Source organism: Amycolatopsis sp. NPDC058340 (assembly GCF_042723975.1).
Lineage (GTDB): Bacteria > Actinomycetota > Actinomycetes > Mycobacteriales > Pseudonocardiaceae > Amycolatopsis.
In genome coordinates this window covers 79026-136696 of the sequence record NZ_JBHXIB010000008.1, presented here as the reverse complement: position 1 = coordinate 136696, position 57671 = coordinate 79026, and the positions used below count along the sequence as shown (strand labels likewise).

The window sequence follows — 57671 nt, the reverse complement described above, 5'->3', positions numbered from 1 at the left end:
GCGCCGCCCGTAGCGCGCCCGCCGCTTCCGTGAGCGCCCGGCGATCGGGCCGGGGCCGTTGCGGGCGATGGGTCACCGGCGCGAACAACGCGTCCGGGAAGTCGTAGGTCTCGGCCTGGACGTCCTGGGGGAGCGCCAATGTCACCGGCCCCGCGTCCGCCGGATCGGTCAGCACCCTGGCGACCTGCGGCAGCGTCGAAAGCAGCTGCTCCGGCCGGGTGATCCGGTCGAAATACCGGCTCACCGCGCGGAAGGCGTCGTTGACCGTTGCCGTCGGATCACCGAAATGCTCCACCTGCTGCAGCACGGGATCCGGGGCGCGGCTGGTGAAGGTGTCACCGGGAAGCAGCAGGACCGGCAGCCGGTTCGCGTGCGCGACCCCGGCCGCGGTGACCATGTTCAGCGCGCCGGGCCCGATCGACGACGTCACCACCCCGACCTGGCGCCGATGCGTCGCCTTGGCGTAGCCGACCGCCGCGAGCGCCATGCCCTGCTCGGTCTGGCCGCGCCACAGGGGAAGCTCGTCGCGGTGCTCTTCCAGTGCGGTGCCGAGACCGAGGACGTTGCCGTGCCCGAAGATGGCGAACACCCCGGGGAACAAGGGGACTTCCCGCCCGTCCAGGGTTTCCGACCGCTGCGCGAGCAGCCAGCGCACCAGGGCCTGTGCCGTGGTCAGCTTCATGAGACCCGCCCTTCGTGGCTCGTGACCGGGCAGCGCGGGTCGGGTTCCTGGTCGTTCCACGTCTCGCGGACCCAGCCGTGCGCGGGGTCGTCGCAGAACGCCATCGACCGTTCGCCGGCGGGCCCGGCCAGGACGTTCAGGTAGTACATCGGATAGCCAGGCGCGGCGACGCAAGGGCCGTGATAGCCGCGCGGGATCAGGAAGACGTCCCCGTCCCGGACCGCGACGTCCTCGTCCAGCTCACCGTCGGCGGTGTACGTCCGGTGCAGGCCGAACCCTTCGCGGGAAGGGGTCACACCGTCGCGTCCGGCGATGCGGAAGTAGTAGATCTCCTCGTTGACCACCTCGCATTCGGACACCTCGTCGTGTTTGTGCGGCGGGTACGACGACCAGTTGCCGCCCGGGGTGATCAGCTCGCACGCGTTCAGCTTGTCCGCGTGGTCCCAGACGCCCGGTACGCCGAAGTTGGTGACCTGCCTGGTCGCCTGCCCCGCCCCGCGTACCTCCACCGGCACGTTCTCGGCCGGTCCGTAACGCGGTTCGAGACGGCGCCCGCACCGGGCCATCGGCAGCGCGACCTCGATCCCGGCCGCTGTCGACAACTCGACTTCGGCGTCGCGCGGCACATAGGCGAAATCCGTGACCCGCGTGAACACGGAGTCCCGCCCCGTCAGCTCGAAGACCTGCTCGTCGACCCGGACCGTGCACGCTCCCGCCAAGGGCAGGACGAACGCTTCGTACTCGCCGGTGCGCACGACCCTGGACTCACCGGCGGCCAGCGAGAGGACCCGCAGGCCGCTGTAGTCCCAGCCCGCCGAATCCGGGGTGAGCCGGACCGGGTCCCGCTCGTCCGAAAGCGTCCCGAGTGGACGGTGCAGCTTGCTCACAGCAACTCCTCGATCTCGTCGGCGGTGGGCATGGCGTCGGCGCAGGCGAGCCGCGACGCGACGAGCGCGCCCGCCGCGTTGGCGTAGGTGGCGATGCGCACCGGATCCCAGCCGGACAGCAGGCCGTGGATCAGCGCGCCGCCGAAACCGTCCCCGGCTCCGAGCCCGCAGACGACCTCGACCGGCTGCGGCGGCACGGTCCAGCGACCCTCGGCGGTGGCCACAAGCACCCCCTCCGCGCCTTTCTTGATCACCGCCAGTTCGACACCCCTGGCCAGCATCCGGGACGCGGCCTCGTCGGGATCCGCCGTGCCGACGGCGACCTCCGCCTCGGTGCGGTTGCCGACCGCGACCGTGACGTGGTCGAGCATCCAGCCGATCTCCTCGCGTGCCGTCTCGGTGTCCGGCCAGAACATCGGCCGGAAATCGAGGTCCAGCACGGTATGCGACCGGCGTCCGCGCCGTTCGAGCATCTTGCGCTGGGTGCCGCGCGCCGGTTCGACCGAGACACCGGTCCCGGTGACCCACAGCAGCGGAACGGATTCCACGACGTCCCAGGGCACCTCGTTCTCGGTGATGGTCAGGTCCGGGGCGATGGGGGACCGGTAGAACAGCAGCGGCGGATCCGCGGGCGGATCCAGCGAACAGAACACCACCGGCGTCTGCAATCCGGCCGAGGTCCCGACGTGCTCGGGGGAGACACCGAACTCCCGCAACGCCTGCCGCACGTACTCGCCGAAGCCGTCCGGGCCGACCTTCGTCAGCACCGACGCCGAGCGGCCGAGCCGCGCGGCGGCGACCGCGACGTTGGTCGCGGTGCCGCCGAGCGATTTGGCGAAGGTGCTGACCCCGGCCAGCGGCACGCCGCTCTGCTCGGGGTAGAGGTCCACCCCGACCCGGCCGACGGTCAGTGCTTCGAGAGCGGTCATGAAGGGGACTCCGCGGCTCGCAATTCGTGTTCGAGGGCTTCCAGTTCCGCGCCGCCCGCCATCTGCCTGGTCAGCTCGGCCAGGTCGATCTCGGACTTCTCGTACGCGCCGAGCGCGACGCCCCGTTTGAGCAGCAGGAAGCGATCGGCCACCGGATACGCGTGATGCGGGTTGTGCGTGATCAGCACGACGCCGAGCCCGCGATCCCTGGCCTGCGCGACGTACTTGAGCACGACGCCCGCCTGCTTGACGCCCAGCGCGGCCGTCGGCTCGTCGAGGATCAGCACCTTCGCCCCGAAGTACACGGCCCGCGCGATGGCGACGCACTGCCGCTCGCCGCCGGAGAGCGTGCCGACCGGTTGCTCGACGTCGCGCAGATCGATGCCCATGTCGGACAACGCCTTTTTGGTCGTCTCGCGGCCCTTCTTGCGGTCCAGCGCGCGGAACGGACCGAAGCCGACCGTCGGTTCGGAGCCGAGGAAGAAGTTCCGCCACACGCTCATCAGCGGGACGACCGCGAGGTCCTGATACACGGTCGCGATACCGCGATCGAGCGCTTCACGCGGTGAAGCGAACTTGACCGGCTCGCCCTCGACCAGGAACTCGCCCCGGTCGTGCTGGTGGACGCCGGCCAGGATCTTGATCAAGGTGGACTTCCCGGCGCCGTTGTCGCCGAGCACGCAGGTGACCTCGCCCGCGTCGACCACCGTGGAGACGTCGCGCAACGCGATCACGCTGCCATAGGTCTTGCCGACGTCCTTGACTTCGAGGAGACGACTCATCGCCGGACCCTTTCCGCTCGCCGCCGGAAGGCGTTGTTGACCAGGACCGCGGACAGCAGCATCACCCCGAGGAACAGCATGAACCAGTCGCTGTCCCAGCGCGCGAACACGATGCCCTGCCGTGCCATACCGAAGATCAGCGCGCCGATCGCGGCGCCGATCGCCGAACCGAACCCGCCGGTCAGCAGGCAGCCGCCGATCACGGCCGCGATGATGTACTGGAACTCCAGCCCGATGCCCTGGTTCGCCTGGACACTCGCGAACCGCAGGATGTTGATCGAGCCGACCAGCCACGCGGCGAGCGCGGTGGTCATGAACAGCATGATCTTGGTGCGTACCACCGGCACCCCGACCGCGCGCGAACTCTGCGCGGAGCCGCCGACGGCGAAGATCCAGTTGCCGAAGCGGGTCCGCACCAGCAGCCAGGCCGCCAGCACGGCGAACCCGATCCACCAGAGGATCGAGATCTGGAACGCCGTCCCGCCGATGTCCACAGTGGACGCGAAGACGAAACCGGCGGACTCGTAGCCGTCCGTGGAGCGCATCCCGGACACCTGGACGGTGCCGGTGACCAGCCGGGTGACGCCGAGGTTGAGCCCCTGCAGGGCAAGGAAGGTGCCCAAGGTGACGATGAAACTGGGCAACCCGGTGCGCATCACCAGCCAGCCGTTGAACGCGCCGACCGCGAGGGCGAAGACCAGCGACGCGAACAGCGCGAGCCAGACGTTCCAGCCGGCCTGCGTCGCCAGTGTCGCGGTGACGAGCGCGGTGGACGCCGTCATGACGCCTGCCGAGAGGTCGAACTCGCCGCCGATCATCAGCAGGGACACCGCGACCGCCATGATGCCGAGCGTCGAGGCGTCGTCCAGCCAGGTCGCCACGCCGCTGCCGCTGAAGAACTGGTCGGTGACGACGGTGAAGAACAGGAAGACGACGACGGCGCCGAGCAGCGCGCCGATCTCGGGCCGGACGACCAGCCTGTCCAGGAGCCGCGGTTTCGCGATCCGTTCGTCGAGGGTGGTGGTTGTCATCGCGTGCCCCTTTGCACGTACCGGCCAACGGTGTCCACAGTGGATTTGTCGACCAGGTCGGGCCCGGTGAGCACCGGTTTCCCGCCGCCGACGACGTTCGCGTTGTCCCGGTAGAGCTTGAGGAACTGCACCGGGAGATAGCCCTGTTCGTACTGCTGCTGATCGACCGCGAAGACCACGTCGCCCGCCTTGATCGCGCCGACCACGTCGGTGTTCAGGTCGAACGTGCCGACCTGGGCCTTCGAGCCGACCGCCTTGATCGCGCTCACCGCACGGGCGGCGACCTGCGAATTCAGCGTCAGGACGGCGTCGAGGGACGGGTCGGTCTGCACCGCGCCCCTGATCCGGGATTCGGCGTCGGTGGGGTTGCTGATGTCGACCTGCAGGGTCTGCACGTCGCCCGCGAAACCGGTCTTCGCGCCGTCACAGCGTTGCGCCTGCCCGACGTTGCCCGCCTCGTGGACCACACAGAGCAGCTTCTTCTTGCCGAGTTCCCGGAACTTCTTCCCGGCCTCCTCGCCCGCGATGGTCTCGTTCTGCCCGACGTGGGTGAGCGCGCCGTACGCGGCGCTCTTGTCCTCACCGGAGTTGATGGTGATGACCGGGATCCCGGCGCGGACCGCGTTCTCGATCGAGGTCTTGAGCGCCTCCGGATTCGCCATCGACACCACCAGCCCGCCGACCCGCTGGGCGACCGCGTTGTCGATCAGCTTGGCCTGGTTGCCCGGGTCCCCGTCGGAGTTGTACTCGACCTGGACGTCGAGCTGCCTGCCCGCCTCTTCGGCGCCGTTCTTGACCACGTTCCAGAACGCGTCACCGGCCGTGCCGTGCGAGATGACCGCGACCCGCAGCGGCCCGCTGGGCTGGGTCGTCGCCGGGCCCGCGCCGTCGGCGGGTTTCTCCTCGGCCTTCGGCCCGGTGCACGCGGACAGGAGCAGCAGCCCCGCCACGACCACCAAAGCCGCTTTCAAGCGATGGGACATCGTCGTCTCTCCTCGCTTCTTCCGTTACCTGGCAGCCGGGAGCCGGCTGACGATTCCGTCGAGATGCGCCAGGCTCCTGGCGACGTCCCGCTTCGGCAGATCCTCCGGGCTCCCCTCGCTCAGCGCGGTGTCCTGTTCGAGCACGTACCATCCGTCGTAACCCGCCTCGTGGACGAACCTGACCATCGTTTCGATGTCGACGTCCCCGTCGCCCAAGGGGACATACAGACCTTTGCCCACCGCTTCGGCGTAGGGAAGCCTTCCGGCGCGGACTTCCTCGGCGAGTTCGCCGCGTACGTCCTTGAGATGCAGGTGCCCGATCCGTCCGGGATGGCGTTTCGCCAGCGCGACCGGATCGGTCCCGCCGATCAGGAGGTGCCCGGTGTCCAGGCACAGCGGGAGATCGGAATCGGCGAGGAAACGCTCGACCTCCCGCTCGGTCTCCACATGCGTCCCCACATGCGGGTGCAGCACGGTGCGGAGGCCGTGCCGCGCGGCGATTCCCCCGATCTCGCCGGCGGTTTCCACGAGGGTCGTCCATTCGGCGTCGCTCAACCGGGGACGATCGTCGTAACCGTCGAGCCCGGTCGCGGCGGCGAGGACGAGCAGGTCGCCACCGCAGGCGGCGAACAGCGCGGCGGACTCCTCGGCCTCCGCCAGCGCGGCTTCGGGATTCTCGTGCAGGACGACGGCGAGGAAGCCGCCGACCAGCCCGAGCCGGTGGCCGTTCAGTCGTTCGCGCAGCTCGGCCGGGTCTCGCGGCAGGTATCCGGGCGGGCCGAGCTCGGTGGCACGGACTCCCAGCTCCGCCATTTCGCCCAGTACGGTCCCCGCGTCGAGTACGCGGCCCCAGCCGGGGACTTCGCAGACACCCCAGGAGATCGGGGCTGCGGCGATTCGGATCCGGGGTGTCGTGACGGTCATCGGCGGCCTCCGGGGGGATCGGGTTAGAGCGCTCTATTGATTAGAGCGCTCTAATCATGTAGCGTCCGTCACAGTAAAGTCAAGGGCAGGGGCGCAAGGGTAGGGGGAAGGCGGAAATGGCGCGACCGACGATGGAGGACGTCGCCGCGAAAGCGGGGGTGTCCCGTGCGCTCGTGTCGCTGGTGATGCGCAACGCGCCGAACGTCTCGGACGAACGTCGCACGCGCGTGCTGTGCGCGGCGCACGAACTGGGGTACGAACCGCACGCGATGGCCAGGTCGCTGGCGAGCCGGACGTCGACCGTCCTCGGCGTGATGGTCTCCGATCTCCGCAACGCGTTCTTCGCCGACGTCGTCGAAGGGCTCGACGCGGCGGCCGAAGCGGCCGGGTTCCACTTGATCCTCAACACCGGCGGCCGAAGTCCGGCGCGGGAGCGTGCCGCGTTGAAGAGTCTGCTGTCCTTCCGCCCCGCCGGGGTGATCCTGCTGTCGCCGGTGGTCCCCGCGTCGGCGATCGAGGAAGCGGCCGCGCAAAGCCCCGTCGTCCTGGTCTCGCGCACCTCGCGTGCCGTCGGCGTGGACACGGTGAACGACGACGGCGAGGCAGGCTCCGCCCTCGCCGTCGATCATCTGGTTTCCTTGGGGCATCGCCGGATCGCCCATCTGGACGGTGGTCTCGCCGCCGGTGCCGCGGCCCGGCGCCGGGGATATCAGCGGGCCATGCGGCGGCATCGCCTGCATCCCGTCATCGTGCGCAGCGAGCACACCGACACCGCGGGGGAGAAGGCCGTGCACGAGCTGCTCGGCGATCCTCCGCAAGGCGGAATGCCCACGGCATTGGTGGCGGGTAACGACTTCAACGCCGTCGGCGCGATCTCGGCGTTGGAAGAGGCGGGTCTGCGCGTGCCGGAAGACGTTTCCGTGGTCGGCTACGACAACACGTCGCTCGCCGCGCTGCGCCATCTGTCATTGACCACTGTGGACCAGCCGCGTACCGAGATGGGCAGGCTGGCCGTCGAAGCACTGCTCGAACGGATCCGGGGTGAACGCGCCGAACCGGTCCGGCATCTGCTGCACCCGTCGCTGGTGGTCCGTTCGACCACCGCAGCTCCAGAAAGGTGACCACATGAGGTTGGGACTCGCCGGCACCGGCCGGATCGGCACTTCGCACGCCGAGACCTTGAAGGGCTTCGACGAGGTTTCGTCCGTGGTCGTCGCCGACGTCGACGCCGCCCGCGCCCAGGCCGCCGCGGCGAAACTCGGCGTCGAAGCGGCGGCGGACATCCCTTCGCTGTTCGCGTCCTCTTTGGACGGTCTGGTGATCGCCGCGGCGACGGACGCGCATCCGGAGCTGATCCTCAAGGCCGTGGACGCGGGGATCCCGGTGTTCTGCGAGAAACCGGTCGCCGCCGACATCCCGGGAACGCTCGCGGTGATCGACAAGATCTCCGGCGCGGACGTCCCGGTGCAGATCGGTTTCCAGCGCCGGTTCGACGCGGGCTACGCGGCCGCACGGGCGGCCGTGGCTTCGGGCGAACTCGGCTGGCTGCACACCTTGCGCGCGACCACCCTCGACCCGGCACCGCCGCCCGCCGAGTACGTCGCGCACTCCGGCGGCCTGTTCCGCGACTGCGGGGTGCACGATTTCGACGTCGTCCGGTTCGTGAGCGGCCGCGAGGTCGTCGAGGTCTACGCCGTGGGGACGAACAAGGGCGAGCGCTTCTTCGCCGACGCCGGTGACGTCGACACCGCGGCCGCGACCCTGACGCTGGACGACGGGACGCTGGCGGTGGTTTCGCTGACGCGCTACAACGGCGCGGGCTACGACGTCCGGCTGGAAGTGCTCGGCTCGGCGGGCAACGTCGTCGTGGGCCTGGACGACCGAGCGCCGCTGACCTCGGTGGAACCCGGTGTCCAGCCCCTGCCCGGCCCGGCCTATCCCGGGTTCATGGAACGCTTCCGTCCCGCGTACGTCAGCGAGCTGAAGACGTTCCTCGACGTCGCGGCCGGTCGCGCGCCGAGCCCGTGCGGTGCGGCGGACGCGCTGGAGGCGTTCTACATCGCCGAGGCGTGCGAGGTCTCGCGCCGCGAACGCCGGCCCGTGCGCGTGGAGGAAGTCCGCGTCTGAGGCGTCGCGTGTCGTCCGCTCGGTCACGTGTGTCGTCCGTCCGGTCACGTGTGTCGTCCGTCCGGTCACGCGACCCCCCTCTGCGCACCGGCCGGTACGTACCTCGCCTTCGGAGTACTTGAAGGCCACCTTCAAGTACTAGGACACGCACGAGGGTCCAGAACCTGCCCGTCGAGGTATCCGAACGCCAACGAGAATGGCGCGAAAGCCACTTTCGGGACATCAGACGTCGCGAAAGTGGCTTTCGCGACACGGCTCGGAGCGACCTCGCCCCGTCCGTGAGGGCCTCCTTCACTACCTTCAGGGTAGGTAAGGAGGCCCTCACGGACCTGGTCGGCGATCAGCGACGAAGGCAGCTTCCTGCCACGGGCCGCCCCCAAGGGCACCCGATCGCTACGGTGGTCGCGAACGACAGGGACCGAACGCGCGAGGAGAGCGGATGCAGCCGAATCCACCGCAGCCCGGCTTTCCCCAGTACGGTCAGCCGCCGATGGCCGCCGGACCGATCCCGGCGGCACGGCGAAAACCGCGGGCCAACGCCCCGGCGGCGGTGATCGCCGGTGTCTTCGCGCTGCTCGCCGCCGCCATGCTCGTCTGGTTCACGCTCTACAACGTCTTCGTCGCCGTGGAGGCGAACGGTGGCTTGTCGGGCATCACGGTGCAGAACATAGCCAGCGGCACCATCTCCGCTGTCGTGCTGGTGGTCGCGGCGGGGTTCACGTTCGCTCGCCGGATTCCCGGCGTGTGGACGCTGTTCGGATTTTGCGTGTTCTACGTGATCGCCGTCTTCGTGGGGATGCCGCTCGTCTGGGGCACGCCCTTCAGTAGCCAGGTCAAGTGGCTCTTCAGCTTCGACGACGGCGACAGCACCGCGATGGCGCTGATGATCGTCTTCAGCCTCCTGGCGGCGGTCGCGGCGGCGATCGCCGCGAGTGTGAAGTCGCCAGGGAAGCAGCTCTAAAGCTCGTCCATGATCAGCTTCGCGCGTTCTTCGACGAGCCGGTAGCCGGAGCGCGCCGCGAGTTCGAGCGCCAGCTCGCCGTGCGTCCGGGCTTCCGTGAGCTTTCCCAGTTGCAGCAGGGTTTCCGCGAGCCCGGTCCGCGCGGCGGCCTCACACCAGAAGAAGCTGGTCGTCCGCGCGATGGACAGCGCCAGCCGGTAGTGCTCAGCCGCCTCGTCGGGCAGGCCGAGCCGCAGGCAGACCTCGCCGAGCCCGACGAGCGTCCACGCCTCGGTGCCCCGGTCACCGATCTTGCGGGTGAGTTCGACCGCTTCGAGCGCGTCCGCGCGGTTCTGCTCGCTCGGGTCGCGCCTGCTTTCGAGCACGGCCCTGCCGGACAGGGCGGTCGCCTCGCCGTAGGTGTAGCCCAGTTCGCGATTGGCCGCGAGCGCGCGGGTGTAGAAGTCGTAGGCGTCGTCGGGAAGGCCGAGGTCACGGTGCACGTTGCCGAGGTCGACCAGCAGCACCGCGACGCTGAACCGCGCGCCGTCCCGTTCGGAAACCGCCAGCGCGCGGGTGAAGTTGGCGAGCGCCTCGTCGAGCTGACCCGTCTGCCAGTACGGGAAACCGAGGTTCGCCAGCGCCATCGAGACGGCGGGCATGTTCAGTTCTTCGCACAGCCGCAGGGATTCCAGGCCGCAGCGGATCGCCTCCTGCGGGTCGCCGAGCCGTTGGTGCACGGCGCTCAGGTTGTTGAGCACGGCCGCGCGGCCGGCGTCCCAGCCGTCGAGGAGGTCACCGCGCAAGGCGCTGGTGAGGTGCTCGCGCGCTTCGTCGTAGCGGCCGCTGTTGACGCAGGCGAGCGCGATGCTCAGGTGCATCGCGGCTTGTGCCTGCCCGGCTTCGCTGCGGCGGGCGGCCTTGAGCGCTGTCGACGCCGTGTCGATCCATTCCGCGTGATGACCGCGCTGGTGGAAAAAGGCACGGAGCGCGTCGGCGAGATGCCACGAGAACTCGGGCGGGCCGTGTTCGGCACTGTGCTCGACGGCGGCGGCGAGGTTCGGCCATTCGGCGTCGAGCCACGCCAAGGCTTCTTCGGTGTCGGCGAAGGGTGTGTCCACGGGTTCTTCGCGCGGCAGGCGCAGGAAATGCGGGATGAGGGCGCGGCCCGCGGCGTCGGCCGTGTTCAGGTAGCTCTCGAAGAGCCGCCTCTCCGCCGCCTCACGTTCGGCCTTCGTGTCCTCCGACAGTGTGCGGCCCGCCGCGAAACTGCGGAGAAGGTCGTGGAACCGGTAGCGCCCCGGCGTGTAGCGCTCGACCAGGTGCGCCGCGGCGAGCGCTTTGAGCTGCTGGTTCGCCTTCGAGTGCGGGACGCCCGTCAGCGCCTGCGCGGCGGGGGCGGTGAACGTCTGGCCGGGCACGAGCGCGAGACGGCGGAACAGCTCTCGGTGCTCTTCGGGAAGCGCGCGGTAGGAGACGCCGAAGGCCGTGGTCACGGCACTTTCCTCGGCGCCGTCGACGGTCAGTTCCGCGAGCGGGTCGCCACCGGCCAGCTCGCGGGCGAGTTCGGCGATCTCGGGTTCGCCGCTGGCGCCGAGGTTGGCCGCCGCGATCCGGAGGGCGAGCGGGAGATGTCCGCACAGCCGGGCCAGCTCCGCGGCCGCGCCTTCCTCGGCGGCGACGGTCTCGCTGCCGAGCACGGCTTCCAGCAGATGCCGCGCGTCCTCGGCGGGCAGCACGGACAGCGGGAGCGCGCGGGCGCCGGTGCGGGCGATGAGGTCGCCGAGCCGTTGGCGGCTGGTGACCAGGACGGTGCCCGACGGCGGCAGCAGCGGCAGCACCTGGCCGCTGTCGCGCACGTTGTCCAGCACCAGGAGCACCCGCCGGTCGGCGAGGAGGGAACGGAGCAACGCGGCCCGCGTGTCGATATCCGGCGGGATCGCCTTGGGCGCGGTGCCGAGTGCCTGCAGGAGCTGGGTGAGCGCGACGGCCGGGGTGAGCGGTTCGTGGTCGGGGTCGAAGCCGCGCAGGTCGAGATAGAGCTGCCCGTCGGGGAACGCTTCGCGGACGTGATGGGCCCAGCGGACCGCGAGCGCGGTCTTGCCGACCCCGGCGGTCCCGCTGATGACCCAGATGTCGGTGCCCTCGCCCGCGTGCCGGGTCGCCTCGTCGAGCCGCTCCAGTTCGCTCGCGCGCCCGGCGAACCCCCGGACGTCGTGCGGCAGCTGGGCCGGGCGGACCGGCTCGGGCCTGGTCGAGGGTTCCAGCGCGGGATCTCCGCCGAGGATGGCGGTTTCCAGCCGTCGCAGCTCAGGGGAGGGATCGAGACCCAGCTCGGACCCGAGCCGGTCCCGCAGCGCGCGGAAGGCCTCGAGCGCGTCGTCGGTGCGGCCTTCGCGGTGCAGCGCGAGCATGAGCTGCCCGACGAATCGCTGCCGCAGGGGATGCGCGGCGACGAGCTCGGTCAGCTCCGCGAGGACCTGCCTGCCACGGCCGAGCCGCAGCTGCGCTTCGGCGCGATCCTCCAGCGCGGTCCAGCGTGCTTCGTGCATGCCGCCGCGGAGCCGTTGGGCGACCTCGCCGCTCACCACGTCGGACAACGCGTCGCCGCGCCACAAGCCGAGGGCCTCGTCCAGGAGTTCCACGGCCGTCTCGTCGTCGGCGTCGCGGGCTTGCGCCGTCAGCTCGGTGAAGCGGTGCAGGTCGACCTGGCGCGCGTCGACCTTGAGCAGGTACCGGGTGCCCTCGGAGACGATCTCCGGACCGCCCGCGCCGCGGAACACCGCACGCAGCCTGGACACCAGCGCTTGCACGGTGTTCCGCGCGCTGGCGGGCGGTTCTTCCGGCCAGAGCAGGTCGATGATCCGGTCGCGCGGGACCGGCTTGCCCGCCTCCAGCAGCAGCACCGCCAGTACGAGCCGTTGTTTGGGCGAGCCGAGATCGACCGGAACGCCACCGGCCCACGCCTCGACGGCGCCGAGGACGCGGAACTCCACCCGGCCACCTCCGCTCACCCTCGTCAGAGCCTGCAAGCGTAGTGCAAGCGCCCTGCATCCGGACGGCGTGATCCTTGCCGGGTGTCCACCGAGGACCCGTCGCCGGAACCGTGCCCAACCAACCAGACGGGCAGGACCCCCCATTCGGTTCCGGTACGACGGTGGGCACCTTCAACTTGCACAGGCACCGCCATCTGACGGCGGTGGGGGTTGGGGGTAGTGCCAGCTCGACGTCTTCCCCCGTGTCGTCGAACTGGCGCTTCTTCTTTGACTGGGGCTGGGGTTGTCCGTGAAGGCCCCCTTGAGGGACTCAGAGTCCCTCAAGGGGGCCTTCACGTCTTTCCTGCGTGATCACCACTTGACAGGCGAACCAGTCTGCCTGCACCCTTTCACTACTTAATTAGTGAAAGGGTGTTGCCAGTGGTCACCTTCCACCTGGACAAGGGCTCGGGCGTCGCGACGTACGTCCAGCTCGTCCAGCAGGTCAAGAACGCCCTGCGCCTGGGATTGCTGGAGCCGGGGGACCGGCTGCCGACGGCGAAGGAGGTGGTCGCCGAGCTGGCGATCAACCCCAACACCGTCCTCAAGGCCTATCGCGAACTGGAGCGCGAAGGGCTCGTCGAAGGGAAGCCGGGCCTCGGCACCTTCGTCCAGAAGACGCTCGGAGGCGCTTCGTTCGCGGAGCGCACTCGGTTGCGGAAAAGCCTGGGGGCTTGGGTCCGCGACGCGCGGGAATCGGGGCTGGATCAGGAAGACGTCGAGGCGCTGTTCACCTCCGTGGTGGTCGACGGCTTTCGAGGGGAGCGAACCGCGTGACTGAGAAACCCGTCATCGAGGCGACCGGCCTCGCCAAACGCTATCGCCGCAAATGGGCGCTGCGCGACTGCTCCCTCTCCGTTCCGAAAGGGCGGGTCGTCGCGCTGGTCGGGCCCAACGGCGCCGGCAAGACGACCTTCCTCCACCTGGCCGTCGGACTGCTCGGGGCGACGCTCGGCTCGGTCTCGATCCAGGGAACGGCCGCCTTCCTCGCGCAGGACAAGCCGTTGTACCCGGGCTTCAGCATCGCCGAGATGCTCAAATTCGGCAGGCGTCTCAACCCCGGCTGGGACGACGAGTTCGCGCTCAAGCGCGTCGATTCGCTCGGGCTCGCCCTGAACCACAAGGTCGGCAAGCTGTCCGGCGGGCAGCGCGCGCAGGTCGCGCTCACCCTCGCGCTCGCGAAACGCCCGGACCTGCTGGTGCTCGACGAGCCGCTCGCGAACCTCGACCCGCTGGCCCGCCACGAGGTCATGCGCGGGCTCATGGAGGCGGTCGCCGAAACCGGGATGACCGTGCTGCTCTCGTCCCACGTCGTCTCCGATCTGGAGAACACCTGCGACTGGCTGATCGTCCTCAACGGCGGCCGCGTCCAGGTCAGCGGCGACATCGACGAACTCGTCGCCGGGCATCGCACCCTCACCGGACCGGTGGAGGAGGCCGACGCGCTGGCCAGGCGGGTCACCGTGGTGGACGAGGTCCGCGCGGGGAGACAGGCGACCGTGTTCGCCCGCACCGAGCCGGTTCCGCTCGGTCCACAGTGGAGCGAACGGCCGTCGAACCTCGAAGAGCTGGTGCTGGCGTACCTGCGGCGGCCCGAATCCGCGAGCCTGCCTCGCCCGACACTGGCTTCGGCGTAGGGGGAACGATGTTCTGGCTCACCTACCGCCAGCACCGGACGCAGCTGCTGATCACGGCCGGTCTGCTCGCCGCCGTCGGGATCCTGTTGCTGGTCAACGGGAACGCCGCGGCGGACAGCCCGGATCCGGCGAAACTCTTCAAGGATCTGTACACCTACCTTTCCTGGCTCCAGGTCGTCCCGGTGGCGATCGGTGTCTTCTGGGGAGCCCCGCTGGTCGCGGCCGAATACGAGCGCGGCACGACGAAACTCGCCTGGACCCAGTCGATCTCGCGGTTCCGCTGGCTCGGTGTGAAGCTGGGGTTCCTCGCCGTTCTCGCCACCCTCGGCGGGCTCGCGTTCGGCGCGATGATGCAGCGCTGGGTGGAGGTCTTCCCCGCCGACCGCGGCGACACCGCGTTCACCAGCCGCTTCGACAACCCCGTCCTGTTCACGATGACCGGCGTGGCGCCCGGGGCGTGGTGGCTCTTCGGGTTCGTGCTCGGCACCGCCGCGGGCGCGCTCATCCGCAAGACGCTGCCCGCCATCGCGGTCACCATCGCGGTGGCGGTCGGCCTGATGATCGGCCTGAGCAACGTCCGCGACGGCTACGCGGAACCCGAACTCGTCCCGCTCGGCAAGGATCCCGTCGGCCGGGTGGTGGAGATGGTCAGGGACGCCGCCGGCGAGATCACCGCGCTCAAGGTCCTGCCGCAGGACTGGTACTGGCGCTTCCAGTGGACCGAAGCCGCGATCCTGGCGGGGTTCTCGCTGCTGCTCGCCGTCGCCACGACCTTCGCCGTCCGGCGCCGCTCCTAGAAAGGCAGGAGGAACGTGGCGTTCCTTCACCAGGTGTGTCGCGAAAGCCACTTTCGAGACCTCAGACGTCCCCAAAGTGGCTTTCGCGACACAGGTCCAGTGGGCCGACCCTGGCGCGGGTCGTGAGTGGTAACGAGGGTTAGAACGACCATTGCCACTCACGACCCCCCTGTGAAGCGCTCGAATCGGGCATGCGGGGGAGTTCTGATGTCCCTTGTGGACACTTCGCACCGAGGTCGGCGCGGAAGCCACGCCATGTTCGACATTCCCCTCGATGGAAAGGCACTCTCGTTGCTTTGGCTCACCTGGCGGCAGCACCGCACCCAGCTGCTCGTCACCCTCGGGTTCCTGGCCGTGGTCGGCGGGATCCTGCTCCTGTCCGGGCAAGCCGCGCTCGGCTCCGCGAGCGGCGAGATCTCCTCGTACTGCTACGGCGGCGGCGTGCCCTGCCGTGAATACGACGCGGGGCTGGAAGACCTCTACCAGAAGGTCTACCCGCTGATCGCGATCCTGCCGTTCGTTCCGTTGCTGGCGGGTGTTTTCTGGGGCGCGCCGCTGCTCGCCAGGGAATACGAACGCGGCACGTATCAGCTCGTCTGGACGCAGTCGGTGAGCCGCGGCCGCTGGCTGGCCGCCAAGTTCGGTGTCCTCGCGGTGGCCGCGGCGCTCGCCGGGCTCGCCTCGGGGCAGATGTTCGGCCGGTGGCTGGAGATCTTCCCCGGCAAGGCGGAGACGCTCAGCGAGACGTCGTACTTCGGTGCCGTCGGCATCGCGCCGGCCGCGTGGTGGTTGTTCGCCTTCGTCCTCGGAGCCGCCGCGGGGGCGCTGGTGCGCAAGACCTTGCCCGCCATCGCGATCACGGCCGCGGTGTTCGTCGCGGCGTCGATCACCCTGATGCTCTCGCGGCCGCACTACGCCGAGCCGGTGCGGACGGCGGGCGTCGATCCCGCCACAAAGGACGGATTGATCGTGCGGGCGGGCCGGGTCGCGCCGGACGGCCGGGAGCTGGGCCTGCTCGACGAGGTGCCCGAATGTCCTCGCGGCAAGGGGATGAACGCCTGTGCCGAGGCGGCGGGCTACCGGGACTTCACCGTCTACCAGCCCGCCGGCCGGTTCTGGCGGTTCCAGTGGACCGAGGCGGGCATCCTGCTCGCCGCGACCGCGGTGCTCGGGGGCGTCGCGGCAGGGGGCACGGTCCGCCGCCGTCGCTGAGACGGCGGCGGACCGGCGTCCTCAGTCGAGCTGCAGTTCGGGCCGGTACAGGTCGAACCAGTGGTAGAGGTCCAGCGCCCGGTCGATCCCGGAGCGCTGGGCCGAGGACATCGTCACCGGGTCCACTTCGGACACCCGGTGCAGCCAGTCGCGGTCCACCAGCTCGAACACCGGGTTGTCCCGTTCGGTCAGGGCCTCCTTGGCCTGCTGCTGCAACGCCGCCGCGTAGCCCGGGTCCTGAGTGGACGGATACGGGCTCTTGACCCTGTCCCGCACCGAGGCCGGGAGCACGTGTTCGGTCGCGTGCCGCAGCAGACTCTTTTCCCTGCCGTCGAACGTCTTCAGCGACCACGGCGTGTTGTAGACGTACTCGACGAGGCGGTGATCGCAGAACGGCACGCGCACTTCGAGCCCGACGGCCATCGACGCCCGGTCCTTGCGGTCCAGCAGCATCCGCACGAACCGGGTCAGGTGCAGGTTGCAGACCGTGCGCATCTTGCGGTCCTGCTCGCTCTCGCCGTCGAGGTGCTCGACCTGTGCGACGGCGGTGGCGTACTGGTCGGCGATGTAGCCGGGCAGGTCCAGCTTCTCCTGGACCTCGCCCCGCAGGAGGGCGCCACGCTCACTGGTGAGGCCCATCCGGAAGGCGAGCCAGGGGAACGTCCCCGAGTTCACCGCGGCTTCGTCGTGGAACCAGCGGTATCCGCCGAAGACCTCGTCGGCGGATTCGCCGGACAGCGCCACCGTCGACTCGGCGCGGATCGCCTTGAACAGCAGGTACAGCGAGGTGTCCATGTCCCCGAGCCCGGCCGGGATGTCCCGCGCGGCCAGCACCTTGCGGCGGACCTCCGGGTCGCTGAGCTCGGCCGGGTTCAGCACGACGTCCTTGTGATCGGAGCCGACCAGCTGCGCGACGTCGCGGATGAAGGGCGAGTCCGGGGTGTCGCGCACCTCGTCCGGTTTGAAGTTCTCCTCCTGGCCCTGGAAATCGACGGAGAAGGTGCGCAGCCGCTCGCCCTGTTCGGCCAGCCGGGCGGCGGCGAGGCCGGTGACGGCACTGGAGTCGAGCCCGCCCGAGAGCAGGACGCAACGGGGCACGTCGGCGATCAGCTGCCGGTGCACGATGTCGGTCATCAGCTCGCGGACGCGTTCGACCGTGGTCTCCTGGTCGTCCGTGTGCTGTTTCGCGTCGAGCTTCCAGTACGTCCGCGTGCGGATCCCGGAACGGTCGACGGTGACGATCGTGCCCGGTCCGACCTCGTGCATGCCCTTCCACAGCGACCAGCCGGGGGTCTTGGTCATGGACATCAGTTCGCGCAGGCCGTCGGTGTCGACCACCTTGCGCGCCAAGGGGTTCGCGAGGATCGCCTTCGGTTCGGAACCGAAGAGGACGCCGTCCGGGGTCGGGTGGTAGTAGAACGGCTTGATGCCCATGCGGTCGCGGATCATCACGAGTTTCTCGTCGCGTTCGTCCCAGATCGCGAAGGCGTACATGCCGTTGAGGTGGTCGACGACCTCGTCGCCCCACTCCAGGTAGCCGTGGAGCACGACCTCGGTGTCGCTGTCGGTCTCGAATTTGTGCCCACGCTTGAGAAGTTCCTCGCGCAGCTCGGTGAAGTTGTACGCCTCACCGCTGTAGACCATCGCGGCAAGCCCGGCTTCGGCCATCGGCTGCCTGCCACCCGGCAGGTCGATGATCGCCAGCCGCCGGTGACCCAGCGCCACGTTCGGCCGGACCCAGGTGCCCGAGTCGTCCGGTCCGCGGCACGCCATGGTCTCGGTCATCGCGTCGACGACCTCGCGACGTTGGGTCAGGTCCGTGCCGTAGGAGACCCACCCTGCGATTCCGCACATCGCTACCTCCCGATGATTAGTTAGCGTATACAACTATCCGTAACACTGGTGTAACACGGTTCGCGCGGCTTGTCTGCCCGAATTGCACGCTCCGTCCGCAGTGCGTCACCGTCTGTGGGGCACGTCACCGGGCATCAAGAAGTCGTAAAGGCACCCGATCGGGGCATCAAGAGGCCGTCAGGCGAGGGCCTTGTTGGTCTGTACCAGGCGCAGTGTTGCGGGGTCCTGGTCACCGATGGGGTGACCTGTCCTGAGAGGTGCTTAGTGGCCGACTTGCTCTACGCCGTGCTCCTGATCGGCGTATTCGTGGTTCTCGCCCTGACCCTTCGCGGTCTGGAAAAGCTGTGACCGGCACGGGAATCGTGGCCAACGTCGTCGGCGGACTGCTGGCGCTGGGGCTGATCGTCTATTTGTTCATCGCACTGGTCAGGCCGGAGAAATTCTGATGTCAGACACCGCGGCCGGCCTCTTGCAGGCCGGCCTCCTCCTCGTCGCGCTCGCCGTGGTCCACCGGCCACTGGGCGACTACATGGCGCGGGTTTTCTCGACCGAGAAACACACCAAGGCCGAACGCGGCCTGTATCGCCTGTTCCGGGTGAACCCCAGATCGGAACAGCACTGGAAGACCTACGCGTCCGCCGTGATCGGCTTCTCGTTCGTCTCCGTCGTCTTCCTGTACCTGCTTCAACGGCTCCAGTCGATCCTGCCGTGGAGCCTCGGCAAGGAACCGGTCTCGCCGGCGGTCGCCTTCAACACCGCCGTCAGCTTCGTGACCAACACGAACTGGCAGTCCTACAGCCCCGAAGCGACCATGGGTCACTTCGTGCAGATGGCCGGCCTGACCGTGCAGAACTTCCTGTCCGCCGCCGTCGGCCTTTCGGTCGCCATCGCGGTCGTCCGCGGCTTCGTCCGCTCGAAGACCGACCGCCTCGGCAACTTCTGGGTGGACCTGACGCGCGGCACGATCCGGATCCTGCTGCCGATCGCGTTCGTCGCGGCGATCATGCTGATCGCGCTCGGCGTCGTGCAGAGCCTCAAGAGCGGTGCCGACGTCCTCAACCCGGACGGCAGCACGAGCAAGATCGCGCTCGCTCCCGCCGCGAGCCAGGAAGCCATCAAGGAACTCGGCACCAACGGCGGCGGCATCTTCAACGCCAACTCCGCCCACCCGTTCGAGAACCCGAACGCCTGGACCAACCTGATCGAGATCTTCCTGATCCTCGTCATCCCGGTGTCGCTGACCCGGACGTTCGGCACCCTCGTCGGCAACAAGCGCCAGGGTTACGTCCTGCTTTCGGTGATGGCCGCGCTGTTCACCGCGATGCTCACGGTCACCTGGCTGTCCGAAGCGAACGCGAGCGGTCCCGCGTCATTGGCCGCCGGGGCGAACCTGGAGGGCAAGGAACAGCGGTTCGGCATCGGTCTGAGCTCGCTGTTCGCCAACGCCACCACCGGCACGTCGACCGGCGCGGTCAACGGCGCGCACGACAGCTACAGCGGGCTCGGTGGCGGAGGCGCGCTGCTCAACATGCTGCTGGGCGAGATCTCGCCGGGCGGGGTGGGCACCGGTCTGTACGGCATCCTCGTGATGGCCGTGATCGCGATGTTCCTCGCCGGGCTGATGGTCGGCCGCACGCCGGAGTACCTGGGGAAGAAGCTCGGCAAACGCGAGGTCACCTGCGCGGCCGTCTCCATGCTGGCGATGCCGACCGTGGTCCTGCTCGGTTCCGGTGTCGCGCTGATGCTGGCCGGAACCCCGGCCGCCATGACGAACTCCGGCGCGCACGGCCTTTCCGAAGTCCTGTACGCCTACGCGTCGGCGGGCAACAACAACGGCAGCGCGTTCGGCGGGCTCACCGTGACGAACGACTGGTTCCAGTCCTCGCTGTCGGTGGCCATGCTGCTCGGCCGGTTCATCCCGATCCTCGCCGTGCTGTGCCTGGCCGGATCCCTGGCCTCCCAACGGAAGGTTCCGGAGACCGCCGGCACGCTGCCGACCACCGGGCCGCTTTTCGGCACGATGCTCGCGGGCACGATCGTGCTCGTCGCGGCCCTCACCTTCATCCCGGCGCTCGCGCTCGGGCCCATCGCAGAGGCATTGGCATGACCGTCACCCAGGAACGCACTCCCGAAGAAACGACCCAGCACCACGTGGAGAACACCGGCCGGGTCGGCGCGGGGATCTTCAGCCCGCGCCAGCTGCTGACCTCCTTGCCGGAAGCGTTGCGCAAGCTGAACCCCAAGCACCAGCTCGCCAACCCGGTCATGTTCGTGGTGTGGATCGGCTCGGCGCTGACCACGGTCTTCGCCATCACCGATCCGAGCGTGTTCACCATCCTCATCACGATCTGGCTGTGGTTCACCGTCCTGTTCGCGAACCTCGCCGAGGCCGTCGCGGAGGGCCGGGGCAAGGCGCAGGCGGAAACCCTGCGGCGCAGCAAGAAGGAGACCGTCGCGCGCCGTCTCACCGAGGACGGCGACGAGGAGACCGTGCCGGGCGCCGACCTGCGCGTCGGCGATCTGGTGGTCGTCGAGGCCGGACAGGTCGTCCCCGGCGACGGCGACGTCGTCGAGGGCATCGCGACCGTCGACGAATCGGCCATCACCGGCGAGTCCGCCCCGGTCATCCGCGAATCGGGCGGCGACCGGTGCGCGGTCACCGGCGGCACCACGGTGCTCAGCGACCGCATCGTCGTGAAGATCACCACCAAACCCGGCGAGTCCTTTGTGGACCGCATGATCGCCTTGGTGGAGGGCGCTTCCCGGCAGAAGACACCGAACGAGATCGCGCTGACTATCCTGCTCTCGACGCTCACGATCATCTTCCTGCTCGCCGTCGTGGCGCTGCAGCCGATGGCGGGCTACTCGGGCAGCCAGCAGTCCGTGATCGTGCTGACCGCGTTGCTGGTCTGCCTGATCCCGACGACGATCGGCGCGCTGCTGTCCGCGATCGGGATCGCGGGGATGGACCGGCTGGTGCAGCGCAACGTCCTCGCCACCAGCGGTCGCGCGGTGGAGGCCGCCGGCGACGTCTCGACGCTGCTGCTGGACAAGACCGGCACGATCACCTTCGGCAACCGCAAGGCCACCGAGCTCATCCCGGTCGGCGGGTCCACTGTGGACGACATCGCCAAGGCGGCAAGGCTGTCCAGCCTCGCCGACGGCACGCCGGAAGGCCGCAGCATCGTCGAACTCGTCGCGAGGGAGCACGGGCTCTCGGAGACGGCGTCCGACGACGAGAAGCTCGCGGACTTCGTCGAGTTCACCGCGCAGACCCGGATGAGCGGTATCGACGTCGGCGAACGCCAGGTCCGCAAGGGCGCCACCACCGCGGTGCGCGAATGGGTCCGCGAACGCGGCGGCGACATGCCGGACGAGACCGAACGCGTCGTCGACGAGATCAGCGGGCAGGGCGGCACGCCGCTGGTGGTCGCGGAGTACGACGGCGCGAAAGCGTTCGTGCGCGGCGTGATCCGGCTGTCCGATGTGGTCAAACCCGGGATGAAGGAGCGGTTCGTCCAGCTCCGCTCGATGGGGATCAAGACCGTCATGATCACCGGGGACAATCCGCTCACGGCCAAGGCCATCGCGCGGGACGCGGGCGTCGACGACTACCTCGCCGAAGCCAAACCCGAAGACAAGATGGCGCTGATCAAGAAGGAGCAGGAGGGCGGGCGGCTGGTCGCGATGACCGGCGACGGCACCAACGACGCCCCCGCGCTCGCGCAGTCCGACGTCGGCGTCGCGATGAACACCGGGACCTCCGCCGCCAAGGAGGCGGGGAACATGGTGGACCTCGACTCCGACCCGACGAAACTGATCGAGATCGTGGAGATCGGCAAACAGCTGCTGATCACCCGCGGCGCGCTGACCACGTTCAGCGTCGCCAACGACCTCGCGAAGTACTTCGCCATCCTGCCCGCGATGTTCACCGGGATCTTCGCCCAGCTCGGCGCGCTCAACATCATGCAGCTGGCGACGCCGAAGTCGGCGATCCTGTCGGCGGTCATCTTCAACGCCCTGATCATCGTCGGGCTGATCCCGCTCGCCCTGCGCGGCGTCCGGTACAAACCGTCCTCGGCCTCGGCGCTGCTGCGCCGGAACCTGCTGGTCTACGGCCTCGGCGGCATCGTCAGCCCCTTCCTCGGGATCTGGCTGATCGACCTGCTCGTCCGTCTCATCCCTGGAATCGGGTGACCTCGTGAAACCGTTGTTCAAGCAGACCCTCGCCGGGCTGCGTGTCCTGCTCGTCTTCACCGTCCTGCTGGGTGTGGTCTACCCGCTCGGCGTGTGGGCGGTCTCCCGCATCCCCGGCCTCGAAGGCAACGCGGAGGGCTCGATCATCACCCAGAACGGGCAAGCCGTCGGCTCGTCGCGGATCGGCGTCGACCCGGTCGCGGCGGACCCCGCCAAGGATCCGTGGTTCCACAACCGCCCGTCGGCCGGCTCGAAGGACGTCCTCGGCCCGGGTGACCCGTCGTCGTCCGGCCCGTCGAACAAGGGCCCGTACAACGAGGACCTGGTCGCCGCGATCGGCGAACGCAAGAAACTCATCGCGGCTCGCGAAGGTGTCCAGGAGTCGCAGGTGCCGGCGGACGCGGTGACGGCGTCGGGATCGGGGATGGACCCGGCGATCAGCGTCGCCTACGCCGATCTCCAGATCCCGCGAGTGGCCAGGAACACGGGCCTGTCCGAGGAGAAGGTCCGGCAGCTCGTCGAGGAGAACACGGGCGGCGCCGGGATCGGTGTGCCGGGAGTCAATGTGCTGAAGGTCAACTTGGCCGTGCGCGACGCGGCCGGAGGAGCACACTGACAGACGTGGACGAGAACACGACCAAGCCGCGCCGGGGTGAGCTGAGGATCTACCTCGGCGCGGCCCCGGGCGTCGGCAAGACCTACGCGATGCTCGGCGAGGCGCGACGCCGCCTCGACCGGGGCACCGACGTGGTCATCGGCCTGGTCGAGACGCACGGGCGGAAGAAGACCGCGGAGCTCGTCGAAGGCCTGGAGACCGTGCCGCGCCGCCGGTCGGCGCACCGGGACCACGAGTTCGAGGAGATGGACCTCGACGCGCTCCTCGCCCGCGCCCCCGAGGTCGCGGTGGTCGACGAACTCGCGCACACCAACGTGCCCGGCTCGCGCAACGAGAAGCGCTGGCAGGACATCGACGAACTGCTCGCCGCCGGGATCGACGTCCTCTCCACGGTCAACGTGCAGCATCTGCAGAGCCTCAACGACGTCGTCGAGCGGATCACCGGCGTCGTCCAGCAGGAGACGGTGCCCGACGAGGTCGTGCGGCGGGCCGAGCAGCTGGAGCTGGTCGACATCACGCCCGAGGCCCTGCGGCGGCGGCTGGCGCACGGCAACGTGTACCCGGCCGAGCGGATCGACGCGGCGCTGGGCAACTACTTCCGGCCCGGCAACCTCACCGCGCTGCGGGAGCTCGCGCTGCTGTGGGTCGCCGACCAGGTCGACGTCGCGTTGCAGCGGTACCGGGCGGAACAGAAGATCACCGACACGTGGGAAGCCCGCGAACGGGTGGTCGTGTCCATCACCGGCGGCCCGGAGAGCGAGACGCTGATCCGCCGCGCGAGCCGTATCGCGAACCGGGCGGGCGCCGAACTGCAGGTGCTGCACATCCTGCGCGGCGACGGGCTCGCCGGGATGGGGCCGACGGCGGTCGGCAAATACCGGAAACTGGCCGAAGAGGTCGGCGCGACCTTCCACACCGTCGTCGGCGACGACGTGCCGACGGCGCTGCTCGACTTCGCGCAGGGGGTGAACGCGACCCAGCTGGTCGTCGGGACCTCACGCCGGTCACGGGTGGCGCGGCTGTTCGACGAAGGCATCGGCGCGGCCGTGGTCCAGCGGTCCGGCCCGATCGACGTCCACATGGTCACGCACGCCCAGGCGGGCGGACGGCTGCGCGCCCGGTTCAACCGCAGCCCGCTCACACCGTCGCGGCGGCTGACCGGCTGGGTGCTCTCACTGGTGCTGCCCGCGTTGGCGACGCTTCTCGGTGTCCTGCTGCGGGATCACCTCGACTTCTCCACCGACGTGGTCGACTACGTCCTCGCGACCGTGCTGGTCGCGCTCGCGGGCGGGCTCGGGCCCGCGCTGCTCGCGGCGGTGGTCTCGGCCGGGTTGCTGAACTTCTTCTTCACCCCGCCCCTGTACACCCTGACCGTCCACGAACCGCGCAACGTGATCACGCTGGTCGCGATGGTGCTCGTGGCGGTCCTCGTCGCGGCGGTCGTCGACACCGCCGCCCGGCGCGCGACGCAGGCCGCGCGGGCGCGGACCGAGGCGGCGCTGCTGGCGTCGTACGCGCGGACCGTGCTCACCCACACCAATCCGATCGAGCGGCTGCTGGAGAAGGTCCGCGAGAACTTCGGCCTGACTTCGGTGACCCTGCTGGAAAAACGGGACGGGAAGTGGAAACGGGTGGCGAACGCCGGCACGGATCCCTGCGCGGACCCGGATCAGGCCGACGCCGACATCGCCGTCACCGCCGACGTCCACCTGACGCTGCGCGGCCGCGCGTTGCCCGCGTCGGACCGGGGAGTGCTGGAAGCCGTCGCCGGACAGGCGTTGCTGGCGCTGCGGCAGCAGCGGACGGCGAAGGCGGCCATCCGGGCCGAACGCAAGGCCGAGGCGACCGAACTGCGCACGGCGTTGCTGTCGGCCGTCGGACACGATCTCCGCACCCCGCTGACGTCGATCAAGGCGGCCATCGGCAGCCTGCGCGCGACCGACATCTCACTGTCCGAAGAGGACACCGACGAGCTGCTCGAAGCGATCGAGGAATCGGCGGACCGGCTCGCCGGGCTCATCGACAACCTGCTCGACTCGTCGCGGCTGGCGACCGGCGCGGTGCGCCCGCACCTGCGCCCGGTCGGCTACGACGAGGTCGTCTCGCACGCGCTGTCCAATGTGGACAACTCGGCTTCGGTCGTGGTCGCGATCGACTCGCGGCTGCCCTCGGTCTGCGCCGACCCCGGCCTTCTGGAACGGGTGGTGGCGAACGTGATCGACAACGCCCTTCGCCACGGCGCGTCCGGCGAGCCGGTCTCGGCGCGCGCCAGCACGCATTCCGAACACGTCGAGCTGCGCATCGTCGACCACGGGCGCGGGCTCAAGAAGGGCACCGCGGATTCGGCGTTCGCGCCGTTCCAGCGGCTCGGGGGAGACCGGGACAGCGTGCCCGGCGTGGGACTGGGGCTGTCGGTCGCCAAGGGGTTCACCGAGGCGATGGGCGGGCGGATCCGGGCGGAGGACACGCCCGGCGGCGGGCTCACCGTCGTCATCTCGCTGCCCGCATATGTTGGTCAGGATCCGGAAAAGAGCCTCCTCGCTTTCGACGACGAGGGCCTCGAGAACGAAGAGGAGGAGCGAGTGCGATGAGCGCAGACACCGCGTCGGCGACCGTGCTGGTCGTCGACGACGAACCGCAGATCGTGCGAGCCCTGCGGATCAACCTGTCCGCCCGCGGCTACAAGGTGATCACCGCGCACGACGGGACGGCCGCGCTGAAGGCCGTCGCCGAGACCAAACCCGACGTCGTCGTACTCGACCTCGGCCTGCCCGACCTCGACGGCACCGAGGTCATCGCCGGGCTCCGCGGCTGGACGACGGTGCCGATCATCGTGCTGTCCGCGCGCGGCGACTCGGCCGACAAGGTGCAGGCCCTCGACGCCGGCGCCGACGACTACGTCACCAAACCCTTCGGCATGGACGAACTGCTCGCGCGGCTCCGCGCCGCCGTCCGCCGGTCGGCCACGTCCAGTGTGGACGGTGCGGACGCGGTGGTGGACACGGGATCCTTCCGGATCGACCTCGCGGCGAAGAAGGTGCGGCGGGACGGCAAGGAAGTGCATCTCACCAAGACCGAGTGGGGCGTGCTGGAGCTTTTGGTGCGCAACCGTGGCCGTCTGGTGGCGCAGAAGCAGCTGCTGCACGAGGTGTGGGGACCGACGTACGAGACGGAGTCGCACTACCTGCGGGTTTATCTGGCGCAGCTGCGGCGGAAGCTGGAACCGGAACCCTCGCGGCCGCGGCACCTGCTGACTGAGCCGGGGATGGGGTACCGCTTCGAAATGTGATCCCTCGCGGTACTGCAACCCGGGATTCCGTGAAGGCCTCCTTGAGGGACCCAGAGTCCCTCAAGGAGGCCTTCACGGACCGAAAGTCCTACTGGGCGCTGCTCGTCGAGGTGTCGGTGCCGGAGGTGCTGGACCGGCCGGGAGTCGACTCGCTGGGCGCGCCGCTGGTGCTGGAGCCGCCACCAGGCGGGGTGGACGTGGTCTCCGACGGGGGTGTCGTGGTCGGAGGCGTCGTGGTCGGCGTCGTCGTCTTCGTCGGGGTGGGCTTCGGAGTAGTCGGCGTCGTCGGCGGCAGGACCGTCCGCGTCGGCTCACCTCCACCCGGGGTCGTCACCGGCGGCGGCGGGGCGACGACGCTCGTCGTCTCCTTGCCGTCCGGGCCGACCGACGTCACCGTGGTCGGCGGCGCCGTCGAGCTGGAGGGTGCGCCGGGGGTCGGCGAGCCGCTGACGGTCATCGGGCCGCCGGGGACCGCGTTGCCCGGCACCAGCTGGACGCCGGCGGGGGCCACGCCCTGTCCGCCGCCGGGGATACCGGTGCCGCCGGCGGTGGTGGACACGCCGGGGCCCGCGAGTTCGGCGATCGCGGCGAAGGCCGTGGCCACCACGAGGCCGCTGACGCCGAGTACGGCGTAGCCCGCGCGGTTGAGCTTGCCGGTCGCGCCGCGCGGGGGTGCCACGGACACGCGTGCGCTCGAATCAGACCCGTCGGGACGGGGCATGTGCTGGCTCCTCGGATGGGGGGCTTCGGGGAGTTCGGCTACCCGGGCGAGGTAGCCCGAAGTGGGGACCCGGCGCGGAGATTATCACCGCCGCTTCACCGTCTGCGAACTACAGCGAGCGTCGTGTTCACCCTCCGCGTTCATCCACATGGTGCACGATAGGGAGCGTGAGTGAAGAAGTAACGCACATCAGGCTGACCGCGTGGGTACACGGCCGGGTGCAGGGTGTCGGTTTCCGCTGGTGGACCCGCAGCAGGGCGCTTGAGCTGGGGTTGGTCGGCAGCGCGGGCAATCTGGCCGACGGGCGTGTCGAGGTGGTAGCGGAGGGTGTTCGTGAACACTGTGAGCGGCTTTTGGCGGCTTTGCGATCCGGGGAATCACCCGGAAGTGTGGACCACGTCGTCGAACGCTGGTCGCCCGCGAAGGGCGGGCTCCGCGGGTTCGTGGAGCGCTGAGGCCCCGCGTCCCACGATCACGGTGAGCACACAGGTAGCCTGGGCCGATTGAACGAGGAGTTCCCGCAGCCAGAGGGGTCAGCACGACGTGCACCTGAAGAGCCTGACGCTCAAGGGCTTCAAGTCCTTCGCCTCGGCGACGACGTTGCGTTTCGAGCCGGGCATCACCTGCGTGGTCGGACCGAACGGGTCCGGCAAGTCGAACGTCCTCGACGCGCTCCGCTGGGTCATGGGCACCCAGGGTGCGAAGGACCTTCGCGGCGGCAAGATGGAGGACGTCATCTTCGCCGGGACCGCCGGCCGTGCCCCGCTCGGGCGCGCCGAGGTCACCCTGACCATCGACAACGCCGACGGCGCGCTGCCGATCGAGTACTCCGAGGTCTCGATCACCCGCCGGATGTTCCGTGACGGCGCGAGCGAATACGAGATCAACGGCGACCGCTGCCGTCTGATGGACGTGCAGGAACTGCTGTCCGACTCCGGTATCGGCCGCGAGATGCACGTCATCGTCGGGCAGGGGCAGCTTTCGGCGATCCTCGAATCCAAGCCCGAGGAGCGCCGCGCCTTCATCGAAGAGGCCGCCGGTGTCCTCAAGCACCGCAAGCGCAAGGAACAGACCCTGCGCAAGCTCGCGAACATGCAGGGCAACCTCGACCGCCTCGGCGACCTCACCACCGAGCTCCGCCGCCAGCTCAAACCGCTGGGCAAGCAGGCCGAGATCGCCCGCAAGGCGCAGTGGGTACAGTCCGAGCTGCGGGACGCGCGGCTGCGGCTGTTCGCCCACGACCTCGTCACCCAGCGCGAAGGCATCGCCAAGGAAGAGGCCGACGAGCGCGTCGCCCGGCAGCGTCGCGCCGAGGTCGAGCAGGCGCTGGAGATCGTCGCCGCCGAAGAAGCCGAGCTCGAAGCCTCGCTCGCCGAGGACGCGCCGAAGCTGGCCGCCGCCCAGGAGACCTGGTACAAGCTTTCCGCGCTGACCGAGCGGTTGCGCGGCACGGTGCGGCTCGCGCTGGAGCGTCAGCGGCACCTTTCGTCCGACGTGCAGCAGGCGAACACCGGCCGCGATCCCGACGAGCTGCTCGCCGAGGCAGAGCAGGTCGCCGAGCGGGAGCAGGAGCTCAACGAGGCCGTCGCCGAGGCCCGGATGGTGCTTTCGGAGACCGTCCAGCGGCGCGAACAGCTCGAACACCTCGTCCAGGCCGCCGAGCGCGCGCATATGGCCGCCGTCCGCGCGATCGCCGACCGCCGGGAAGGGCTCGCGAAGCTCTCCGGCCAGGTCGAGGCGCTGCGGAGCAAGAACGGCGCCACCTCCGACGAGATCGACCGGCTCACCGTGTCGCTCGAAGAGGCCGCCGAGCGGGCCGAGATCGCCGTCGAGGAGCTCGAAGAAGCCAAGGCCGCCGGTGGCGTCGAGGAATCCGACGACTCCGACCTGCAAGCCCACCACGACCGCGCGGTGGAGGCCAACAACGCAGCCAAGGCCCGCGTCGAGGAGCTGGTCAAGGCCGAGCGGGCCGCCGAACGTGAGATCGCGTCGGAGAAGGCGCGTGTCGAGGCGCTGTCGATGGGCTTGCGGCGTAAAGACGGCGCGGGCGCGCTGCTCGGCGCGCAGCACGAACTGCCGGGTCTGCTCGGTTCGGTCGCCGCGTTGCTCACCGTCGAGCCCGGACACGAGGTCGCGCTGGCCGCGGCGCTCGGACCGGTCGCCGACGCGGTCGCGGTCAACGGCGGCGAAGACGCGCTCGCCGCACTGAAGTTCTTGAAGGACAACGATTCCGGTCGTGCGGGCATTCTGCTCGGCGGGCTGGAATCCACTGTGGACACCAGTGCCTGGCCGTCACTGCCCGAGGGTGCGCGCTGGGCGCGTGAAGTGGTCACGGCGCCGCCCGCGTTGCGGTCCGCCGTCGAGCACGCGCTCGACCGGGTGGCCATTGTGGACGGTCTGGAGTCCGCGCGCCGTCTCGTCGAGGTGTACCCCGAGGTCAGCACGGTCACGCCCGAGGGCGATGTCTTCGGTGCGCGCTGGGCGGTCGGTGGTTCCGCGCGCAGCGAGAGCGTCATCGAGGTGCAGGCCGCGGTAGACGAGGCGGGTGACCGGCTGAACGCCGCCGAGCGCGCGCTGGAACGCACCGCCGCGGAGCTCGAAGGCGCCCGCGCCGGGCAGGCCGCCCGGCGCGAAGAGGTCGGCATGGCCAAGGAAGCGCTCGGGGACGCGAAGGTCCGCAAGGCACGCTCGTCCGAGCGGCTGAACCGGCTGCAGCAGGCCGCGCGTGCCGCGCAGGCCGAAATGGACCGGCTGAGCAACCAGCGGGCCAAGGTCGAGCAGAGCCGTGAACAGGCACTGCAGCAGCTCGCCGAACTCGAAGAGCGACTGGCCGCCGTCGCCGATCAGGAAGTCGACGAGGACCCGGACACCGCCGAGCGCGACCAGGCCGCCGAAGACCTCGGCACGGTCCGCCAGGAGGAGATGGAGTCCCGGCTCGCGCTGCGCACCGCCGAGGAGCGCGCGCGGAGCATCCAGGGCAAGGCCGAATCGCTCCGCCGGGCCGCGCACGCTGAGCGGCAGGCCCGCGAACGGGCCGAAAAGTCCAGGGCCGCGCGGAAACGCGGCGCCGAGATCGCCAACGCGGTGGTCAACGGCGGCGAGATCGCGTTGGAGCGCATCGAGGCCTCCGTGCAACGCGCCGCCCACGAACGGGACGAGGCGCAGGCGCAGCGGCAGTCGCGGGAGACCGCGCTGACCCAGGTCCGCAGCAAGGTCCGCGAGCTGACCGGCGAACTGGAGAAGCTCACCGACGCCGTCCACCGCGACGAGGTGCTGCGCGCCGAGCAGCGGCTGCGGCTGGAACAGCTCGAAACCAAGATCGCCGAAGACTTCGGCATCGGCCTCGAGGACCTCGTCACCGAGTACGGCCCGGACGTCCCCGTGCCGCCGAGCGCGGGGGAGATGGCCGAGTACGAGGCCGCCAAGGAGCGCGGCGAGGACGTCACCCCGCCGCCGCCCATGCCGTTCGACCGCGACACCCAGGCTCGCCGGGCGAAGCGCGCGGAGAAGGACCTGAGCCTGCTGGGCAAGGTCAACCCGCTGGCGCTGGAGGAGTTCGCGGCGCTGGAGGAGCGGTACAAGTTCCTCTCGACCCAGCTCGAAGACCTCAAGGACACGCGCAAGGACCTCGAAGCCGTCATCAAGCAGGTCGACGAAAAGATCCTCGAGGTCTTCGCGTCGGCGTACGAGGACGTCGCGCGCGAGTTCGAGACGGTGTTCGGCGTGCTGTTCCCCGGCGGCGAGGGGCGCATGGTGCTCACGCAGCCCAACGACCTGCTCTCCACCGGCGTCGACGTCGAAGCGCGCCCGCCGGGCAAGAAGGTCAAGCGGCTCTCGCTGCTCTCCGGTGGCGAGAAGTCGCTCGTCGCCGTCGGCATGCTGGTGGCGATCTTCCGCGCCCGGCCTTCGCCCTTCTACGTCATGGACGAGGTCGAGGCCGCGCTCGACGACACCAACATGCGACGGCTGATCGGGCTGCTGGAGCAGCTGCGGGACTCTTCGCAGCTGATCATCATCACCCACCAGAAGCCGACCATGGAGATCGCCGACGCGCTGTACGGCGTTTCGATGCAGGGCGACGGCATCACGAAGGTGATCTCGCAGCGGCTCCGTACGTCCGAAGAGGAGCTCGTCACCTCGTGAGTGGTAAGGACGGTTCTAACCGTCCTTACCACTCACGAGGCCCTAGACGGGAGTGGACTCCTTCACGTCCGGTTCGGCCAGCGGGTCCACGCTCCCGTGACGCAGCGAGAGCAACCCGCCCACCACGAGCGTGATGACCACACCGCACAGCGTGTACCACGGCCACGCCAGCGCCACCGTGTTCCCGGAAGCCTTGCTGAAGTCGACGCCGATCAGGCTGCCGTCCGGTTTGTTGAACTTGACGCCCAGGATGATGAACGCCATCACGACCACCGTCGACACGAACGCCACGATCGCGTCCGCCTGCCTCGCCCGCTTGAACAGCAGGCCCAGGAGGAACGCGCCGAGCAGCGCGCCGTAGGTGTACCCGGTGATGCCCAGCGCCTGCACCACGATCGGGTCGGCCGAGGTCTTGTTGGAGGAGGCGAAGAAACCCGCGCACAGGATCAGCGCGCCCGCCCAGACGATCGTCCAGATCCGGCCGTGCTTCAGCCGTTCGGCTTCCGGGAGTTCCCGGCCGATCACCCGTTCGTAGACGTCGGTCACCGTCGACGACGCCAGCGCGCCGAGCGACGAACTCAGTGCGGCGGCGAGGATCCCGGCGATCACGAACCCGGACAGACCGCTCGGCAGGTCGTTCACGATGAAGTTCGCGAACAGTTCGTCCTTGTTGCCCAGCCCCAGTCCTTCGGGCTTCGGCTTCGTCGGGTTGAGTCCGTTGTAGAGCGCCCACAGCAGCACGCCGATGAACAGGAACAGCGCGAACTGCAGGAACACCACGAAACCGCTGGCGACCAACGCCTTCCGCGCGGCACGCAGATCGTTGGTGGACTGGAGACGCTGCACGATCAGCTGGTCCGAGCCGTGCGAGGCCATCGAGAGCACCGCGCCGCCGATCAGCGCGGTGAAGAACGCGTACTGCCCGGTGAGCATGTTCGACGAGAAGTCGAAGATCTGGAACTTGTTCGCGTCGACGGCCTTGCCGAACCAGCCGTCCGGCAGCCTGCTGGAGATCGCCCAGATCACCACGACCGCGCCGAGGATGTACCAGAGCATCTGGATCGCGTCGACCCAGACGACGGCGCGGACGCCGCCGAAGAAGCTGTAGAGCACCATCGCGATACCGAGGCCGAGCACGATGGTCCAGTACGAGACGTCGAGGCCGTAGGCCGCCATCACCACCTTGATCGGGATCGCGGTGGCGAACAGCCGGATGCCGTCGGCCAGCGTGCGGGTGAGCAGGAAGGTCACCGACGCGGTGCCCTGCAGCCCGCTGCCGAAGCGTTTGCCGAGGAAGGCGTACGCGGTGACCAGGTTGCCCGCCACGTAGCGCGGCAACAGCACCATCGACACCACGATCCGGCCCGCGATGTAACCGATCGCCAAGGCCAGATAGGTCATGCCGCCGTCGCCGGGGGTGGCGATGTAGGCCACCGTCGGCACCGAGAGCACGGTGAGGGTGGACGTCTCGGCGGACACCACCGAAAGGCAGGCCACCCACCAGGAGATCTTGCCCTCACCGACGAAGTAGTCGGAGCCGGATTTCTGTTTGCCACCGATCCAGACGCCCAGTAAGGGCATGCCGACCAGAAAAAGCCCGATGATCGCGAGGTCAAGTGCGCGCATCCGTATCTCCTATCGCTCGCCGGTCTTCGCCGCTACCCGTAGCCGGGTCACGGTTGAGGTATGCGGGGCGGGGAGCCGCAGGGGGCCCGCGCCCGGGGTGATGCTGCCGAGCAACCGGTGGCCGCGGGCACCGGTCGCCGACGGGAGGTTCCCCGGGACGCCGGACCAGGTCAGCCAGCCGAGCAGAATGGTCAGGTATGCCTCTTTGCCCGCGCGCGGCAGCCCGTGGTCGTCGCTGGTCTTCAGCGCCGTACCCGGCAGGTTCCTGGCGAGCGCGGCCATCAGCGCCGGATTGTCGGCGCCACCGCCGGAGACGATCAGCGTGGCGATGTCGTGGCGACGGCATTCCGCGGCGATCGTCACCGCGGTCAGTTCGGTCAGTGTCGCGAGGAGGTCTTCCGCGCCGGCCGGCGGGAGCCCGTCCAGTGCCGCGTCGAGGTACGCGCCGTGGAACAGTTCCTTGCCGGTGGATTTCGGCGGCGCGGCCGCGTAATACGGGTCGAGCAGGAGTTTCGCCAGCAGGTCGGGCCGGACGGTGCCGCGCAGGGCGAGCGCGCCGTCGATGTCGGCACGTTCGCCGGTGGCGCGGTGCGCGGCGATGTCCATCAACGCGTTGCCGGGGCCCGTGTCGTAGGCCAGGACGGCACCGTTCGCGGGGACCACGGTGATGTTCGCGATACCGCCGATGTTCAGCGCCGCGACCGGGCCGAGCGAGGCCATCTCCCGTAGCCACAACGCGTCCATCGTGCTGGCGAGTGGCGCGCCGTGCCCTCCGGCGGCGACGTCGCGGACACGCAGATCGGCCACGACCGGCAGGCCCGTGCGTTCGGCGATCCACGCCGGGTTGCCCAGCTGCAGGGTGCCGCGCGCGGTTCCGTCCTCGACCCAGTGGAACACCGTCTGGCCCAGCGAGGCGACGACGTCCGCTTCGCCGCCGGCCAGTTCCTCGACGCCGCGCGCGGCCGCTTCGGCGAAGGCCTGGCCCACCAGGGTGTCGAGTTTCGTGAGCTGCTCGGCGTCGCAGGGATTCGGTGGGAGAGCGGCGAGCAGGGCTTCGCGGAGCTCTTCGGGATAAGGGACTTCGAGCTGGCCGAGCGGCGAGAGCACCACCGTGTCCCCGTCGGCGCGCAGTTCGGCGGCCGCCACGTCGATCCCGTCGATCGAGGTGCCGGAGATGAGCCCGATGATCCGGACCCCAGTGCCGGAGAAAACCGTCATTCGAAGTGGTCTAGCCCTCGTTCCGAATCCCGCGCAAGCAAGACCGTTTCTTCTTGTCCGAAATGAGTCCTATCCAGTGGGTGCTTGACAAGATCGGCTTCCTTCCCGTGGGGCGTCTGAGCGCGGCGGGGTGCGGATGCGAGGATGACGCCGTGTCGAGTACCCCCTGGTTCTGGATCGTTGTCGTTGCCGTCGTGGTCCTGGTCGCCGTTCTGGTGGCCGGGCTGCTCATCGCGCGCCGCCGCCGGATCAGCCTGGACGAGTCCAAGGCTGCCGACGTCGTCGAGAAGCCGAAGGGCGGCGGTTATACCGCGACTGGCGGGATCGCGCTCGCCCCTGGTGGAGAGAAGACCGAGGAACCGGAACACCCGGTCGAGGACCGCCCGGAGACCGACGGCCAGCCCGCCGTCGGGGACGACGCGGCGGTGCCGAGGGATTCCGCGCAGCGCACGGTGCGCGACGTCGAACTTCCCGAGCCGGCCGAGGAAACGGTCCCCGAGCCCGCTCCCGCCGAGGAGATCGCCCCGGCCACCGGACGCCTGGAGCGGCTGCGCGGCAGGCTCGGCAAATCCCGTTCGGTGTTCGGGCAGAGCCTGCTCGGCCTGCTGGGCGCCGGCGACCTGGACGAGGACTCCTGGCAGGACGTCGAGGACACGCTGCTCATGGCGGACCTGGGCGCCGCGACGACCACCGAGATCGTCGAGCGACTTCGCGACGAGCTGAAGCGTCGCGCCGTGCGGACGTCGGAGGAGGCGCGCGCGGTGTTGCAGGAGGTGCTGACCGCCGCCCTGTCGACCGACGCGGTGCGGGCCGTCCGCGCGCTGCCGCACACCGTCGACGGGAAGAAGCAGCCCGCCGTCGTGCTGGTCGCCGGGGTCAACGGCACCGGTAAGACCACCACCACCGGCAAACTCGCCCGCGTGCTCGTCGCGCAGGGAAGCACCGTGGTGCTCGGCGCGGCCGACACCTTCCGCGCCGCCGCGGCGGACCAGTTGCAGACGTGGGCCGAGCGCGTGGGCGCCGAGGTCGTGCGCGGCAAGGAAGGCGCGGATCCGGCCGCGGTCGCCTTCGACGCCGTCAAACGCGGCACCGAGGCGGGCGTGGACGCGGTCCTGGTCGACACCGCCGGCCGCCTGCACACCAAGACCGGCCTGATGGACGAGCTGGGCAAGGTCAAGCGTGTCGTCGAGAAGCAGGCGAAGGTCGACGAGGTGCTGCTGGTGCTCGACGCCACCACCGGGCAGAACGGGCTGATGCAGGCCCGCGTGTTCTCGGAGGTCATCGACGTCACCGGCATCGTCCTGACCAAACTGGACGGCACCGCGAAGGGCGGCATCGTCTTCCAGGTGCAGCGTGAACTCGGGGTGCCGGTGAAGCTGGTCGGCCTCGGCGAGGGGCCGGACGATCTGGCGCCGTTCGAGCCGGGCGCGTTCGTCGACGCGCTTTTGAGCAGCTAGGCGAATCAGGCGATCGGCGCGGTCGTCTCCTGCGTCATCGGCTCGACGGTTTTGGAAACCAGGCTCAAACGGTGACCCCGTCCCGCGAAAGGGTCGAGCCGAGCGAGGTCGCGATCCGCTGGACGACGGGCGCGATCCGCTCGACGGCCTCCATCGTGAGCCGCCCCGAAGGCCCGGACACCGAAACCGCCGCCGGCACCGGCGCGCCCGGGACCGCGACGGCCACGCAACGGACGCCCAGCTCCTGCTCGGCTTCGTCGAGCGCGTAACCCTGCTGGGCGATTTTCGCCAGTTCGCGCAGCAGCGCGTCCTGGTCGGTGAAGGTGTGCTCGGTGTACGAGGGCATACCCGTCCGGGCGAGCAGCGCCGTGACGTCTTCGGGCGGCAGATGCGCGAGCATCGCCTTCCCCACGCCGGTGCCGTGCGGCAGCAGTCGCCGCCCGACCTCGGTGAACATCCGCATCGAGTGCTTCGAGGGCACCTGGGCGACGTACACGACCTCGTCCCGTTCCAGTACGGCGAGGTTCGCGGTCTCGCCGACCTCGTCGACCAGCTCCGCGAGCAACGGCCGTGCCCACGAGCCGAACTGCATGCTGGCGTTCTCACCCAGCCGGATGAGGCGGGCGCCCAGCGCGTACCGGCGGTTGGTGTTCTGCCGGACGTAGCCCAGATCCACCAGTGTCCTGATCAGCCGGTGGATGGTCGGCATCGGCAGCCCGGACAGGGTCGCCAGCTCCGAAAGGCTGGCCTCCCCGCCGGTGTCCGCGAGATGCTCGAGGAGCTCGAAGGCCCGCTGAAGTGACTGGACGCCGCCATCGCGCCCGTTCTTCTCCGCTGCCACCGTGGTACTCCTTACGTCGGCGTTGATGTTCCGCTATGCAGAAACTATAGTCCGTCATGTAAAACCGTAGGGACGTTATCTTTGGAACTCGGGGTGTTGCGCAATGTCTGAAGCTCAGGTGCTCGGCGATCCGGTCGAGCGCGGGGACGAAATCCTCACGCCGGAGGCCCTCGCCTTCCTCGCCGGCCTGCACGACACCTTCGCCGCCCGTCGCGACGAGCTGCTGCAGGCCAGGAGCAAGCGCCGCGAAGAGGCCAGGATCACCGGCAAACTGGACTTCCTGCCCGAGACCAAGGAGATCCGCGAGGGCGACTGGAAGGTGGCCGAAGCCCCGCCCGCCCTGCGCGACCGCCGCGTCGAGATCACCGGCCCGACCGACCGCAAGATGACCATCAACGCGCTGAACTCCGGTGCCAAGGTCTGGCTGGCCGACCTCGAAGACGCCAACACGCCGCACTGGGCGAACGTCGTCTCCGGCCAGGTCAACCTGTACGACGCGGTCCGCGAGACCATCACGCTGGAGAGCGGCGGCAAGAGCTACGCGCTGAAGGACGACGTCGAGCACGCGACCATCGTCGTCCGCCCGCGCGGCTGGCACCTCGACGAGCGCGGCCTTTCCTTCGGCGGGCGCCAGGCCGTCGGCGCGCTGGTCGACTTCGGCCTGCACTTCTTCCACAACGCGCAGGAACTGCTCAACCGCGGCAAGGGCCCGTACTTCTACCTGCCGAAGATGGAGAGCCACCTCGAAGCCCGGCTCTGGAACGACGTCTTCACCCACGCGGAGAAGACGCTCGGCATCGAGCACGGCACCGTCCGCGCGACCGTGCTGATCGAGACCATCCCGGCCGCGTTCGAGATGGAGGAGATCCTCTACGAACTGCGCGAGCACGCCTCGGGCCTCAACGCCGGCCGCTGGGACTACCTGTTCAGCGTCATCAAGTACTTCCGCGACGCGGGCGAGAAGTTCGTCCTGCCGGACCGCAACTCGGTCACCATGACCGCGCCGTTCATGCGCGCGTACACCGAACTGCTGGTGCGCACCTGCCACAAGCGCGGCGCGTTCGCGATCGGCGGGATGGCCGCGTTCATCCCGAACCGCAAGGACCCCGAAGTCACCGCCGCGGCGCTCGACAAGGTCCGCGCCGACAAGAGCCGTGAGGCGGGCGACGGCTTCGACGGTTCCTGGGTCGCGCACCCCGGCATGGTGGACATCTGCCGCGAAGAGTTCGACAAGGTCCTCGGCGACAAGCCGAACCAGCTCGACCGCACCCGCGACGAGGTGTCCGTCACCGCGGACCAGCTGCTCGACGCGGCTTCGACGCCGGGTGCCGCCACCGCGGCCGGTCTGCGCGCCGCCGTCGACGTCGGCATCCGCTACATCGCCTCCTGGCTGAGCGGGAACGGCGCGGCGGCCATCCACAACCTGATGGAGGACGCGGCCACCGCGGAGATCTCCCGTTCGCAGGTGTGGCAGTGGGTGCGCAACGGCACGCAGCTCGACACCGGCGACAAGGTCACCGCCGAACTGGTGCGCGGCGTGCTGGCCGAGGTCCGCGGCGAACTCGCGGCCGAGATCAAGCCGGAACTGCTGGAGCCCGCCGTCGAGCTGTTCGAGCAGGTCGCGCTCGCCGACGAGTTCCCGGACTTCCTGACCCTGCCCGCCTACGAACGGATCAAGTAGACAGATGGGGAACGGGCGGCTCACCGAGGACGTCTACACCGCCGCTGACGCGCGCCTCGCCGAGGCGGACGCGCGTGTCACGGCCAAGTATCCCGGCGAGCCGCCCGGCCGCCAGCCCGTGCACACCGTGTACGTGCCCGCGTCGCAGTACAAGACGCGGCTCGTGGCGGACTGGGGCAAGCAGGCCCTGCGGGTCTTCGGTGAACACGCCGGACGGCTGGGGCTGGACGCGGACATCGCCGACCGGGTCCGGACGAAACTGCTGACCGAGCCGATCGAGGATCTGCGGATCGATTTCGAGGACGGCCTCGGCAGGCTCGCCGACGACGAAGAGGACGCCATCGCGCTCGCCGCGGGGCGGACCCTCGCCGTCACCGGTGGCACGCCGTTCGTCGGCATCCGCTTCAAGAGCTTCGAAGCCGCGACCCGCCGCCGCGGTATCCGCACGCTCGATCTCTTCCTGGCCGGATTGCTGGAAAGCGGGCCGCTGCCGGAAGGTTTCGTCGTCACGCTGCCGAAGGTGACCGCCGTCGAGCAGGTCGAGGTGGCGGCGGATGTCTTGGAGCACCTCGAATCCGCGTACGGCCTGCCCGGCGGCACGCTGCGGTTCGAGGTCCAGATCGAGACCGCTCAGTCCATTGTGGACATCGATGGGACGGTGGCGGTACCGCGGATCGTCGAAGCCGCGCGCGGGCGTTGTTCCGGACTGCACTACGGCACCTACGATTACAGTGCCGGGCTCGGGATCAGCGCCGAGTACCAGAGCATGGAACACCCGGCCGCCGATTTCGCCAAGCAGCTCATGCAGGTTTCGGCCGCGGGCACCGGCGTCCGGCTTTCCGACGGCTCGACGAACAAACTGCCCGTCGGCGACGCGATCCTCCCGGCCTGGCGCGAACATCTGCGCTTGGTGCGGCGCTCGCTGGAGCGAGGTTTCTATCAGGGCTGGGATCTGCACCCGCACCAGCTGCCGACCCGGTTCGCCGCCACGTACGCCTTCTTCCGCGAAGGTTTCCCGGCCGCGCTGGGCCGCTTGCGCGACTACGCCGACCAGACCGGGCGCGGAGTGCTGGACGAACCGGCGACCGCCCAGGCTCTGGCGAGCTTCTTGTTGCGAGGGCTGGATTGCGGGGCCGTGGACGTGGGGGAGCTATCGTTCTCGCGAGCCGAACTGGACGGCTACGCGCGAAGGACCGCATGAGCAGCGGCTGAGGGAGCGCCCCTGGTGGCAGGCGCTCCCTCAGCCGCTGCTCCGCCCGTCCCGCCTCAGTCCATCGGCGGCGGGCCGGGTTTTCCCCGGTGGACGGACCTCGCGACGAGCGCCAGCATGGCGAGCTGGCCCGCGATCGTCCCGGCCGTCACTCCCGTCGGGAAGGCGGCCGGAACCACCTGCAACGTCAGCGCCGGGCCGAGAACGGCTCCGAGTACCACCAGCGTGTCCAGGATCGTGGTGAGCAGCCGGTGTGTCTGGCTCGACGGCACCGCCGCTTCCGCCTTCAACTCCGACGTTTCGATCCTGACGCGGGCGAGCTGGGTCGGTGTCCCTTCCCAGTCCGCCATTTCTTCGGACGTCGTGTTGTCCACGCCGTCGATTTCGGCACCCATGCGTCGTGCCCTTTCTTGCCCAGTCAGGCGAGCCCGGGTTGGCGCGTCAAGCTGGGGACCACTTGGGGGACAGCCGACTCCTCGGCTGCCGGGACCGGACGAACCCCCAGCTCGCGGTTGTCCGGTCCTCCTTCCCCTTGGGGCGCCTCACACGTGAAGGCCGTGGCCGCACCTTCGATTGGTGATACCCGCCGCATGGAGGCGGGCCTGTGTGAGGGGTTGTTCTGTACCGCGAGACTGGCTTGACGACTGTAGCGCCGGTCACAGCCCGACTGCAACCATCTCGCACAGATTTACTGCTGAAAATGTGGTGAATGAGTGCCGACTATGCCACGATGAGGTGGCGGCGAGAAGCCGCGGGGAAGGGAGCGTCATGCCATCGGTTGAGGAGACCGCCACCGGCCGCCCCGCGGTGGTCGATCGCGTCAATGTCGCGCTGATCGCCGAGGCGGTCGACGCGCTGGGCAAACTGCAGGAGCGCACCGGGTTGAAGAAGGTGGACCTGGTCAACCGCGCGCTGCTGATCTACGAGTTCGTCGACGCGGAACTCCGTGCGGGCAAACAGGTCGTACTGCGGGATCCGGACGGCCAGGACCAGCTGGTCAAGATCTTTCTCTGAATCAGCCGTGGTAGGCCACGAGAACCTCGTCCAGTGAACCGCGCGCGCGGATGCGGCCCTCGTCCATCCAGAGGGCGGTGGTGCACAGTTCGCGCAGCAGTTCGTCGGAATGCGAGGCGAACACCAGCACACCCGATCGGCGGGCGAGGTCGACCAGCCGTTCGCGTGCCTTGGCGAGGAACGCGGCGTCGATCGCGCCGAGGCCCTCGTCGAGGATGAGGATCTCGGGATCGATGGTGGTCACCACGCCGAGCGCGAGCCGCACCCGCATCCCGGCGGAGTAGGTGCGCAAGGGCAGGTGCAGGTAGTCGCCCAGTTCGGTGAACTCGGCGATGTCGTCGACCCGTTTCGCCATCTGCTTGCGGCTCATGCCGAGGAACAGGCCGCGGATCAGGATGTTCTCGTGACCTGAGACCTCGGGATCCAGTCCCACGCCGAGGTCGAACACCGGCGCGATCCGCCCGGCGACCCGTGTGCTGCCCCTCGTCGGCTCGTAGATGCCGGACAGCAGTCGCAGGAGCGTGGACTTCCCGGCGCCGTTGTGCCCGACCAGGCCGACGCGATCGCCCTCGCCCAGTGACAGCGAGATGTCCCGCAGGGCCTCGATGACCGGGACTTTCGCGCCGGTGCCGATCTTGCCGCCGACCTTGCCGAGCACCCGTTTCTTGAGTGACCGGGTCTTGGCGTCGAAGATCGGGAAATCGACGTAGGCGTCTTGTACTTCGATGCTCACCACGGGCCGGCCTCCTCGCGCTCGTCAGATGCGAACGGAAGTTATCATTCGCATTTGTGGTAACGTCCGGCCGGTGAGGCAGTCATCCGTCGATCAGGGCTTCCGGCCGCCGCAGCAAGCCCGAAGCCGCGAGTCCCTGCAGAAGGTGCTGGCGGCTGCGGAGCACGTTCTGGCGAGCCAGGGATTCGAGGAGTTCACCGTCGCGGCGGTCGCCGAGCAGGCGGGTATGTCGGTGGGCGCGATCTACCGCCGGTTTTCCGGCAAGAACCAGCTGCTGTACGCCGTCAAAGACCAGCTGCTCGGCCAGTTGGAATCCGGCGTCGGTGACGCGCTCGGCTCCGCGGAGCCCGGGCTGCGAGGGGTCGTCGGCGCGTTCACCCGGGCTTTGGCCGGGACATTCGCCCGCCACGACCGGATCTTCTCCGAACTGCTCGACAGCCAGCGCACCGAGGCGCGGGATCGTGGTCTCCAAGCGCTGGCCACGATCCAGCGCGATTTCGTGGAGGCGGCTCAGCCTTGTCTCGAGGAGATCCGCCGGGCGGACGGGGACCAGGCGATCCGGATGATGAGCCGGACCATCATCGGATCCTGTGTGCACCGGGCCGCCAGTGGCCGGTTCTGGGCCGATGGCCTGAGCTGGGACGTTTGGGCGAGTGAGACGACCGAGATGGCGTTGGCCTACCTGGAGTCGGCTTAGGTCTCTGAGGGGGCTTTGTCGCTGAGGCCGTGGACGGGCCTGAGGATCTCGACTCGGTCGTGATCGGTCCGGTGCCGATGGACTGTGTGGATTTCGGGGCGTTGGATGACCCGAAATCCACACGGTCGTGCGTGACCGGTCCGGTCAGGGGCGCTGGTGAACGGCCGGGTATCGGTGGAGTCTCGGTGGGCATGACGAAGGGCCCGTCGCCGGCCGACGGGCTCTTCGTGTCAGACGTGATGCAGGGTGTTGCGCCGGGGTTGTCGCAGCGGGTCTCGGTATTGGGGTGGGATGAATTCCGGTAGTCCGTCGGTGGCCATGTGTACTTCCCAGTCGCCGTGGTGAATCAGGCGGTGGTGGAAGCCGCACAGCAGCACCAGGTTCCGCAGATCCGTCGGGCCGCCGTCTGCCCAGTGATGTATGTGGTGGGCGTGGCAATTCTTGGGTTTCCTGTGGCATCCCGGGAACGCGCAGCCCCTGTCTCGGATGTTCAACGCGCGTCTCTGGCCTGGGGTGACGAACCGTCTCAGCCGTCCCATATCCAGTGGCTCACCCGAGGTGCTCATCACGACCGGCAACATCAGGCAGTCGCAGGCAGCGAGCCGCGCTTCCCGAGCGGTCATGGTGCCGACGAAGTCGAGACACGCGGTGCCGAGGCCGGATTTGAGTTCGTCGAGTCCGATGGTGACGTTCACGAGGGTGCGGTAGCCGCTGGTGCCGGGCTGGTCGGGGCAGGCGATGGCCAGGTCGAGCAGGTCGGCCCAGGCGTCTCCCATGCGTTCGCATTTCATCCGCAGGTCGGCTTGCCCGAATTCGTCGACTGGGCGTGGCCGGGCGTGTGCTTCGAGGGCGGCGGCGGTGCGGGCACCGGTCTCGTCGTCGAGCAGGCCGGTCAGTTTCCAGAACCCGTCCTTGCGGCGTTCCAGGGTGAGTTCGCGGCGTGGCTCTTTCGGTTCGGGGTCTTTGGGTTCGTTGCCGTCGGGGTCGAGCCAGCCCAGCAGGTTCGCTTCGGCCTTGGTGAGCTGTGCGGGTCCGGCGTTCGGGGCGAGGTCGGCCAGGATCTTCTCCGCGCTCGCCCGATCCTCAGCAGACGTGTCGGCGGGGAGCCGTTTCAGGATCTCCAGGATTTGATCGATCCGTTCGTTCCCGATCAGTCCTTCGGCGGCGACGGCGGCGGTGGCGGGCGCGACGGGCGGAACCTCGGTGCCGTCCAAGGCGCGAGTCGGGTTCAACGCGATGGCGCGTTTCACGATCGCACCGGCCTCACCGCGCGACAACCCCGCCAGATCCGCGAGCCAGCTAGCCGTACTGCCATAGCCGTACAAGTCTTTGACGCCCCGAGACTCGATCTCCGCCAAGAACTGCCCCAGCGCGGCGGTCGCCACCCGGATCACCTGCAGGGATTGCTGCACGCCATGGGCAAGCTCCAGCTTGCCGGCGCGCCACAGCTCCTGCGGCAGTTCGGGGAGGAAGGTCTCGGACACGACTCCATAATAGCACGTTTCTTCGAACACGTGTTCGCAATTTTAAGCGACCAGCGAAACGCACGAACAACACTGAAGAGTGATATCGCCCAGTGCGAACGCCACGCAAAGAAACCGTGTCGCATTCAGTCGACTAAACGCGTCCGCGAAGCCGTGTCACGTGATCGATGGCCAGGCTGCTGCCGTCGGAAAAAGACGTGTCGCACTTAGCCGACTAAATGCGCGCAGTCCCGGTCGACGCCACGGCTAGCGTGGGGCAACGCAAGGAAAGTGTGCCGCAGTTGGTCGACTAATTGCGCTCAGTAAAGGTGACCGGCTTGACGTATCGACGGCAAGGCACCGAAACAACCCCGTCCGGTCCGGAAACGCGATTGTCGAACTCGCCCTCGTCGGCCCACCCGCACCGTTCGTAAAACCGCCGTGCCCGCGCGTTCCCCGGTGCCACCGCGAGCCAGGCGCGGGAATGCCCGCCCGCGCGCACCAGTCGTTCGGCTTCAGCGAGCAGCACTCCGGCCACCCCGCTCCCGCGATGGTCCGAGGAAACGTAGACCTGTTCGACCTCGTCGCCGACGACCATCACGAAACCCGCCACCGCGTCGTCAAGCACAGCGACGGTCGTATCCCCGACGCGTTCCGCGGCCCGCTCCCAGAACGATTCGCGGGTGCGGATCCGGACGAGCGAGTCGGGCACGTTGCCGAGATGGCCGTCCTGCCAGCCGTGGTACCAGATCTTCGCGACGGCGTCGGCGTCCGCTGGTATCGCCGCCCGGACCATTGCGGGAGTAGGCATGGCGCCAGCTTAAGTGGCGAGCGTCGGCTTTGTGGAGCGCCCGGAATCGGGCAGTATCAGCTTATGTCGATCAGCCGAGGCTCCGACCCTTTGGACCCCGCCGCGGCGTCAGGTCCACTGCTTCTTCTCGAAGTGGACCTCGGCCCTGCGCCAACGCTGGAGGATTATCAGCGGAACGTCACCGCGTTGCTGATTCTGGCAGGTCACGCCAGTTTGCTTCCTCCCGTCAAGGGGCGGTGGCTGGATCCCTCGGCGCGGGTTCTGCCGAGGTCTCCGGTAATCGTCCGGACCACCATGGCCAGCCCGTGGGTGAGTGTGCTGTCGGGGCTCGCTGAGCGTTCGGCGCCGGTCGCCTACGGTGCCGCCGCCCTGTACGGGCTGCACCGGCTGCTGGAAATGGTGATGACGTGGCAACGACACCGGTTGGAGATCGAGGAAGGCGAGGCGCGCTTGGAGCAGCTTCGAGAGCAACTGCGGGACACCGGCCTTCAGTTGCGTCAAGAGTTCGATCCGCGCCTGGTGGCGCCCGGCGAAGACTCGGCCGCACCAGGGCAGCGGGACGAAGTGGCGGAGCGGGCGGCGAACCCGCCCACCGAGGTCGTGCGGGCGGCCGACCAGATCGGATCGATCAGCGCCGCGGAGATGATCGATCCTGGCGATCCTCGTGCCGATCCGCGAGGAGTCTAGGAAACCAGCGCGCCGATCCGCCGCTCCACTTCGTCCGCGCTCGCGTTCCCGGCGACCAGCGTCACCACGCGTTCCCCGGAAAGGGACGCCAGCAGGGTCGGATAACCCGTGACGCCCAGTTCCCGCGCCCGCCGGAAGTCGTCCGCCGCGGAAACCCGGTCCAGCGCGGCCTCGACGGCGTCCCCGTCCAGGCCCGCTCGCTGCGCGACCACGCGATAGGTCGAAACCTCGGAGAGGCTCAGTCCGTCGAGATAGAACGCTTCCTGCAGCAGGGCCGCGAGCCGCACCGCGCGGTCCGGCGCGACCTCGCGCAACGCCGCCATCCCGCAGGCGGCGGCTTCGGAGTCCATGACGAACTCGCCGTCCGCGATGAGCCGCTCGTAGCTTTCCCCGAACGGCGCGCCGGTGCGGCGGGTGATCTCGGCGTTGGCTCCCTGGACGTAGCCGAACTGCCGGATCGGCACCCGGCGTCCGCCGAGGAACAGGCCGCCGGAAACCACTTCGACCGGCAGATCCGGATGCCGGTGCGCGACGTCGGCCATGGTGCGGGCGAACCCGTACGACCAGCCGCAATACGCGTCGAAGACATAGATGAGCTTCATGTCGGGACCCAACGATGTCTGACTGGTCAGATATTCCTACCGGAGTTTGGGGAGTGCGTCACGTGCCGAGTGGCTCAGCGTCCGCAGGTCCTGGGCGAACCGTTCCCGGTGGTCCGCGGGCAGCGGGTCGAGGAAGAGCCGCTGGATGTTCTCGACATGCACTCGCGCGGCCCGCACGGTCGTCTCCTCGCCTTGCGCGGTCAGCCGCACGAGCTGGACGCGGCGGTCCTGCGGATCGGAGGAACGCACGACCAGGCCGAGCGTGGTCATCCGGTCGACCAGCCGCGTCGCGCCGCCGGTGGTCAGCACCTGCTCCTGCGCGATCGCGCGCATGCTCATCCCGGCCTCGCCCGACCTGCCGACGATCAGGAGGACTTCGAACATCAGATGCGAGATCCCGCATTCGGCCTCCAGCGCACGGCCGAGCAGGTATTCGAGCCGGTTCGCCGCGCCCATCATCCGGCCGAAGGCGAGCACGCGCGGGTCGTAGGCGGCTTCTTTCGCCGTGGTGATACCCATTTCAGCTCCCTGCCGACAAGGCCAAATAGACGTCGAGCTGTTCGGTGAACACGGTCAGATCGGTGCCGAGCAGTTCGCTCGCGCGCCCGATCCGGTACCGCAACGTGTTGACGTGGATGTGCAGCTCCCGCGCGGCCCGCGTCGGCGAGCCGGAGCATTCGAGGAAGACGCGCAGGGTGTGCACCAGATCGGTGCCCTGTTCGGCGTCGTAGCTCAGCAACGGACCCAGCACCCGGCGCCGCAACGCCGCCCGCAGATCGTCCGGGGTGCCCGCCAGCAGCAGCCGGTGCATGCCGATCTCGCCGCCGGGGACGACCTCGATCGTGCCGGGCCTCTCCGCCGCCACGGCCAGCGCGTAGCGCGCGACTTCCTTGGCGCCCCGCAGCACGGAGACCGGGGAGCGGTCGCTGATGCCGATCAGCACCCGGCGGCACGGCAGCAACGACTCCACTGTGGACAGTGCGGTGGTCACCGTGGCGGGCCACTCTTCCGGCCACTCGCCGTCGTCCTCGGCCACCGCCCAGGTGGTTTCCCCGGCGGGGCCGACCAGCGCGCCCGGCGGCAGCAGTTCCGTCAGGATGCCGCGTGCCGCTTCGGATCCCTCGGTGCGCGCGACGACGAACCGCAGATCGCCGCGCAGCCCGGTCGCGGTCAGCGCCGCGTGCGGATCGCTTCCTTCGTCGAGTGCCGCGAGCAACGGTTCGAGCACCCTGTCGGTGACGGCGCGGACCTCGTCCGCCCGCGTGCGCGCGAGCCCGATCAGCCCGGCGAGTTCCTCGGCGATCTCCGCCTGGGCGGCGGTCAGCGGGCCGCCGATCGCGAGCAGCCACGGCAACGCGTGTCTCCCGCCGACCGGGCGGACCGACACGTCGTCCGCCTCCAGGGAACGGCCGCCCGCGGCGACGAACCGCCGCACGAGTTCCGACGCCGTGCCGGCGGGTTCCACCCGGCAGGGGAGACCGATCTCGGCGCGCGCCCGCTCCAACAGGGTTTCCACCGACGCGTCTTCCGTCGCCGCTGAAAGCAAACGTTTGCGAGCGCCTTCCGCGGCCGCGGCGAGCGCCAGGACGACCCGTTCGGTGACGACCGAGAACGACAGGTCCGTCGGCACTTCCAGCAACGGGATCCCGTGTCGCGTACAGGCTTCGACGAGATCCTCGGGAATGCCGTCGGAATCCGCCCCGGACGCCGCCAGCGCCGCCGCCCCGGCCTTCGCCAGCGCGGCGACGAAGGCTTCGGAATCACCCGGCCCGCGCCACCAGAGCAACCCGCTCAGGACGAATTCACCCGCCGACACGTACCGCCCGGGATCGGGCAGTTCCGTGACGTAGATCCGGGACACCGGACGGTCGAGCAGAGCCGTCCCGGCGCGTACGCGCAAGCGCAGCCCGGGCAGCGCCAGCAGAGTTTTCACGGTCGTCATCAGGTTTGTAGGAAAGCACAAAACGACCGGCGCGTGCAGGGGAGATTTCATGCTTCGGCACCGTTGCCGCCGTATGGGCGCAGGGCGTCTACTGAGTCAGCCGTCACACAACGCCGCCGAACCGAGGAGCCCGAGAGTGGATTTCCTGCGCCCCAGCTCGCTGACCGAGGCGCTCGCCGTCAAGGCCGAGCGACCCGACGCGGTGCCCATCGCGGGCGGTACGGACGTCATGGTGGAGCTCAACTTCGACCACCGCCGCCCCGGCGCGCTGCTCGACCTCAACCGCGTCACCGAACTCGCCGAGTGGACCGAGACCGACGGCAAGATCCGCCTCGGCGCCTCGGTGCCCTACGTCCGGGTGATCGCTGAGCTGGGTGAAGTTCTGCCCGCGCTGGCGATGGCTTCCCGCACCGTCGGCTCGCCCCAGATCCGCAACCGCGGCACCGTCGGCGGCAACCTGGGCGCGGCCTCGCCCGCCGGCGACACGCATCCCGTGCTGCTCGTGCTCGGCGCCGAGGTCGAGGCCGCGTCGGTGCGCGGGACGCGGCTGATCCCGGCCGAGGAGTTCTACCTCGGCGTCAAGCGCAACGCCCTCGAACCCGACGAGCTGATCACCGCGGTGCACCTGCCCGCCGAGGCCGGCCCGCAGCAGTTCGCCAAGGTCGGGACGCGCAACGCGATGGTCATCGCGGTCTGCTCGTTCGCGCTGGCGCTGCATCTCGACACCCGCGAGATCCGCGCCGCGGTCGGCTCGGCGGCGCCGACCCCGCGTCGCGCGACCGCGGCGGAGGAGTACCTCGGCACCGAACTTCCCTGGTCCACCAAGGCTTCGCTCACGGATTCCGTCAAGCGCCGGTTCGGCGAGCTGGTGTCGGAGGCGGCGTCGCCGATCGACGACGTCCGCGGCAGCGCCGACTACCGCAAGCACGCGTTGTCCGTCCTGGCGCGGCGGACGCTGACCTGGGCGTGGAACGACTTCCAGAAGGGTGAACGCGAGTGCGCGTGAACGTGACGATCAACGGCGAGTCCCGCCAGGCCGACGACGTCTGGGAGGGCGAGAGCCTGCTGTACGTGCTCCGCGAGCGGCTCGGCCTCCCGGGTTCCAAGAACGCCTGTGAGCAGGGCGAATGCGGTTCCTGCACGGTGTACCTCGACGATGTCCCGGTGTGTTCGTGCCTGGTCGCGGCCGGTCAGGTCGAGGGCCGCGAGGTCCGCACCGTCGAGGGGCTCGCCGAGGGCGACAAGCTGGACCGGGTGCAGCAGTCCTTTGTGGACGCGGGTGCCGTCCAATGTGGCTTCTGCACCCCCGGCCTCGTGGTCGCCGCGCACGATCTGCTCAACCGGGTCGAGAACCCCGCCGACGAGGAGATCCGCGAGGCGCTGGCGGGGAACCTCTGCCGGTGTACCGGATACGAGAAGATCCTCGACGCCGTCCGGCTGGCCGCGACCAGGGGGGAGACCGCGTGAAGACCGTCATCGAGAACGCCGCGATCGCCACCGTCGACGGCGCGGGCACCGAGCACGCCTCGGGCCACGTCGTCATCGAGAACGACCGTATCGCGGCGGTCGGCGCGGGGAAGGCGCCCGACGGTGAGTACGACGAACGCGTCGACGGTTCCGGCTGCCTGGTCACGCCCGGCCTGATCAACACCCATCACCACCTCTACCAGTGGGCCACGCGCGGTCTCGCCGCCGATCACACGCTCTTCGAGTGGCTGGTCGCGCTGTACCCGATCTGGGGCAGGCTCGACGCCGAGATCACGCACGCGGCGGCCACGGCCGGGCTCACCCGGCTCGCGACCACCGGCTGCACCACGGTCGCCGACCACCACTACGTCTTCCCGCGTGACGGCGGAGACCAGGTCGAGGCCCTTGCCGCCGCGAGGATCCGCGTCGGGGTGCGCCTGCACGTCGTGCGCGGCTCGATGGACCGGGGCGAGTCCCAGGGCGGGCTCCCGCCGGACAACCTCGTCGAGGAGACCGAGGCCGCGCTGCTGGGCACCGAGGCCGCGATCGACCGGTTCCACGACGGCTCCGCCGGCGCGCATCTCCAGATCGCGGCCGGTCCTTGTTCACCGTTCTCGGTGAGCGAGCGGCTGATGACCGGCGCGGCGGAATTGGCGCGCCGTAAGGGAGTCCGGCTGCACACCCACCTCGCCGAGACGGTCGACGAGGAGAAGCAGTGCCTCGCCGAAGTCGGCTGCACCCCGGCCGAGTACGCCGACAAACTCGGCTGGCTCGCCGACGACGTCTGGCTCGCGCACTCGATCCACCTCGCCCCGGAGGCGATCCGGCGGATGGGCGCCACCGGGACCGGCGCGGCGCATTGCCCGACGTCCAACGGGCGGATCGGCGCCGGGATCGCGCCGGTCCGGCAGCTGCTCGACGCGGGAGTGCCGGTCGGGCTCGGCGCGGACGGCGCGGCGTCCAACGAATCCGGTGGCCTCGGCGAGGAACTGCACCAGGCGCTGCTGCAGGCGCGGCAGCGCGGCGGACCGCGCGGGCTGACCACGCGCGAGGCCTTGTGGATGGGCACGATGGGCGGCGCGCGCTGCCTCGGCAGGCAGAAGGACCTGGGCTCGATCGAGGCCGGCAAGCTGGCCGACCTCGCGGTCTGGAACCTCAACGGCCTGAACTACGCCGGCATCACCGACCCGGTCGCCGCCTTGGTGCTCGGCACGACGCCGCCGGTCGAGCGGCTGTACGTCGGCGGCGCGACCGTCGTCGACGGCGGTGCGCTACGCGAAGAATCCGAAGACGAGATCGCCCGCGAGCTGGCCGTGGCCAGCGCCCGGCTGAGGGAGACGGTATGACCACCACTGAAGTCTCCAAGCAGACTGAGAACGGCGTGGGGTCGAGCCCTCGGCGGCCCGACGGCACGGTCAAGGTCCGTGGTGAGTTCGCCTACTCCTCGGATCTGTGGCACGAGGACATGCTGTGGGGCGCGACGCTGCGCAGCCCCCATCCGTATGCGCGGATCACCGGTGTCGACATCACCGAAGCCCTTGCTGTGCAAGGGGTGTACGCGGTGCTGACGCACGAAGACGTGCCCGGCGTGAACAAGTACGGCTTGGAACACTCGGATCAGCCGGTGCTCGCCGTCGACGTCGTGCGCTACCAGGGCGAGCCCGTCGCGCTCGTCGCCGCGGACCACCCCGAGACCGCGCGCCGCGCGATGAAACGGATCAAGGTCACCTACGAGGTCCTGGAACCGGTGACGGATTCCGAGAAGGCGGCCGCAGGCGAGGGCGCCGAGCTGCACCCCGGCGGGAACGTCGTGCGGTACGCCAAGATCCGCCACGGTGACCAGTCGGTGAAGGCCGACGTCGTGGTGTCCGGCGTCTACGAGGTCGGCATGCAGGACCAGGCCTTCCTCGGGCCGGAGTCGGGCATGGCGATCCCGGACACCGAAGGCGGTGTCGACCTGTACGTCGCCACGCAATGGCTCCACGTCGACCAGCAGCAGATCGTCGCCGCGCTGGGCCTGCCCAAGGACAAGGTCCGGCTGACGCTCGGCGGGGTCGGCGGCGCGTTCGGCGGCCGCGAGGACCTCTCGATCCAGGTCCACGCGTGTTTGCTGGCGCTGCACACCGGCAAGCCGGTCAAGATGGTCTACAACCGCGAAGAATCCTTCTACGGCCACGTACACCGCCACCCGGCGAAGATGTACTACGAGCACGGAGCCGACAAGGACGGCCGGCTCGTTTATGTGAAGGCGAAGCTGTACCTGGACGGCGGCGCGTACGCGTCGTCGACCGGCGCGGTCGTGGCGAACGCGGCCACGCTCGGCGTCGGTCCGTACAATGTGGACAGTGCCTCGGTCGACTGCTGGGGTGTGTACACCAACAACCCGCCGTGCGGCGCGATGCGCGGTTTCGGTGCGGTGCAGGCGGCCTTCGCGTACGAGTCGCAGATGGACAAGCTCGCCGAGGCGTGCGGCATCGACCCGGTGGACATCCGGATCCGCAACGCGATGGCCGAGGGCAGTGTCATGCCCACCGGTCAGATCGTCGACTCGGCCGCCCCGGTCGCCGAACTGCTGGAACGCCTGCGCGCCAAGCCGTTGCCCGTCACGCACGAGGAACTCGACCTGCGCCGCATGCCCGGCGGCGTCTCCAACACCACGCACGGCGAAGGTGTCGTCCGGGGTGTCGGGTACGCGGTCGGCATCAAGAACATCTGCTTCTCCGAGGGTTTCGACGACTACTCGACCGCCCGGGTGCGGTTGCAGCTCGTCGGCGGCGAACCCGCGGCGACCGTGCACACCGCGGCCTGCGAGGTCGGCCAGGGGCTGGTGACGATCATGCAGCAGATCGTGCGGACCGAACTCGGCATCGAGCAGGTGACCATCCTGCCGATGGACACCAACATCGGCAACGGCGGTTCGACGTCGGCCTCCCGGCAGAGTTACGTCACCGGCGGCGCGGTCCAGGCCGCGTGCGTCGCGGTGCGCTCCGGGCTGCACAAGCATCTGGCGGGCAAACTCGCCGCGGACGGGAAGCTGGACGTCGTCGCGAACAAGGTCGTCTCGGCCGACGGCAGTGTGCTCGCGGACCTCGCCGACGTCCTCGGCGACGAGGTCTTCGACGAGACCGTCGAATGGCGGCACCGCCCGACCGTGCCCATCGATCCCGAGACAGGGCAAGGGAACGCGCACGTCCAGTACGGTTTCGCGGCACACCGCGCGGTCGTGGACGTCGACACCGAACTCGGCCTGATCAAGGTCGTCGCGCTCGACTGCGCGCAGGACGTCGGCAAGGCGCTGAACCCGCAGGCGGTGCTCGGCCAGATCCAGGGCGGTTCCGCGCAGGGTCTCGGGCTCGCGGTGATGGAGGAGATCCAGACCGACGGCGGGAAGATCCGCAACCCGTCGTTCACCGACTACCTGATCCCGACCGTGCTGGACATGCCGCCGATGGACATCGACGTCCTGGAGCGGCCCGACCCCAACGCCCCGTATGGTCTGCGCGGGGTCGGCGAACCGCCGACGATCTCGTCCACCCCGGCGATCGTCGCGGCCATCCGCGCGGCCACCGGGCTCGCGCTGCCCCGTGTCCCGGTGCGTCCCGAACACCTCACCGGCACCTGATTGCCTGTTGGTGAACCCGCGTCCGCGATCGACGTCGGCAGGGCGCCGCCTGGTCATCCCTCTCACGATGGCGGACAATGCGCCCTGCCACCGCGACAGCGGGGCCTTCGGCCGGGGCGGGTTCACGCGTTGGTCGGTTTCCGGATCCACCTTCAGCTCCGGCTACCGGCACCTGAGAATCCCGTACTTTTCCGAGCTAGGAGCACATCCGTGGGTACCCGTCTGTCCATTTCGGAGTCCGACGAGCAGAAATGGCTCGCCGAAACCGTCCAGCTGGCCACCTCGAACGTCGAAAGCGGCGGTGGCCCATTCGGCGCGATGATCGTCCGTGACGGCTCGGTGCTGGCCACCGGGACCAACCAGGTGACCCCGACGCTGGACCCGACGGCGCACGCCGAGGTGGTCGCGATCCGCGCGGCCTGCCGGGCGATCGGCGACCACAAACTCGACGGCTGCGTCCTCGTGACCTCCTGCGAGCCCTGCCCGCTCTGCCTTTCCGCCGCGCTCTGGGCACGTGTCGGCAAGGTCGTCTACGCCGCGGACCGCCACGACGCGGCCGAGGCTGGCTTCGACGACCGCGAGTTCTACGACCTCTTTTCCCGCCCGCGCGAGTCCTGGTCACTACCCGTCGGCCAACTGTCCCTTCCGGACTCCTTCGCGCCTTTCCAGGCCTGGCTGTCGAAACCCGACAAGAAGGCTTACTGAGCAACTCTTCCCGCCCCACAACGTTGTGGAGTAGGCATGACCCAATTAGGTACTGAGCGTCCCCACCTGCCCTCGCCCGAACCGGGGCGGCTGTCCGGGCTCGACCGCTGGTTCAAGATCTCCCACCGCGGCAGCACGATCGGCCGCGAGGTGCGCGGCGGGATCACCACGTTCGTCGCGATGTGTTACATCGTGCTGCTCAACCCGCTCATCCTCGGCGCGTCGGCCGACATCACCGGCGCGAAGCTGACCACCGAGGCGATCACCACCGCGACCGCGCTGGCGGCCGGCGTCACCACGATCCTGATGGGACTGGTCGGCAACGCGCCGCTGGCGCTCGCGGCCGGTCTCGGCGTGAACGGTGTCGTCGCCTTCCAGATGGCTCCGGCGATGACGTGGGCGCAGGCCTTCGGGCTCGTCGTCCTCGAAGGTTTCTGCATCGTGCTGATGGCCGTTTCCGGGGTCCGTGAACGGATCATCAACGCGATCCCGATGGCGCTCAAGGTCGCGATCACCGTCGGGATCGGGCTCTACATCGCGCTGGTCGGCCTGGTCAGCGCCGGATTCGTGACCAGGACACCGGATTCCGCGCAGTCGACGGTGCCGGTGCGGATGGGGATCGCCGGCCACCTCGAAGGCTGGCCGATCGCGATCTTCTGTCTCGGGCTGCTGCTGATGATCGTGCTCGTGAGCCGTGGGGTGCCGGGCGCGGTGCTGATCAGCATCGCGGTCGCGACCGGGCTCGCCGTGCTGGTCAACAGCGTGTTCCACGTCGAAGGCTGGGGCCTGGTCGAACCGAAGGTGCCCGACCAGGTCGTCGCGCATCCCGACTTCAGCCTGCTGGGGGACATCGATCTCTTCGGCGGATTCGGGTCGGCGGGCGCGGTGACCGCGGCGGTCTTCCTGTTCACGCTGGTGCTTTCCGGGTTCTTCGACGCGATGGGCACGATCACGTCCGTCTCGGAGGAGGCCGGGCTGGTCAAGAACGGCAAGGTCGAGGGGATGGGCCGGATCCTGCTGGTCGACGGCGCGGGCGCGCTGGCGGGCGGCCTCACCGGATCGGCGCCGAACACCGTGTTCCTCGAATCGGCGGCAGGCGTCGGCGAAGGCGCGCGGACCGGGTTGGCGAGCATCGTGACCGGCGGGTTGTTCACCGCGACGCTGTTCCTGACGCCGATCGCGGCCATCGTCCCGGCACAGGCCGCGGCGCCCGCGCTGGTGGTCATCGGCGGGATGATGATGGCGCAGTGCCGCCGGATCCCGTGGCAGGACCTGGATTTCGCGATCCCGGTGTTCCTGACCATCGCGCTGATCCCGTTCACCTACTCGATCACCAACGGGATCGGTGCCGGGCTGGTCGCGTACGTGCTCATCAAGATCTGCAAGGGCAAGATCCGCGAGATCGGCTGGATCCTCGGGATCCTGGCCGCGGTGTTCGGGGTGTACTTCGGGATCGAAGGGATCATGTCGTGGTTCTGATGTTCCTCAACGGCGGTGGCATGCGGGGCGGACCGCTGCACGAACAGTTGCAGGGCGCGCCGTTGTGCTGCGTCGCCCGGTCCGCGCCCAAGTATCACTACTACTCCGTGGGCGACCGGTTCCCGGCGATGCACGAAGGCGGCTCCGCGTCCGTCGTGGGCGAGGTCTACGACCTGCCGCTCACGGTGCTGCGGGACCATCTCGTCCCGGCCGAACCGCCGGAACTGGAGCTGGGCGTCATCGAACTGGAGGACGGCGCGGCCTGTCTCGCCACCGTCCTGCGTTCGTCCTATGTGGACTCTCCGGAGCTGACGGACATCTCCGCGGTGGGGGACTGGCGGGCGTATCTCGCGTCCCGCTAGTGGTTCCGTGAAGGCCTCCCTCAAGGAGGCCTTCACGGAACGTCAGAGCACGAAGACGAGATCGCTCGCCGCCGCGTGGAACATTTCGGGCGAGCCCGCGTAGTAGGCCCGCCAGACGCCGGGCTTGCGGTGCTCGGCCGAAGCCGCGAAGGCCCAGGTGGTGCCGTTCCAGGTGGCGGTGACCGTCGCCGCCGTGGTCCAGCGGTAGGTGCCGAACGAGAAGTACTGGAGTTCGACCGGGATCGGGTTCGCGGTGTACCGGCCGGGGAACTCGATCGTGCCGGACGCGGTCACGGCCTTGTCCTGGCCGCGGCCCGCCGCGAACGACGTGATCTCCGCCGGGTGGAGCACGACGATCTTCGGGGTGTCGGCGCGCGAGTTCGCGATCGACGGATCGGTGGAGAAGAAGTCGGCGTGGTAGTTGCCGGTGCGGATCGGGGTCAGTGTGGCGCTGTAGGCACCGGCGGCGTCGGTGACCGGCTTGGCCTGCGCCTCACCGCAGAAGCCGTTGAAACAGAACGAGATGCCCACTTCGGCCCCCGCGATCGGGGTGGCGTCGGCCTTGGTGAGCTTCCCGGAGATCGTGACGGTCTTCCCGGCGTCGATCTTCGTGGTGCTGGTGGTCGCGGTCAGGGTGGACGGCTGCACCTCGGCGGCGGTCGCGGGCAGCGCGCCCGCGGTGAGCAGCGCGGCCGCGGCGATGGTGCCGATCACGAGCTTCCTGATGATCATGGGCTCCCCAAACGGATTCCGGTGTTGGCGACGGCTAGGTCGGCCGGAAGCCGTCGTCCGTTGCGAGGAAAACCCGGTGTTCAGAAGCCCGCCGTCGGTGCTTCACGCATCAGGGAGCAGCGTGCGCGCGTAGGCCACGGATGACGCTCCCGCGACTTCGAGCGCTTCGGTGTTCCTCAGCGAACGGCTCAGCACGAAAGCCCCTTCGAGACTGTTCACCAAAGCGATCGTGAGCCGTCGCGCGGCTTCGGGTGCGAGGCCGTACTTGCCCAGCTTCTCCGTCCCGGTCTCGATCCACGCCGTGAACACGTCGGCCGTCGCGATCCGGAGTTTCTCGTTGGTGCTGGCGACCTCCAGCGCGACGGTCGCGATGGGGCACGCGTCGGCGTAGTCGGTCGCCTTCAGCGTCTCGGCGGCGCTGGCGAAACAGGCCTCGATACCGTGGATGAGGTCCGGCTCGTCGGCGAAGAAGATCTCGAACAGCGCGAGGTACATCATCCCCGAGGTGCGGATGACCTCCTCGCCGAGCTGTTCCTTCCCGCCGGGGAAGAAGTGGTACAGCGAGCCGAAGGGCGCGTTCGCCGCCTCGACGATCTGCTTCACCCCGGTGCCGGTGTACCCGTTGCGCCGGAGCAGCTCGGCGCCGGCGTTCACGATGCGTTCCCGCGTTCCAGTCACGCTCTCCATGATAGAGCGTTCTATCAAACGCGTCCGTAGGTCCAGCCGTCCCTTGATCCTTGGTTCACCCTCAGGCGCTACCTGCGGTCGATGTTCGCGCGGTGTGCCCGGTCCTAGCGTCGTGCTCCGTTGGGGAATCCGAGAAAAGAAGGGGGAAGGACATGAAGCGGCTCTTGGCCGTCGGGTTGCTCCCGGTGATCGTGGGCGGGTTGCTCGCCGGAGCCACGACGGCTTCGGCGGGCGTCCCGGCGCACTACGCCGAGCAGAAGCTGGATTGGCATCCTTGCGCGGCGGAGGAACTGGTCACGTTGCCGCCGGGCACCGACATCGGCGGGCTCGAATGCGCGACGTTCCGCACTCCCCGCGACTGGGACCGTGCGGGCGAGCGGCAGGACCTGACCATCGCCGTCAGCAGGCTGAAGTCCACCGGGACTTCGACGGCCTCGCTGCTCACCAACCCGGGCGGGCCGGGCGGACCCGGGCGCTGGTTCCCGGTGACGTTCCGCGGTCAGGAGAAGCTGCGCGAGCATCAGGACATCATCGGCATCGACGTGCGCGGGACCGGCAAGAGCACCAACGTCACCTGCCGGGGCACGGCCGATCTCATCCGGCAGTTGGATCCGCGCGACCGCGATCCGCGCAATCTGAACCAGATCCTGGCCAACGCCGAGCACGTGGCCAGGTCCTGCCAGAGCGCCGGCGGCGAACTCGGCCCGCTGATCACCACCCACCAGACGATCCGGGACTTCGATCTGCTCCGCGTCCTGCTCGGCCGGGAGAAGATCAACTGGGTCGGCTATTCCGGCGGCACCTGGCTGGGAGCGCACTACGCGCAGCAGTTCCCGCAGCGGACCGGGCGGTTCGTGCTGGACTCCTCGACGGAGTTCACCACGGACTGGCAGAAGACGTTCGACCGGCAGCCGGTCGGTTTCGAACGACGCTGGCGGCAGGACTTCCTGCCGTGGATGGCGCGGTACGACGCCAAGTACCACTTCGGCACCAACGGCGAAGAGGTCCGGCAGACCTACGAACGGGTCCGCTATGCCTTGTCCCGCAACCCGATGGACGGCAAGGGGCCGATGGAGCTCGACACCGCCATCATCTACCTGCTCTACAAGAAGGCGACCTTCCCGGCGCTGGCCGAACTGCTGGTGAAGGTCCGGGGCGCGATGGAGAACCCGCAGGCGAAGGCCGAGGCCAAGGCCGCCGTCGAGGCGGCGGGCGACCACCCCGACGCGCAGGACGCCACGTTCTGGAACACCCTCTGCGGGGAAGGACGGTTCATCGGCACCCGCGAGTCGCTGATCCGCGCTTCGCGGCGGAACCTGGACCGCGGCCTGCTCCTGGCGGGTGGCGGCACGCTGAACGCGTCGGTCTGCCTGTTCTGGGACAAGGAACCGCGTCCGCTGCCGAAGCTGGACGGCAAGGGGGTCCCGCCGGTGCTGATCGTGCACTCCGAGCACGATCCGGCCACGGCGATCGAAGGCGCCCGGAAGGCGCACGCGGGGTTCGCGAACTCGCGCATGCTGACCGTGACCGGTGAGGGCGACCACGGGCTCTACGCGGACGGGAACCCCGCCGTGGACGAGATCGTGGACGCCTACCTGGTCGACGGGGTCGTCCCCGCCGACCAGAGCGTCCCCGGTATGCCGCTTCCGGTGCCCTAGTGTCCTGGGGCGGTCGTGAGGCGAAGGCGGGGCCTTGACTGTCCTTAAGGGACAATCGTGCCCGATTCAGGCACTTTGCTTGGTTCTGCGCGGGGGTGGGGGGGGGGGGGGGGGGGGGGTGTGCACCACACAAAACCACCCACCGAGGGGGTGTTAAAATAATTTATAGATATAAAATAAAACCGGACCGG

51 protein-coding genes (1 of these 51 only partly in view) are annotated in these 57671 nt (G+C 69.2%); 30 read left to right on the top strand and 21 right to left on the bottom strand.

Annotated features, from left to right (window positions below; genetic code table 11):
• The 7 genes in view from iolD to ACFWIW_RS13225 are tightly spaced (at most 24 nt apart) and all read right to left on the bottom strand, a layout consistent with a single transcriptional unit that may run on beyond the window.
• Positions 1–682: the start of a 3D-(3,5/4)-trihydroxycyclohexane-1,2-dione acylhydrolase (decyclizing) gene (gene iolD / locus ACFWIW_RS13255; RefSeq protein ID WP_378368655.1), read on the bottom strand. The gene continues 1163 nt to the left of window position 1, outside the view; only the first 682 of its 1845 coding nucleotides appear in the window; its start codon is at positions 680–682; the stop codon falls past the left edge of the window.
• Positions 679–1569 carry a 5-deoxy-glucuronate isomerase gene (gene iolB / locus ACFWIW_RS13250; RefSeq protein ID WP_378368654.1) on the bottom strand — a complete coding sequence of 297 codons (891 nt, stop codon included), beginning with the start codon at positions 1567–1569 and terminating at the stop codon, positions 679–681. The genes iolD and iolB overlap by 4 nt, the downstream gene beginning before the upstream one ends.
• The gene (iolC, locus tag ACFWIW_RS13245) at positions 1566–2498 is read right to left on the bottom strand and encodes a 5-dehydro-2-deoxygluconokinase (RefSeq protein ID WP_378368653.1); all 933 of its coding nucleotides are present in this window, start codon (positions 2496–2498) and stop codon (positions 1566–1568) included. The genes iolB and iolC overlap by 4 nt, the downstream gene beginning before the upstream one ends.
• Positions 2495–3280, bottom strand: coding sequence for an ATP-binding cassette domain-containing protein (locus ACFWIW_RS13240; RefSeq protein WP_378368652.1), 786 nt, complete (start codon positions 3278–3280; stop codon positions 2495–2497). The genes iolC and ACFWIW_RS13240 overlap by 4 nt, the downstream gene beginning before the upstream one ends.
• Positions 3277–4311 (bottom strand): ABC transporter permease, encoded by a 1035-nt coding sequence (locus ACFWIW_RS13235; protein ID WP_240594299.1) that lies wholly within the window; start codon positions 4309–4311, stop codon positions 3277–3279. Before ACFWIW_RS13235 ends, ACFWIW_RS13240 begins: the two co-directional genes overlap by 4 nt.
• Positions 4308–5294, bottom strand: a complete 987-nt coding sequence (locus ACFWIW_RS13230; protein WP_378368651.1) for a sugar ABC transporter substrate-binding protein — start codon at positions 5292–5294, stop codon at positions 4308–4310. Before ACFWIW_RS13230 ends, ACFWIW_RS13235 begins: the two co-directional genes overlap by 4 nt.
• A gap of 24 nt (positions 5295–5318) precedes the next feature.
• On the bottom strand, positions 5319–6218 hold the full coding sequence (locus ACFWIW_RS13225) for a sugar phosphate isomerase/epimerase family protein (RefSeq protein WP_378368650.1): 900 nt from the start codon (positions 6216–6218) through the stop codon (positions 5319–5321).
• Positions 6219–6334: 116 nt separating this feature from the next.
• Here ACFWIW_RS13225 and ACFWIW_RS13220 point away from each other — a divergent pair, with 116 nt between their 5' ends.
• The 3 genes from ACFWIW_RS13220 to ACFWIW_RS13210 all read left to right on the top strand — a co-directional run bounded on the left by ACFWIW_RS13220 (position 6335) and on the right by ACFWIW_RS13210 (position 9306).
• Entirely contained in the window at positions 6335–7339 is a 1005-nt protein-coding gene (locus ACFWIW_RS13220; protein WP_378368649.1) for a LacI family DNA-binding transcriptional regulator, read from the top strand.
• A 4-nt stretch (positions 7340–7343) separates the two neighbouring features.
• The gene (locus ACFWIW_RS13215) at positions 7344–8345 is read left to right on the top strand and encodes a Gfo/Idh/MocA family oxidoreductase (protein WP_378368648.1); all 1002 of its coding nucleotides are present in this window, start codon (positions 7344–7346) and stop codon (positions 8343–8345) included.
• 439 nt (positions 8346–8784) lie between these two features.
• A complete protein-coding gene (locus ACFWIW_RS13210) occupies positions 8785–9306 on the top strand; it encodes a hypothetical protein (RefSeq protein ID WP_378368647.1) in 522 nt (173 codons plus the stop codon).
• Here ACFWIW_RS13210 and ACFWIW_RS13205 read toward each other — a convergent pair.
• Positions 9303–12281, bottom strand: a complete 2979-nt coding sequence (locus ACFWIW_RS13205; RefSeq protein ID WP_378368646.1) for a BTAD domain-containing putative transcriptional regulator — start codon at positions 12279–12281, stop codon at positions 9303–9305. The two genes, ACFWIW_RS13210 and ACFWIW_RS13205, sit on opposite strands and share 4 nt — an antisense overlap.
• A 420-nt stretch (positions 12282–12701) precedes the next feature.
• On the opposite strand from ACFWIW_RS13205, the gene ACFWIW_RS13200 reads away from it, so the two are divergent.
• The 4 genes from ACFWIW_RS13200 (at position 12702) to ACFWIW_RS13185 (ending at position 15966) form a co-directional block, all read left to right on the top strand.
• A complete protein-coding gene (locus ACFWIW_RS13200; protein WP_016336295.1) occupies positions 12702–13097 on the top strand; it encodes a GntR family transcriptional regulator in 396 nt (131 codons plus the stop codon).
• Positions 13094–13957: an ABC transporter ATP-binding protein gene (locus ACFWIW_RS13195; RefSeq protein ID WP_378368645.1), complete on the top strand. Its 864-nt coding sequence runs from the start codon at positions 13094–13096 to the stop codon at positions 13955–13957. The genes ACFWIW_RS13200 and ACFWIW_RS13195 overlap by 4 nt, the downstream gene beginning before the upstream one ends.
• 8 nt (positions 13958–13965) lie before the next feature.
• On the top strand, positions 13966–14754 hold the full coding sequence (locus ACFWIW_RS13190) for an ABC transporter permease (protein WP_378368644.1): 789 nt from the start codon (positions 13966–13968) through the stop codon (positions 14752–14754).
• Between the two features lie 291 nt (positions 14755–15045).
• Positions 15046–15966: an ABC transporter permease subunit gene (locus ACFWIW_RS13185; protein ID WP_378368745.1), complete on the top strand. Its 921-nt coding sequence runs from the start codon at positions 15046–15048 to the stop codon at positions 15964–15966.
• A gap of 21 nt (positions 15967–15987) precedes the next feature.
• On the opposite strand, the gene asnB is transcribed toward ACFWIW_RS13185, so the two are convergent.
• Positions 15988–17820, bottom strand: a complete 1833-nt coding sequence (gene asnB, locus ACFWIW_RS13180) for an asparagine synthase (glutamine-hydrolyzing) (RefSeq protein ID WP_378368643.1) — start codon at positions 17818–17820, stop codon at positions 15988–15990.
• A gap of 344 nt (positions 17821–18164) precedes the next feature.
• Between asnB and kdpF the strand changes: the two genes are divergently transcribed.
• The 9 genes from kdpF to smc all read left to right on the top strand — a co-directional run bounded on the left by kdpF (position 18165) and on the right by smc (position 30786).
• Positions 18165–18266 (top strand): K(+)-transporting ATPase subunit F, encoded by a 102-nt coding sequence (gene kdpF / locus ACFWIW_RS13175; RefSeq protein WP_378368642.1) that lies wholly within the window; start codon positions 18165–18167, stop codon positions 18264–18266.
• Positions 18266–19927 (top strand): potassium-transporting ATPase subunit KdpA, encoded by a 1662-nt coding sequence (gene kdpA / locus ACFWIW_RS13170; protein WP_378368641.1) that lies wholly within the window; start codon positions 18266–18268, stop codon positions 19925–19927. Before kdpF ends, kdpA begins: the two co-directional genes overlap by 1 nt.
• Positions 19924–22017, top strand: coding sequence for a potassium-transporting ATPase subunit KdpB (gene kdpB, locus ACFWIW_RS13165; protein WP_378368640.1), 2094 nt, complete (start codon positions 19924–19926; stop codon positions 22015–22017). The genes kdpA and kdpB overlap by 4 nt, the downstream gene beginning before the upstream one ends.
• 4 nt (positions 22018–22021) lie before the next feature.
• Complete coding sequence (locus tag ACFWIW_RS13160) at positions 22022–22633, top strand: potassium-transporting ATPase subunit C (protein WP_378368639.1); 612 nt, start codon at positions 22022–22024, stop codon at positions 22631–22633.
• A gap of 5 nt (positions 22634–22638) precedes the next feature.
• Positions 22639–25224, top strand: coding sequence for a DUF4118 domain-containing protein (locus ACFWIW_RS13155; RefSeq protein ID WP_378368638.1), 2586 nt, complete (start codon positions 22639–22641; stop codon positions 25222–25224).
• Positions 25221–25922 carry a response regulator gene (locus ACFWIW_RS13150; RefSeq protein ID WP_005154857.1) on the top strand — a complete coding sequence of 234 codons (702 nt, stop codon included), beginning with the start codon at positions 25221–25223 and terminating at the stop codon, positions 25920–25922. Before ACFWIW_RS13155 ends, ACFWIW_RS13150 begins: the two co-directional genes overlap by 4 nt.
• A gap of 41 nt (positions 25923–25963) precedes the next feature.
• On the top strand, positions 25964–26557 hold the full coding sequence (locus tag ACFWIW_RS13145; protein WP_378368637.1) for a hypothetical protein: 594 nt from the start codon (positions 25964–25966) through the stop codon (positions 26555–26557).
• Positions 26558–26810: 253 nt separating this feature from the next.
• Positions 26811–27098: an acylphosphatase gene (locus ACFWIW_RS13140; protein WP_084098086.1), complete on the top strand. Its 288-nt coding sequence runs from the start codon at positions 26811–26813 to the stop codon at positions 27096–27098.
• Positions 27099–27186: 88 nt separating this feature from the next.
• A complete protein-coding gene (gene smc, locus ACFWIW_RS13135) occupies positions 27187–30786 on the top strand; it encodes a chromosome segregation protein SMC (protein WP_378368636.1) in 3600 nt (1199 codons plus the stop codon).
• Positions 30787–30828: 42 nt separating this feature from the next.
• Here the strand turns inward: smc and ACFWIW_RS13130 are convergent, their stop codons facing one another.
• Together ACFWIW_RS13130 and ACFWIW_RS13125 are read right to left on the bottom strand one after the other, a co-directional pair.
• Entirely contained in the window at positions 30829–32412 is a 1584-nt protein-coding gene (locus ACFWIW_RS13130; RefSeq protein ID WP_378368635.1) for a sodium:solute symporter, read from the bottom strand.
• A gap of 9 nt (positions 32413–32421) precedes the next feature.
• Positions 32422–33630 (bottom strand): anhydro-N-acetylmuramic acid kinase, encoded by a 1209-nt coding sequence (locus ACFWIW_RS13125; protein ID WP_378368634.1) that lies wholly within the window; start codon positions 33628–33630, stop codon positions 32422–32424.
• Between the two features lie 152 nt (positions 33631–33782).
• Between ACFWIW_RS13125 and ftsY the strand changes: the two genes are divergently transcribed.
• Complete coding sequence (ftsY, locus tag ACFWIW_RS13120; protein WP_378368633.1) at positions 33783–35087, top strand: signal recognition particle-docking protein FtsY; 1305 nt, start codon at positions 33783–33785, stop codon at positions 35085–35087.
• A gap of 64 nt (positions 35088–35151) precedes the next feature.
• Here the strand turns inward: ftsY and ACFWIW_RS13115 are convergent, their stop codons facing one another.
• Entirely contained in the window at positions 35152–35928 is a 777-nt protein-coding gene (locus ACFWIW_RS13115) for an IclR family transcriptional regulator (RefSeq protein WP_378368632.1), read from the bottom strand.
• A gap of 103 nt (positions 35929–36031) precedes the next feature.
• Between ACFWIW_RS13115 and aceB the strand changes: the two genes are divergently transcribed.
• Both aceB and ACFWIW_RS13105 read left to right on the top strand, forming a co-directional pair.
• On the top strand, positions 36032–37609 hold the full coding sequence (gene aceB / locus ACFWIW_RS13110) for a malate synthase A (RefSeq protein WP_378368631.1): 1578 nt from the start codon (positions 36032–36034) through the stop codon (positions 37607–37609).
• Positions 37610–37613: 4 nt separating this feature from the next.
• Positions 37614–38810, top strand: coding sequence for a DUF6986 family protein (locus tag ACFWIW_RS13105; protein WP_378368630.1), 1197 nt, complete (start codon positions 37614–37616; stop codon positions 38808–38810).
• A 65-nt stretch (positions 38811–38875) separates the two neighbouring features.
• Here the strand turns inward: ACFWIW_RS13105 and ACFWIW_RS13100 are convergent, their stop codons facing one another.
• Positions 38876–39214 (bottom strand): hypothetical protein, encoded by a 339-nt coding sequence (locus ACFWIW_RS13100; protein WP_378368629.1) that lies wholly within the window; start codon positions 39212–39214, stop codon positions 38876–38878.
• A 373-nt stretch (positions 39215–39587) separates the two neighbouring features.
• On the opposite strand from ACFWIW_RS13100, the gene ACFWIW_RS13095 reads away from it, so the two are divergent.
• Positions 39588–39833: a hypothetical protein gene (locus tag ACFWIW_RS13095; RefSeq protein ID WP_101609689.1), complete on the top strand. Its 246-nt coding sequence runs from the start codon at positions 39588–39590 to the stop codon at positions 39831–39833.
• A 1-nt stretch (position 39834) separates the two neighbouring features.
• Here the strand turns inward: ACFWIW_RS13095 and ACFWIW_RS13090 are convergent, their stop codons facing one another.
• Positions 39835–40569 (bottom strand): ABC transporter ATP-binding protein, encoded by a 735-nt coding sequence (locus tag ACFWIW_RS13090; RefSeq protein ID WP_378368628.1) that lies wholly within the window; start codon positions 40567–40569, stop codon positions 39835–39837.
• Positions 40570–40639: 70 nt separating this feature from the next.
• Between ACFWIW_RS13090 and ACFWIW_RS13085 the strand changes: the two genes are divergently transcribed.
• Positions 40640–41263, top strand: a complete 624-nt coding sequence (locus tag ACFWIW_RS13085; protein ID WP_378368627.1) for a TetR/AcrR family transcriptional regulator — start codon at positions 40640–40642, stop codon at positions 41261–41263.
• A 230-nt stretch (positions 41264–41493) separates the two neighbouring features.
• Here ACFWIW_RS13085 and ACFWIW_RS13080 read toward each other — a convergent pair whose 3' ends face one another.
• Positions 41494–42747 (bottom strand): DUF222 domain-containing protein, encoded by a 1254-nt coding sequence (locus ACFWIW_RS13080; protein ID WP_378368626.1) that lies wholly within the window; start codon positions 42745–42747, stop codon positions 41494–41496.
• A gap of 289 nt (positions 42748–43036) precedes the next feature.
• The gene (locus ACFWIW_RS13075; RefSeq protein ID WP_378368625.1) at positions 43037–43537 is read right to left on the bottom strand and encodes a GNAT family N-acetyltransferase; all 501 of its coding nucleotides are present in this window, start codon (positions 43535–43537) and stop codon (positions 43037–43039) included.
• 63 nt (positions 43538–43600) lie between these two features.
• Between ACFWIW_RS13075 and ACFWIW_RS13070 the strand changes: the two genes are divergently transcribed.
• Complete coding sequence (locus ACFWIW_RS13070; protein WP_378368624.1) at positions 43601–44224, top strand: hypothetical protein; 624 nt, start codon at positions 43601–43603, stop codon at positions 44222–44224.
• Here the strand turns inward: ACFWIW_RS13070 and ACFWIW_RS13065 are convergent.
• From ACFWIW_RS13065 to ACFWIW_RS13055, 3 genes are read right to left on the bottom strand one after another with little or no spacing between them, the layout of a single operon-like run.
• On the bottom strand, positions 44221–44826 hold the full coding sequence (locus ACFWIW_RS13065; RefSeq protein WP_378368623.1) for a DsbA family protein: 606 nt from the start codon (positions 44824–44826) through the stop codon (positions 44221–44223). The two genes, ACFWIW_RS13070 and ACFWIW_RS13065, sit on opposite strands and share 4 nt — an antisense overlap.
• A gap of 36 nt (positions 44827–44862) precedes the next feature.
• Positions 44863–45345: a MarR family winged helix-turn-helix transcriptional regulator gene (locus ACFWIW_RS13060; protein WP_378368622.1), complete on the bottom strand. Its 483-nt coding sequence runs from the start codon at positions 45343–45345 to the stop codon at positions 44863–44865.
• 1 nt (position 45346) lies between these two features.
• Positions 45347–46768: a PucR family transcriptional regulator gene (locus ACFWIW_RS13055; protein WP_378368621.1), complete on the bottom strand. Its 1422-nt coding sequence runs from the start codon at positions 46766–46768 to the stop codon at positions 45347–45349.
• Between the two features lie 136 nt (positions 46769–46904).
• Here ACFWIW_RS13055 and ACFWIW_RS13050 point away from each other — a divergent pair, with 136 nt between their 5' ends.
• From ACFWIW_RS13050 to ACFWIW_RS13020, 7 genes are all read left to right on the top strand, one after another.
• Positions 46905–47774, top strand: coding sequence for an FAD binding domain-containing protein (locus ACFWIW_RS13050; protein ID WP_378368620.1), 870 nt, complete (start codon positions 46905–46907; stop codon positions 47772–47774).
• Complete coding sequence (locus tag ACFWIW_RS13045; RefSeq protein WP_037342278.1) at positions 47765–48235, top strand: (2Fe-2S)-binding protein; 471 nt, start codon at positions 47765–47767, stop codon at positions 48233–48235. The genes ACFWIW_RS13050 and ACFWIW_RS13045 overlap by 10 nt, the downstream gene beginning before the upstream one ends.
• A complete protein-coding gene (locus ACFWIW_RS13040) occupies positions 48232–49581 on the top strand; it encodes an 8-oxoguanine deaminase (RefSeq protein WP_378368619.1) in 1350 nt (449 codons plus the stop codon). The genes ACFWIW_RS13045 and ACFWIW_RS13040 overlap by 4 nt, the downstream gene beginning before the upstream one ends.
• Positions 49578–51857 carry a xanthine dehydrogenase subunit D gene (pucD, locus tag ACFWIW_RS13035; protein ID WP_378368618.1) on the top strand — a complete coding sequence of 760 codons (2280 nt, stop codon included), beginning with the start codon at positions 49578–49580 and terminating at the stop codon, positions 51855–51857. Before ACFWIW_RS13040 ends, pucD begins: the two co-directional genes overlap by 4 nt.
• 210 nt (positions 51858–52067) lie before the next feature.
• Positions 52068–52562 (top strand): nucleoside deaminase, encoded by a 495-nt coding sequence (locus ACFWIW_RS13030; protein WP_378368617.1) that lies wholly within the window; start codon positions 52068–52070, stop codon positions 52560–52562.
• 36 nt (positions 52563–52598) lie between these two features.
• Positions 52599–54041, top strand: coding sequence for an NCS2 family permease (locus ACFWIW_RS13025; protein ID WP_378368616.1), 1443 nt, complete (start codon positions 52599–52601; stop codon positions 54039–54041).
• The gene (locus ACFWIW_RS13020; RefSeq protein WP_240594258.1) at positions 54032–54403 is read left to right on the top strand and encodes a gamma-glutamylcyclotransferase; all 372 of its coding nucleotides are present in this window, start codon (positions 54032–54034) and stop codon (positions 54401–54403) included. Before ACFWIW_RS13025 ends, ACFWIW_RS13020 begins: the two co-directional genes overlap by 10 nt.
• 42 nt (positions 54404–54445) lie before the next feature.
• On the opposite strand, the gene ACFWIW_RS13015 is transcribed toward ACFWIW_RS13020, so the two are convergent.
• On the bottom strand, positions 54446–55135 hold the full coding sequence (locus ACFWIW_RS13015) for a hypothetical protein (protein ID WP_378368615.1): 690 nt from the start codon (positions 55133–55135) through the stop codon (positions 54446–54448).
• Positions 55136–55237: 102 nt separating this feature from the next.
• Positions 55238–55822 (bottom strand): TetR/AcrR family transcriptional regulator, encoded by a 585-nt coding sequence (locus ACFWIW_RS13010; protein WP_378368614.1) that lies wholly within the window; start codon positions 55820–55822, stop codon positions 55238–55240.
• A gap of 152 nt (positions 55823–55974) precedes the next feature.
• Between ACFWIW_RS13010 and ACFWIW_RS13005 the strand changes: the two genes are divergently transcribed.
• Positions 55975–57480 carry an alpha/beta hydrolase gene (locus tag ACFWIW_RS13005; protein ID WP_378368613.1) on the top strand — a complete coding sequence of 502 codons (1506 nt, stop codon included), beginning with the start codon at positions 55975–55977 and terminating at the stop codon, positions 57478–57480.
• Positions 57481–57671 lie beyond the last annotated feature (191 nt).

What these genes read in the sequence shown, in the direction of transcription:
- ACFWIW_RS13095 (WP_101609689.1), top strand. Translation starts at nt 39,588, where the DNA reads ATGCCATCGGTTGAGGAGACCGCCACCGGCCGCCCCGCGGTGGTCGAT.
- ACFWIW_RS13190 (WP_378368644.1), top strand. Translation starts at nt 13,966, where the DNA reads ATGTTCTGGCTCACCTACCGCCAGCACCGGACGCAGCTGCTGATCACG.
- ACFWIW_RS13055 (WP_378368621.1), bottom strand. Translation starts at nt 46,768, where the DNA reads ATGACGACCGTGAAAACTCTGCTGGCGCTGCCCGGGCTGCGCTTGCGC.
- ACFWIW_RS13060 (WP_378368622.1), bottom strand. Translation starts at nt 45,345, where the DNA reads ATGGGTATCACCACGGCGAAAGAAGCCGCCTACGACCCGCGCGTGCTC.
- ACFWIW_RS13070 (WP_378368624.1), top strand. Translation starts at nt 43,601, where the DNA reads ATGTCGATCAGCCGAGGCTCCGACCCTTTGGACCCCGCCGCGGCGTCA.
- ACFWIW_RS13130 (WP_378368635.1), bottom strand. Translation starts at nt 32,412, where the DNA reads ATGCGCGCACTTGACCTCGCGATCATCGGGCTTTTTCTGGTCGGCATG.
- iolC (WP_378368653.1), bottom strand. Translation starts at nt 2,498, where the DNA reads ATGACCGCTCTCGAAGCACTGACCGTCGGCCGGGTCGGGGTGGACCTC.
- kdpB (WP_378368640.1), top strand. Translation starts at nt 19,924, where the DNA reads ATGACCGTCACCCAGGAACGCACTCCCGAAGAAACGACCCAGCACCAC.
- ACFWIW_RS13150 (WP_005154857.1), top strand. Translation starts at nt 25,221, where the DNA reads ATGAGCGCAGACACCGCGTCGGCGACCGTGCTGGTCGTCGACGACGAA.
- ACFWIW_RS13210 (WP_378368647.1), top strand. Translation starts at nt 8,785, where the DNA reads ATGCAGCCGAATCCACCGCAGCCCGGCTTTCCCCAGTACGGTCAGCCG.
- pucD (WP_378368618.1), top strand. Translation starts at nt 49,578, where the DNA reads ATGACCACCACTGAAGTCTCCAAGCAGACTGAGAACGGCGTGGGGTCG.
- ACFWIW_RS13065 (WP_378368623.1), bottom strand. Translation starts at nt 44,826, where the DNA reads ATGAAGCTCATCTATGTCTTCGACGCGTATTGCGGCTGGTCGTACGGG.
- aceB (WP_378368631.1), top strand. Translation starts at nt 36,032, where the DNA reads ATGTCTGAAGCTCAGGTGCTCGGCGATCCGGTCGAGCGCGGGGACGAA.
- ACFWIW_RS13215 (WP_378368648.1), top strand. Translation starts at nt 7,344, where the DNA reads ATGAGGTTGGGACTCGCCGGCACCGGCCGGATCGGCACTTCGCACGCC.
- ACFWIW_RS13125 (WP_378368634.1), bottom strand. Translation starts at nt 33,630, where the DNA reads ATGACGGTTTTCTCCGGCACTGGGGTCCGGATCATCGGGCTCATCTCC.
- ACFWIW_RS13010 (WP_378368614.1), bottom strand. Translation starts at nt 55,822, where the DNA reads ATGGAGAGCGTGACTGGAACGCGGGAACGCATCGTGAACGCCGGCGCC.
- ACFWIW_RS13015 (WP_378368615.1), bottom strand. Translation starts at nt 55,135, where the DNA reads ATGATCATCAGGAAGCTCGTGATCGGCACCATCGCCGCGGCCGCGCTG.
- ACFWIW_RS13105 (WP_378368630.1), top strand. Translation starts at nt 37,614, where the DNA reads ATGGGGAACGGGCGGCTCACCGAGGACGTCTACACCGCCGCTGACGCG.
- ACFWIW_RS13225 (WP_378368650.1), bottom strand. Translation starts at nt 6,218, where the DNA reads ATGACCGTCACGACACCCCGGATCCGAATCGCCGCAGCCCCGATCTCC.
- ACFWIW_RS13025 (WP_378368616.1), top strand. Translation starts at nt 52,599, where the DNA reads ATGACCCAATTAGGTACTGAGCGTCCCCACCTGCCCTCGCCCGAACCG.
- kdpA (WP_378368641.1), top strand. Translation starts at nt 18,266, where the DNA reads ATGTCAGACACCGCGGCCGGCCTCTTGCAGGCCGGCCTCCTCCTCGTC.
- ACFWIW_RS13230 (WP_378368651.1), bottom strand. Translation starts at nt 5,294, where the DNA reads ATGTCCCATCGCTTGAAAGCGGCTTTGGTGGTCGTGGCGGGGCTGCTG.
- asnB (WP_378368643.1), bottom strand. Translation starts at nt 17,820, where the DNA reads ATGTGCGGAATCGCAGGGTGGGTCTCCTACGGCACGGACCTGACCCAA.
- ACFWIW_RS13240 (WP_378368652.1), bottom strand. Translation starts at nt 3,280, where the DNA reads ATGAGTCGTCTCCTCGAAGTCAAGGACGTCGGCAAGACCTATGGCAGC.
- ACFWIW_RS13005 (WP_378368613.1), top strand. Translation starts at nt 55,975, where the DNA reads ATGAAGCGGCTCTTGGCCGTCGGGTTGCTCCCGGTGATCGTGGGCGGG.
- ACFWIW_RS13075 (WP_378368625.1), bottom strand. Translation starts at nt 43,537, where the DNA reads ATGCCTACTCCCGCAATGGTCCGGGCGGCGATACCAGCGGACGCCGAC.
- ACFWIW_RS13235 (WP_240594299.1), bottom strand. Translation starts at nt 4,311, where the DNA reads ATGACAACCACCACCCTCGACGAACGGATCGCGAAACCGCGGCTCCTG.
- ACFWIW_RS13100 (WP_378368629.1), bottom strand. Translation starts at nt 39,214, where the DNA reads ATGGGTGCCGAAATCGACGGCGTGGACAACACGACGTCCGAAGAAATG.
- ACFWIW_RS13220 (WP_378368649.1), top strand. Translation starts at nt 6,335, where the DNA reads ATGGCGCGACCGACGATGGAGGACGTCGCCGCGAAAGCGGGGGTGTCC.